The sequence below is a fragment of the Myroides sp. genome (assembly GCF_032073645.1).
GTDB classification, from domain to species: domain Bacteria; phylum Bacteroidota; class Bacteroidia; order Flavobacteriales; family Flavobacteriaceae; genus Flavobacterium; species Flavobacterium odoratimimum.
Window position 1 is genome coordinate 57672 of record NZ_DAMANB010000006.1, and the last position, 57671, is coordinate 115342.

Genomic DNA, 57671 nt, shown 5'->3' on the forward strand with positions numbered 1-57671 from the left:
AGAGTGAGTTAATTTGCCTTTTCTAACTTCTTCTTCGAAGAATTTAAGTAAGTGACCAGAGATAGCAGAAGTTTTAACGTCTGGTTCTGGTAATTGAGCAGGAGTGTCTTCTATACTAGAGTAAACAACTGCAATCACGTCATCTGGATTTAGACGAATAAAGTTTTCTCCTATTCTATCTTTTACTGTATGAATAGGGATGATTTCTCTACGTGGTTGTTTGATAGGTACACTATTATCGTGTACTCCTTCTATTTCTAAAGGAATAGCTGTATTTACTTCAATGATTATTTTTCTAGCTACACTAGCGAAGTAAGCAGAGTTACCAATAGATGTGGTAGGAATGATAAATCCTTCTTCGTTAATATAAGTAGCCTCAATGATAGCGATATCTACTTGAGGAATATGTTTCTCTTGAAGTTGTTCGATTGTTTCACTTAAGTGTTGATCGATATATTTTACTTGCCCACTGTTTATAGACTTTCTTAATACTGAATCTGCTTGGAAAGGCATTCTTCGGATTAAGGCATTGTTAGTTGCTAAGTCAGCGTCAGTAGTTTGTCCTAATGAGGCACCAGTTATTAAGGTAATTGCAACATTTTCTTGTGCTGCACGTAGTGCAAATGCAGGTAATACAGATTTACTATCTCCAGCTTTAGTGAAGCCACTAGCTCCTACTACTGCCTGGTCATGTATTAAGAGAGCAGCATCTTCTGCTGATACAATACGCTCTCTATACGGTGCGTATTTTATCCTCTCTAGTTTCGAGTCTTCTTTCGTCATTTCAAATAAAAATTTTAAGCACCTTAAATTAAGTGCATTTATTTGAAAGAGTCAAATAAAATAAACGTATATATTAATTATATTGATTAATATAATTTATTTATTAAAAAAATACGATAATGTTTAAAAATTTAAGATATAAAAATGATACTGTTATGTGAGGGCTTTTTTGTTAATTTTTTGCTATTATTTTATAAGTACTAAACTTGGTAATAAGGCTTTTTGTAACTTAGTTTATTGAATTAATCTTGAGAAAGACAATGAAAGAGGGTTTTTTAGTAGTAATACTTCTTTAGTTTTTGTGATTTATTGATCTTGTATTTTGAATTAGGAGAAGTTCTTTAGAAGAGTTTTTTTTGAACTATCGAGATTTGTTTTTCTAGAGGAAGGGATAGGACAATAAATATTCAATATAACGAAGAGAGGAATAGTTGTACAGCGATTGCAGGTCGAGATGTATTTTGTTTTGAATGAGTCCGTAGTGAGTCCGATATGAGTCCGTAGTGAGTCCGTTATTTTGGGTAAAATAACGGTGTCATAACACTGGTGTATTGTACTTAAAGTTAAATCAACTGTAATATAATCACTTTTAGTGTGCTTCTTTAGTAATATAAGAGGTAGTGAGCAGTGAGGAGTAGATATAAAAAAAGCTACCTCTATAAGGTAGCTTTTTAGAAAAAGTAATCTTATTATATTGCGCTAAGTTTGTCTAATGTATATACAATTAGTTTGTCAACAGCTGCATAAGGATCTTCTGAGAATGTTCCGTTAGCTCTATTTGCAATAATTGTATTAAGAGATACTGCATGGTGACCTAATAAGCTACATAAACCATAGATTGCAGACGTTTCCATTTCGAAGTTTGTAATACGGTATTCACCGAATTTAAAGTTGTCGATTTTATGGTTTAGTTCTGGATCTTGGATTTGTAGACGAAGTACACGTCCTTGTGGACCGTAGAATCCACCTGCTGTACCTGTAATTCCTTTGAATGTTAAGTCGCTTTCTAATTTAGCTTCTAACTCTGCACTGTTTTTAATGAAGTATGGGCGTCCTTTTTTAAGATCCCAATTTGTATGTTCAATAAAAGCGTCTTCTAAAGCAACATCTGTAACTCCGTCAATAAGGTAAGAACGCATTAAATTATCAAGTCCTAATCCATACTGAGATAGTACAAAGCTATTCACAGGGATATCTGCTTGTAAAGAACCTGATGTCCCTATTCTTACAATATTTACAGAAGTAAGATCTTTTTTAATTTCTCTAGTTTCTAAATCAATATTAAATAGAGCATCGATTTCATTAACAGCGATATCGATATTATCAGGTCCGATACCTGTAGAGATTACAGTTAGACGTTTTCCTTTATACGTACCTGTAGTTGTTTTAAACTCTCTTTTTTGTGTTGAAAATTCAATAGCATCGAAGTGCTTAGTGATTCTGTCTACACGGTTTTGGTCACCTACGAATATGATGTCTTTAGCAACATGTTCAGGTCTTAAGTTTAGATGGTATACACTACCATCAGGGTTTAGAATTAATTCAGATGATTTAATCTTCATAATATTAAATTTTTAATTAGCCGCCTACACGTTTTACTTTGTAGCCCTCTTTTATTAAATAATCCATTATTTTATCGCGAAAATTACCTTGTATAATTATTTCGCCATCTTTTGTACTTCCGCCAACACCACATAGTGTTTTTAGTTTTTTAGCTAAATCTTTAAGGTCGTCTTCATTTCCTTCAAAACCTTTAATAAGGGTAGCTACTTTACCACCTCTATTCTTTTTGTCTATATGTGCTTCTAATCTTTGAAGATTAGGGGCAAGAGTTTCTGTGGATTCTTCTTGTTCGAATTCAAAATCTTTATTAGTAGAAAAAACAAAGCCTCCTAAGGCATCTAAGCTATTTAACTTTTTACTCATTTAGTTATGTAATATGGTGCTTATAAAAATGATTAATCTAAAAGCGTATTCTAGTCTTTCTACAAGAGAATGATTAGAATGCTATGTATATAAGTAAAGATACGAAATATGTTAAAATCAATCAATATAAATAGGGTAAAAAAAATGACCTTTTACGAAGTATATCGCATGAAATAAAAAAGAGGGAGTAATGGGCTCCCTCTTTTAAGAATATGTTTTTATTAGGATAGATTATTTAATCAAGCCTAATTCAACTAGTCTTTGGTGTAAGAACTCTCCTGAAGTAATATCTTCATATAATTTAGGATTATTCTCATCGATACAATTCTCTAAACAGTTTAGTGGCATTGTGCTCACTGGGTGCATGAAGAATGGAATAGAGTATCTAGAAGTTCCCCATAGTTCACGAGGAGGGTTAACTACTTGGTGGATAGTTGATTTTAATCTATTGTTAGAGTGACGAGATAACATGTCACCAACATTGATTACTAATTCATCATCAGCTGCGATAGCATCGATCCACTGTCCGTCGTGGTTTTGTACTTGTAGTCCTTTACCTTGAGCTCCCATTAACAGAGTGATTAAGTTAATGTCACCATGTGCAGCTGCTCTCACAGCATTTTTAGGTTCGTTCTGGATAGGAGGGTAGTGGATAGGACGTAAGATACTGTTTCCGTTTTTAACGAATTTGTCAAAGTAGAACTCGTCTAAACCTAAGAATAAAGCAAGCGCACGCAATACGTATACACCTGTTTTTTCTAACATTTGGTAAGTTTCTTTTCCAACAGCGTTAAATTGAGGTAATTCTTTTACTTCTACGTTAGCAGGATAAGATGCTTCTAAAGCAGGATCATTTTCAACGTACTGTCCAAAATGCCAGAACTCTTTTAGATCACCTTCTGTTCTTCCTTTAGCATGCTCTTTACCAAAAGAAACATATCCTCTCTGACCACCAATACCTGGTACTTCATAAGAATTTTTAGTCTCTAATGGAAGATTAAAGAAATTACGAACTTCTTTATATAGATTATCAACTAATTGATCATCTAAAAAGTGTCCTTTTAATGCTACGAATCCAATTTCTTCGTAGGCTTGGCCGATTTCATTTACAAACTTTTGTTTACGTACCGGGTCATCCGATAGGAAATCACGTAAGTCAACACTAGGAATGTTTTGCATTTTCTAAGTTGTTATATATGCTTACTTGAGTTATTTGACACAAATGTATATTATTTTTCCACAAAATAGTGTTGATAACTACAATTTATATTTTTTTTAGGTCTGAATTATTCAAGATATGTGATTGTGTGTGTTGAGAATTTCGAAAGAATAGTATGTTTATAGGATTGTGATTTTTTTAATGAATGTAAAAAATTAATGAATTTTTTTATAAATTGCCGTAATAACCATTAAAATAAAAAAACTATGAAATTACCTATTGAATTAAAATCGAATGAATTTGTTGTATTAGTAGCGGTGGACATTGATCCTAAATACAAGGTGTCTAACGCTGATGAGTTTTATAATACATTACCAAAGAGCTTTAAGCCAATTTTTAAGAAAGTAGTAGGGTCGAATATGAATATATATTGCGTATGTAATAATCAAGACGATTTTATGTTTTGTCTAAGACAAACAGGGTATAAGACGACTTTATTGTAAAAAATAGTAATTTTGCTCCTGATAAAATTAAGATAGTAGAATGAGTAAAAAGGTAGCAAAGACTAATGCTTTACGTATATTAGATAGTAAGAAGACAAGTTATGAGATGTATGAGTATGATATTTCTGACGAACTAATAGATGGTAAATCTGTCTGTGAAAAGTTAGGAATATCTGAACTAGAGTCGTTAAAGACTTTGGTGGCTCATGGTAAGGGGAATGCGATATATGTTTTTGTGGTTTCTATTAATAGTGAGTTAGATTTAAAAAAGGCAGCTAATATCTGTGGAGAAAAAAAGATAGAAATGTTAGCTGTAAAGGATTTGTTAGGAATAACAGGATATATTAGAGGAGGATGTTCTCCTATAGGGATGAAGAAGTTATATCCTACATTTATAGATATAGAAGTAAAAGATTTAGAGACTATCTATGTAAGTGGTGGACGTAAAGGACTGAGCATTGGTATTAGTCCTGGGGATTTAGCGAATATTGTGAATGGTAAGTTCGGTGATATTGTTAAAAAAGAGTAATCCTAAAATGAAATGTGTGTATAAATTGCGTGATTAGTACAAAACAAATGATTTAATATGCATGTATTTATTAATGTTTTGTTATAATTATGACAATAGGTGTCAAAAGGAAATGCAGTTTAATTATTGTTGTTGTATCTTTGCAAGGACAAATAAGATGAAAGTTTAAAGAATGTAGTCATTCAGAGTTAAATTAATACTAAAAGAGAGTGAATAATTCTTTTTAGAAGATAGTAGGATTTATCTTTGCATACTGTAAAATTGAAAATATGATATTGGCGTTAACTGTTTCGTTGTTTCCTTCTTGTGGGGTAGATCAATCTAAAGAAAAAAGCTTTAAAGAAGCTAGTAATAAACAAATTGACCTATTGAGCAAGAATGATTTAGATGGTACTTTTTTTAAAGCAGTAGCTCAAGATTTACCACAGGTTGTATCAATTGGGAAAAAAGGAATTGTTTATTCAAGTACAAAACCTAATCAGAAGATAATTTTTCCATTTGTAGAACCATTAGTGGATGGAGAATCTAGAATATATAAGTCTTATACGAAGCATGAGGAGATAGAGATCGTGATTTATGAAGATGAGACTGCGAAGGACTTTGCAGATGGTAGATTTGATCACTCTGTTGCAGTGCGTTTAATTAAGAAACACGATGGTGTGGAAGATGATGTAATTGATTTTGCTTGTTTTGGACACTATTTATATACAGATAAATTATCTGGTAACTGGATTTTTCAGTCTTATGAAGATAAGAGAGTAGAAGAATTAGGTATTAATCAGATTCCTATGATTTGTATTGATATTAATACACGTAGTTTCTCTGGAAGTGGAGGGAATCACATGATTTATGGAGATGTTAGATGTGAAGGGGATTCCATCTTCTTTAAAGTAGTACTTTCTCCAGAATATGTGACTGAGATGTATCAGAAAGAGAAGGAGCTACTAGCAGTATTAGATAGTTGTGATCGCTTTGAGCTTAAAGATGATTACTTGTATCTGTATGAAGAAGGAAAGCAAAAGCTTATGTTCTTAAGAGATACATACAATATGTAGAATAATTGTATTGAAATAAATAATAAAAAATGGAAGGTTAACTAGTTAACCTTCCATTTTTTTTAGTTCTTCTATAGACATCTTATCAGGTCTTTCTTCAATAGTCTTATAAGCATCTACGATTTTCTTTACTAATCTGTGTCGTACGATATCTTTATCATCTAAATATAGCATTCCTATTCCATCTACGTCTCTTAGGATATAAAGAGCTTCTTTTAATCCAGAAGATACTTTACGAGGTAAGTCTATCTGACCAGGGTCTCCTGTGATGATGAATTTAGCATTTTTACCCATACGTGTCAGAAACATCTTCATTTGAGAATGGGTCGTATTCTGAGCTTCATCTAGGATAACAAAGGCATTATCTAATGTACGTCCACGCATAAAAGCTAATGGCGCTATCTGTATAACCCCTTTAAGGATATAGTCATCTAATGTCTGTGGAGGGAGCATATCTCTAAGTGCATCATATAATGGTTGCATATAAGGATCTAGCTTCTCCTTCATATCTCCAGGAAGGAAGCCAAGGTTCTCTCCAGCTTCAACAGCAGGTCTAGTAAGTATGATTCTCTTTACCTCCTTGTTCTTTAAAGCTCTTACAGCTAGTGCTACCCCTGTATAAGTTTTACCAGTACCAGCAGGTCCTATTGCAAAAACCATATCGTTCTTTTCAACGAACTTGACTAGTTTTTGTTGATTAGGGGTGATTGCTTTGATAAGTTTTCCAGATACTCCATGTACGAGAATGTCGTCTGTAGGAAGAGAAGGAGGTGCACTATCAAGGACTAATCTTTCGATAATGTTTTCATCGATGCGATTATATCTGATAAAATATTTGACTAGTCGGTCAAAACTCTTCTCAAATTCATCTAAAATTTCTGGATCTCCATAAATCTTTAGGACTGATCCTCTTGTCACAATTTTAACTTTTGGATATAATTTTTTAAGTATATCTAAATGAGTGTCTTGTGGGCCCCAAAAATCTTTAGGGCTAAAATCTGTTAATTCTATTATCCTTTCGTTCAATACCTGTAGAGTTAATTAAAAAAAATAATCTAATTTTGTATATTCAAATCTACTATAAAAAAATCATTTTTCTTAAAAATATATTGAAAAATAATAATGCAGAGAATAATTACACTAACAACAGATTTTGGATATCGGGACCACTATGTAGGAGCTTTGAAAGGGAAGATCTATTCGAATATCATTGGCTGTAATTTAGTTGATATCTCACACGAAATAAGTAAATATAATACCGAAGACGCTGGATTCGTTATCGGGGCAGCATATAGCCAATTTCCGAAAGGTACTATTCACATTATAGCAGTTGATGCTTCTGTGACCGACTATACAAAGGCAATTTGTGTAGAATTTGATGGGCATTATTTTATTACAGCAGATAATGGAATAGTTAGTATTATTTTAGGAGATGAGGATTTCGATAAAGCAATAGAGATTAATCATGATGGTATGATGAAATCAAATGATATATTTGTCTATTGTGCATATCAACTAAATGAAGGTCGTCAATTAGAAGAAATAGGAGTGATGTTAGAATCTATCTATAGTCCTAGTAGACTGGCTACAAATGTCGTTTTAAATAGAAATAAAATAACAGGTAAGGTGATCTATGAGGATTCTTATGGTAACCTTGTGACTAATATCCATAGAAGTGACTACGAAGTAGTCTCAGAGGGGAGAGAATTCGCTATCAGAGTTAAGAATTATAGAATCAATCGAATAAATGACTATTTTGCAGACTTCAAGCTTAATGATAGAGCTACCTTAAAAGAAAGGGCAGGCGAACTAGTTGCTATATTTAATGATATAGATTTGTTGACTATTGCATTGTTCTATTCTAAACCTGACACACCAGGAGGAACTCCGCGAAAATTAATGAATCTTCAGTTAAATGATACTATTGTCATTGAATTTGATTCTGAAACACAATATTAAAATAAAAAGTATGTTTATAAGAATTGTAAAGCTAACCTTGCTTGAAAATAAGGTACATGATTTTTTAGAGCATTTTGATACGATTAAGGATAAGGTAAGACATTATCCTGGTTGTCAATTCTTAGAAGTATATCGTGATAAGGATCAATCTAATATTTTCTTTACTTATAGTTATTGGGAAGATGAAAGTAATCTAGAAGCATATAAAAAATCAGAACTTTTCGGGGAGATATGGCCTTACACAAAGACTTTATTCAAAGAGAAAGCAGAGGCGTGGAGTGTGGATAAAGTCGTTACTCTTAAATAGATGTTTTTATGAAGGCAATTAGTCTTAGAGAAATTAGAGCTTTCTTTAGCTCATTGACAGGTTATCTTGTTATCGTCCTATTTTTAGTGATAAATGGAGCTCTGCTATGGTTTATAGATGGAGAATATAATGTGTTGCAAAGTGGTTTTGCTGATTTATCTCCATTCTTTTATTTAGCGCCTTGGGTGTTGATATTTTTGATTCCCGCTGTTAGTATGAAGAGCTTTTCAGAAGAGATTAAAAATGGAACGATAGAGTTGCTGTTGACTAAGCCTTTATCTGTTTGGCAGATTGTACTAGGAAAATATCTAGGAGTATTCACATTGATATTTATGGCTATTGTGCCTACTGTAGTTTACGTTTTTGTGCTGAATAATATTGTATTAGAAGGACAGGTAATTGATTATAGCAGTATAATAGGTTCATTTATAGGATTGTTATTTTTAGTGAGCTGTTATGTTTCGATGGGGGTATTAGCTTCTTCATTGACAGAGAGCCAGATCGTAGCCTTTATAGTAGGTGTTGTTTTGTGCCTGTTTTTTTCATTGGGAATCGATATGTTAGCAGGGCTATTTGGAGAGTGGTTTGAAAAAATAGGGATTCTATATCACTTTAGAAGTATTTCGAAAGGAGTGTTAGACACTAGAGATTTGATTTATTTCGGATCTATGACTGTTTTATGTCTAGGGGTAACTGTCTTTAAAATTAAAACACTGCGCAAATAATGAAAAAGTTTCAAAAAAGAGATGTAAAACTACTGGTTCGATTATTAGTTGTTTTGGTTATTATTAACGTTATCAGTGCTCTAACTTATACACGTATTGACTTTACGCAAGATCAGAGATATACTTTGTCTAAAAGCACAGTTGGGATAGTAGATAATGTTCAGGATCTGTTAATCGTAGATGTGTTTTTAAAAGGGAGCTTCCCATTAGAGTTTAGAAGGTTACAGAACGAGACAAAGCAATTACTAGAGGAAATACAATCTAGAAATGAAAATATTAAGTTTAGATTTATAGACCCAAATGAAGAAGGAGCTAATAAGGCAGAAACTTTAGAACAATTATACGAGTATGGATTAAAACCTGTAACCATTACAGTAACGGATAAAGGGGCTCAAAGTCAACAGCTAGTTTTTCCTTGGGCATTAGTAAGTCAAGGAGAGAAGGTTGCTAGAGTACAATTACTGAAGAATATGATGGGGGCGAATACAGAAGAAAAAGTGATTTCGTCTGTACAGCATTTAGAATATGCATTAGCTGAGGCTATCAGTAAAGTAACAATAGAGAAAAGTAAAAAAATAGCTATTCTTAAAGGAAATGGAGAGTTAGATGATGCTTATATAGCAGATTTTCTGATGACTTTACGTGAGACTTATCACTTAGCACCATTTACATTAGAAAGTGTGTCTAATGAGCCTCAAAAAACCTTAGATCAGTTAAAAGAATTTGACTTAGCGATTATTGCAAAACCAACAAAAGCTTTTTCTGAAGAGCAGGTAGGAGTGTTGGATCAGTTTGTAATGAATGGAGGTAAAACGATGTGGTTGTTAGATCAAGTTCAAGCAGATTTTGATAGCTTGCGCTCGAATGGGACTATGTTAGCGTATAATAAAGACCAAAGCTTAGGAGAATTGCTTTTTAGATATGGTATACGCATCAATCCTGTGCTTGTAAAGGATGAAATCAGTACAAAAATAAAATTAGCATCAGGTAGACAAGGGAGTGAAACTGTGTATACAGACTTCTTGTGGAAGTTTGCACCATTTGTTTATCCAGATATAGACCATCCTATTGTAAAGAATATAGAAGGAGTGAAGTATGATTTTGCTTCTCCTATCGACACTCTAAAAAATGGAGTTAAAAAGACTATTTTAGCTAAATCCTCAAAGTACTCTAGTTTAGTAGGAGTTCCAGGTGAAATTAGTTTTAATGTTTTAAAGGAAGAAGTTACTCCTGAGTTTTATGAAGGTAAAGGAAGTTATATTTTAGGCGTTCTATTAGAGGGGGAATTTCCTTCTGTTTTTAAGAATAGAGTATTGCCTTTTACAATAGATAAACCACTTTCAGAAAGTAAACAAACACAAATGATTGTAATTTCTGATGGAGATATTATTAGAAATCAGCTAGACGATAAAGGAATGCCTTTAGAGTTAGGTTATGATAAATGGACTAATATGCTTTATGGAAATAAGGAGTTATTAGTAAATTCTGTAAATTATCTTTTAGACGATACGGGACTTATTAATTTGAGAACCAAAGAGGTTAAGATTCCGATGCTAGATAAAGTTAGTGTAGAACGTGAATATACTTCTATCCAAATGAAAGTATTAGTGATACCTATAGCGCTAGTTGTAGTTTTCGGAACTATATTTATTCTTATAAGAAAACGCAAATTCAATAAAAAGTAACGCAATAATCCTTTTATTATTGGTAATAATCGGATATATTTGTAACTGTAAAAGTATTTTTACATATAAAACAATTATAGTATGAAGTTTATAGTATCGAGTTCCTACTTGTTAAAGCAATTACAAGTTCTAGGTAGTGTAATAAACAGTAGTAATACCTTACATATCTTAGATAACTTCTTATTTGAGTTAGATAATAATGTATTAAAGGTATCTGCTTCAGATTTAGAAACTACAATGTCTGCTACTTTAGAAATTGAATCTACAAGTCAAGGAAGTATAGCTGTTCCTGCAAAGTTATTGTTGGAGACATTAAAGACATTTCCTGAGCAGCCATTGACTTTTTCAGTTAAGGAAAACAATACAATTGAAATTAGTTCAGACGTAGGTAAATACGTTTTAGCATATGCGCAAGGAGATGAGTTTCCTAAAGCAGAATCATTAGAGGATCCTTCTAGAACAGAAGTTCCTGCAGGAGTTCTAGCAACAGCTATTAGCAAAACTATATTTGCTGCTGGAAATGATGACTTACGTCCTGTGATGTCAGGAGTATTCTTCCAATTCTCTCCTTCAGGATTAATCTTTGTGGCAACAGACGCACATAAGTTAGTAAAGTATTCTCGTACAGATATCGTTTCTTCGAACGAGGCTAGTTTTATTATGCCTAAAAAACCACTTAATATTCTTAAGAGTATTTTAATGGCTTTAGGAGCAGATGTTGTTATTGAGTTTAATGAATCTAATGCACAATTCTCTTTTGAGAACTATACTTTGACTTGTCGTTTGATTGATGGAAAATATCCAAATTATGAGGCAGTTATTCCTAAAGAGAATCCTAATAAGCTTTTAATCAATAGAACACAGTTTTTGAGTTCTGTAAGACGTGTTTCTATTTATGCTAATAAAACAACACATCAGATAAGATTAAAAGTTGCTGGTACAGAATTAAATATATCTGCTGAAGATATTGATTATTCTAATAAAGCAGATGAGCGTCTTACTTGTGATTATCAAGGAGATGATATGCAAATCGGATTTAACTCTAGATTCTTATTAGAGATGTTAAATAACTTACAGTCTGATGATATTTTATTAGAGATGTCATTACCTAATAGAGCTGGAATCTTAACACCTGTAGATGGGTTAGAAGATGGTGAAACAGTTACGATGTTAGTAATGCCTGTAATGCTTAATAGTTAAGAAATAAACTATATAATATATAAGCCTCTTTTCAATTAGAAGGGAGGTTTTTTTGTTTCTATTAGTCAAAGATATCTGATAAGTGTATTTGAATAAATATCAATACGATAAGTTTAAAATTGCTTGAAAATGCACTAGGTAATTCGTTTAGTGATATGCTGTACTATACCCCAAATAAAGTAAGTGAATGTCAGTAATGTAATAATAGAAGAAATTACAGTGATACCAAGTGCTATACCAAAGATGTGATCTAGATCTGTATGTATATATTGAATCAAGTAATCTATTGCTAGACTATTAAAGTAGATGGAGACAGATAGAGTGATTATCTGAATGATAAAAATTGACGGTTTCATAATAATAGATGTTTATCTAGAAGACCGCTAAGACTATACCAAGATCAAGTAAATGTTTCAATAGAAACATTATAATGTTGTATACTTTGAATAGTATATTAAATAATCTGAATATAGTAAAAAGTATTTGTTGTTTTTGTTGTTGTTTGTGAGTTTGGCTATTACTGCTAGATTACTACTTCCGTCATTGAGTTAGTATATAGATTAGTATCTAAAGTCATATTTAGCTCTGGAGTAGGTATTCCTAATAATCTCTTTAGGCTATTTAGGTTCTTCATGATATCTAATCCGTTGTTTTTACATTTGTTTTCTAGAGTAGAAATCTGTTGTGTTATAATGTCTTGAATTTCATACGTTTTATAGCTTAGAAGCTCTTGTTCGTTGATTTGGAATAGGATTTTTAGTTTGTTTAGATCCTGTAAATGGTCTTCTGTTAGGTATCCTATAGCATCTAGTATTTCTAGTTTAATATCTATGAATAAATTGATTAAAGCCTTTTTAATGCTTAAGATATTTTCTATTTGGTTATTCTCCAGCATGCCATAAAAACCAATTGGCGTAATGGTGTTTTGTGTCAAATAAGAAAGTATGTAATTGGTGGTGTTTTTACTTTCCTTTTTAGCATTTAGATTTGACAAGTGATTTTGTAAATCAGATTTGAATACTATCATATTTATGGTGTTTTTATTTGATTTATTATATATGCTAAGATAATTATTATTGTTAAAATAATGGTTTATTTTTATATATTTCGTTTGTTTTTAGAATTCAATAGTATAATGCGTTTAAATTGATTAATAATAGTTTGATATGCGTGTTTTTTGTGTTTTTTAAATAAAAGTTTAGTTTTATGTAATAATTATATATTGCAACTTTTAGTCAGTACGCTGTTTTAGTGTTTCTTAAGTATTAAAAAAATGTTTATTTATCTGTATTAGTATTGAAATAGCTAAATTGTATCTATAAATTATGATATTATGAAATCGATTTATTTCTTTAGTTTTGTTTTAAAATAAAGGTAGATGAAAGCTTTTTTAGTCATAGTAATTTTTTTATTGATAGTAGCTATTGTATGTTTAGTGTACTTAATTGTACAGAATAATAAAAAGCGTTTAGAATTAGAAAAGGAAAAATATCTCTTTGATTCTAAGATGCGTTATTTACAATTAGAAAACCTTGAGTCAAGATTAGATCCTCACTTGTTTAAGAATATTCTAAATTCTATTCAGTCTCATGCTTATCAGACCTACTATGCATTAGATAAGATGGCAGGTGTGTTAGATTATATTTTATATGATAGCCAGAGAAAAATGGTCTCTCTAAAAGAAGAACACGAATTTGCTTTGCGACTTATCGATATCAATAAGATTAAGCTTAATCCTCTTTTTAGGCTTGATATACGATCTAATATAGGTGAAGGGGAGGTGTTTTATACAGAAGAGTTAATCGCTCCTCTTATATGCGTAGAATTGATTGAAAATGCTTTTAAGCATGCAGACCTGGCAAGTACAGATGCTTTTATCTCTATTTTGTTTAAACTGAAAAATGGGCATTTCGATTTGTTAGTTTCTAATAAAAAATCCCGTATGAAGACCCTACATAAAGAAAAAGGAGGTTATGGCCTTACAGCTTTGAATAAGCGACTCGAACTGATATATGGGAATGCTTATAAATTAGAAAAGAACGAGGATGATCATATTTACTCTACGCACTTAAAAATTAATTTACATGATTTCAAAACTAAAATGCATACTACTAGATGATGAACTTTTAGGGTTAAAGTATTTAAAGATGCTATGTGAGCAAATAGAGGAAATAGAAATCGTAAAAGCATATAACGATCCAGCAGTCTTTTTAGAAGAAGCACCACATCAAGACTTTGATGTGGTCATATTAGATATCAATATGCCTGGATTAGATGGTCTAAGTGTAGCGCAACTGCTCCCTAATAAAGGCGTTATCTTTGTGACAGCTTATAAAGAATATGCTTTAGAGGCTTTTGAAATAGAAGCGATAGACTATATTGCCAAACCAATTAAAAAAGAAAGACTTCACAAAGCAGTACTAAAAGCAATGCGACAGTATAAACCAGTCGATGAAGCTACTTTTATTACTATTAATTCTAACAAAGGAAAAGCACTGCTATACTTCTCTGATATTCTTTATATCACAACTAATGAAATGGACAGTAGAGATAAAGATGTATATTTAGAAAACAACCAAGTAGTGATAGCTAAGAATATGTCTTTAGATAAGTTCGTTTCAGCTTTGCCTAGTTCTAAGTTTTGTCGTATCAATAAAGGGGAATTAATTGCTCTGAGAATAGTTCGTTTTTTTAGTCATGATGAGATAACGACTACACTTAAAGGAGTAGACGGGAAACCCCTAGAATTAACACTTGGGATGACTTATAAAACTGACTTCTTAGAAAAGATATAAAATTCATTACAGAAAAACATACTTTCATTACAACTTGGTGGTCTTTGGATTCATTCTTGCTATTTACAAATATTATTATAGAGATGTTTGTATCGTTAAAAAGTAAGTAGTATGTCAAAGTTTAAAAATTCTCTTTTATATTTCTTTATTATAGGAGGGTGTTCCGCCTTAATGTATTGGGTAGTTTCTAAAGGAGTTAAATTAGAATCGAATGTCGTTAAAGTAGTGTCTGATAAAAGTATTTTTGAAAACTTCTTAGATACTATACAAGATAACCTAAATTTCCCATTGGCTTTATTATTAGCTCAGATTGTTACTATTGTTTTAGTGGCTAGAGTATTCGGATGGATTTGTAAGAAGATAGGACAGCCTTCTGTAATTGGAGAAATCATTGCAGGTATTGCCTTAGGTCCTTCTTTTGTAGGAGCTTATTTTCCAGAATTCTCAGAAGCGTTATTTCCTGTACATTCATTAGGAAACTTAAGCTTCTTAAGTCAGATAGGATTAATCCTATTCATGTTTGTCATCGGAATGGAACTAGATTTAAAAGTGTTGAAGAATAAAGCACATGATGCTGTTCTGATTAGCCACGCTAGTATTATCATTCCCTTTGCTTTAGGGATGACACTTGCTTATTATATATTTACATCTTTTGCACCTGAGGGAGTCGAGTTCTTATCTTTTGGGCTATTCTTAGGGATTTCCATGAGTATTACAGCCTTTCCTGTATTGGCACGTATTGTTCAGGAGAGAGGTTTACAAAAGACACGTTTAGGAACCATTGTGATTACCTGTGCAGCGGCAGATGATATCACGGCTTGGTGTCTATTAGCAGCTGTAATTGCGATTGTACAAGCAGGAAGTTTTGCTAGTTCACTTTACATCATGGCTCTAGCTATTATTTATGTAATCGTGATGCTAAAATTAGTCAAGCCATTCTTGGCGCGTATTGCTAAGTATCAGCCAACGAGTAATATGTTCTCTAAAGGAACAGTAGCTATATTTTTATTGACATTAATTATTTCTTCTTATTGTACAGAGGTAATTGGTATCCATGCTTTATTTGGAGCTTTTATGACAGGAGCTGTAATGCCTGATAATATGAAGATCAGAAATATCTTTATTGAGAAGGTGGAAGATGTAGCAGTAGTTTTATTCTTACCTCTATTCTTTGTTTATACAGGGTTACGTACAGAAATAGGTCTTTTAAATGAACCTTATCTATGGAAGGTGACAGGAGTAATTATCTTAGTAGCAACGATAGGAAAGTTTGTCGGTAGTGCTTTAACGGCCAAGATAGTTGGTATATCTTGGAAAGATAGCTTAACGATAGGAGCACTGATGAACACTAGAGGGCTAATGGAACTGATTGTATTGAATATTGGTTTTGATCTAGGTGTATTGACAGGAGAAGTGTTTGCTATGATGGTGATTATGGCCTTAGCAACGACCTTTATGACAGGCCCAGTATTAGATTTAATTGCAAAAATATTCGGCCCATTAGGAGATGATGAAGTAAAAACAGTAACTCCGAATTTAGGAAAATATCAAGTATCTCTTTTCTTTGAAGACAAAACAAGCTTGGCTCCTCTGATGAGACTGGCTAGTAGCTTTGTAGGTAAAAATAATGCAGATACAGGGATTACAGCGATGCACTTAGTAGATAGTATTGAAGTAAATGCTTTTACCTCTACAGAGTATGAGAATGAAATATTTGAAGCAGTACAAGAAGAGGCAACAGCCTTAGATCAAGAGGTACAGACCTATTATAAGGTATCCAATGATATCGAAAGTGATGTGGTCAATGTAGTTAATGAGCAAATCAGTGATTTATTGTTAATTGAGGTAGGATATTCTATCTATAGAGGGTCTTTATTAGGGAATATTTTAGGCTTTACCACTCGTATTATCAATCCAGATGTGCTATTAAACAAGGTAACAGGAAAAGAAAAATTCTTTGAAAACTCGTGGTTTAATGCTAGAACTCAACAAATACTTAATAGATCTAAAGTACCTGTGGGAATTTTTATCAATAAAGACTTCGATAAGGTAGAACAAATCTTTTTACCTGTGTTCTCTAAACAAGATTTGAAGTTGTTAAGTTATGCACAGAAGTGGATTCGCAATAGTGAAGCACAGATTACGGTGTTAGACGCAACAGGGCAATTAGAAAGTTATCCCGAGTTTAAAGAACAGATTAGATTGATTGAACAATTTAAACCTAACCATATCCGCATTGTAAACGCAAAAGAAGTTAATAATGAGTTTGTCAAAGATTTTAATCTAATGTTGATTAGTTTAGAAAGCTGGAAAACATTAGTGGAAGAACGAAAAACATGGCTAAACAGTGCACCATCTATGTTGTTAATTCAACTGTAGTAATTGTTGTGTGTTTTATATTAATTTGTGGTACTGCTCTCTGTCCAGGGAGCAGTTTTTTGTTTAGAATATAGAGATTATCGGATAGCATTGTATTGTTGTTTGCTTTGAAATATGTGATTAACCTCAGAATTATTTAATATCTTCACATAGATATTCCAGGTTTAAGGTATGATAGACATAGAAACAAGTATTCATGATGCTTACTCGATAGAGGTAAAGGTTGGTTTTAAAACAAAAAAGATAGGTCAGACAGCTGAGTTTGATATTAATACCTGGTTTTTTATTCCTAATAGCCTAGACATTAATGCATCTACATATACTAAAGATCAGTTTTATTCAGATGTTAAGTCTAAAGTTAGATTTATTACCCCTATTTACCTTCTAAAAGAGATTGTTGATAACGGAGCAGTTCCATTGAATAATTTGCGTTCAGCCTTAAATGATGTGTTGCAATCAGAAGAAGATTCATCTGAGTTATTAATGGAGTATGAGTTTCAGTTGAAGATGTTTATGGCTATCTTTAGAAGTGCCATCCGAAATCATTTGACAGAGATTAAAAAATGCTATCAAACTGATGATTTAGAAGTAAGATGCCTTGAGTTTGCTTCTGCAGTAGAGAATATCTCTATTCAATTTAGAGGTTTGAGAGAATTGTTGGTAGGAGTAGAAGAAGGAAGTGAGACAAGAAACTATTATGATTTTGCAGATGAATATTTATCTTATGCTATAGTACATCAAGTTTTCGGTTTTTTAGAGCTATTAGAGGGAGAACAGTACAATTTGTCAGAGAAAGTGCGTCAACATCTAATCGGATTGATAACACGAGAAAAAGAGTATATGAAAATACACAACTATCTAGATATTAAGAAAGGGGATAGAGAGAATAACCAGAAGGTGGTGTATAGACATACGATGTTAGATAAGTATATAGAATCTGATTTAGCTCTAATTTCGAATAAACGAAAAGACGAAGATGGCGTGATTGCACAACAGATTTATTATAGTTTAGCAGCAGGTTTATCTATGATTTTTGCTACTATTATTGCTTTCTCTTTTCAACAGAAATATGGCAACTTTACGATGCCTTTATTTGTAGCATTAGTTATTAGTTATATGTTGAAAGATAGAATTAAGGAGCTAATGCGTTATTACTTTATTGGAAAGTTAGGAGGGAAGTATTTTGATAATAAAACGAATATTAGTGTAAAGGATCAGAAGATAGGATGGATAAAGGAATCTGTAGACTTTATAGCAGAAGAAAAAGTGCCTGAAGAAGTGCTTAATTTGCGTGATCGTTCAGCCTTATTAGAAATAGAGAATAAGATTCACAACGAGAAGATTATGTTGTACAGAAAGAAAGTACACTTAGATAATAAAAAAGTGATTAAAGAAAGTACATATGCTTTTGACGGAATTAACGACATCATTCATTTTAATCTAACTCGACTTACCCAAAGAATGAATAACCCTTATGTGACAGTGTATACTTTAGATCAAAATGATTTAATAGGGGAGCCAGAAAGAATATTAGCAGATAAGATCTATTATCTTAACTTCATAGCACAAATAAAGTATGAAAATATAGTAGATTATAAGCGATTTAGAATTGTGTGTAAACGAACAGGTATTGAAGCTATAGAAGAACTTTCTTTGAGTTAATTTTAGAACCCAAAGAAAGTCTTTATAAGATTAAGACTAGTGTACCTCCTACAATAAGACATCCACCAATAATAGTTTTTAGATCCATAGGCTCTTTTAAGAAGATAAAAGAGATAATCATCACAAATACAATACTCAGCTTATCTATCGGAGCTACTTTAGATACAGGACCCGACTCTAGAGCTTTGAAATAAAATATCCATGATAGTCCAGTTGCAATTCCTGAAGCGATTAAGAAGATAAGATTAGATTTGCTCAATTCTTTCATTCCTTTAAAATCGCTATTTGCAATCACTATTCCCCAAGCTAATACTAAGACTACACTGGTGCGTATAGCTGTCGCTAGATTGCCATTAATTCCTTTTACCCCTACTTTAGACAATATTGCAGTTAAAGCTGCAAATACAGCAGATAGTAAAGCATAGTATTTCCACATAATTCTTTATTATAAATAATCATCTAGAGGACACTGTATAGGTACAGGGATATCTCTTTTTATTTGTTCTTTAAATTTGCTCAAATCTACACTTTTAGAAGTAAAGATGTTTATAATTTCCATATTACTTCCATTAGGGCGAATACTAAGTTTAGAATCTATAGAACCATCACTATGCTCTATGGTTTCTATACACATATATTTGACCTCTGCTAGAGGTATTATATGAGCATAGCGATCATCAGAGAAGCCTATTTCATCATTATTATCATCTATCCAAATAAAGGGTTTATTTTGAGAGATTTCTTGTATAAAAGTTGGTACTCTATAGATGTGTGCTGTTTCTTTATAGGTTTGTATATCCAGTGTTATATCGCCTGATAGTGTTGTACAATTGACTATAGATAGTTTAAGGATATACTCTGGATAAATTACAGTATTTAAGTATTCTTTTAAATTAGTAATTAAGAAAAACACTTTGTTATTAGCGGCATCTAGCTCCACAGGATAAGCATTAGAGAAATAAAACTCTAGTTGCTCTGTTTTTACTTTTGTGCTAAATATTACAGTTTTATCTTCTTCTGTATCAATAGAAGCATTAGTTAGACTCTTGTTTTCTAATAAAGCATTTTTTAAGAAAGCATAAGGCTTATTAATAGCCTGTTTGTATTCACAGTAAGAAAAGTAGTTACTTACTGGAATATTTTTTCGATGACAATCATAGAAGCTAAAATCATTTAAAACAAGATTACCTATTCTTACAGGAACCTTGAATATATATTTAATTAAATCATCTTCATTAGAAGGTTGCGTGACTAAAACTTCGTCTAAAGCAATTACATCTTCATAAGGAGTTTCCCATGACACAAAGGTTTTTGCTTGATTCTGTAATTCATATCCTTGTAGTATTGTATCAGCATATTTACCTTGTTCTAGTACTTTACAGTTACTAGGGTTCTTTCTTGCCCATACAAACATATTTCTGTCACAGCTAAAAGTTTCCTCAAATATTGTTAGTAGAACAGGGTTAAAACCTAGTTTTTCTGCAAGATGTAGAAAAGTAGGAAGAAAGTTTACTGATGATGTAGGGATATGACTATTGTGCTTTCCTGCTATAAACAGCAAAGGTTTATTGTTGATGCAAGTAAAATATAATACCTGTATGTCATCGATATTCTGGTTACAATTGTAATAAGATATTTTGTTTTTGCTTATTAAGTGATTATCAAGTATAAAAACAGCGTTATCACAATTTTGTAAAGTCAAAAAATCTAATGACGTATTGTCTATTTCTTTGTTGTTTTTTCTTTTTAGAAAAAGTTTTAAATAGTTAATCATAGATTTGGAGAGAGAGTTTGACGTTATTTTACAAAGACGAGTTGCTTAGAGTCCAACTTGTCTTCCCCACTATATCTGTAGCATACAAGTATTCCATCCCCCTTAGCAACGCTAAAATCAACACAACATACATTGTCTTTTATGATACTAGGTCTAGTGCCTACTTTGTGCTTCATCCAGTAATGACCAAAGAACACTGGTTTCTCTATAATTTGATAAAAGTTTTCACTTTCAAATTCGAATGGAGTATTAGGAAGCTCTTGTATAGGATGTACACTGATAGAGTTATAAGTCATTTCTTTAGGGTCTTCCCACCATTTAGTTCTAAACTCAGTGCGCAGTATACGATCTTTATCAATGAAAGTTATGCCTGAAGGCATCTTAGCTTCTTTTCCTTTTAATGTAGTTTCTACAGCATTATATAATTCTGTTCCTTCTGTATTCGCTTCTTCTAACAGATCATTCGTAATACAGTCGTTGACTAATCTGTTTCTTAAATAATTGATATGTTGATCATCCCAACATGCGTGAACAGCTCTAAACGAATCATTCTCATAAAATAAAGGCAGAGATTTAAACCACTCTATATACATTTTGTACATATTAGGCACTTGCATAAACGCAGCCATGGTCACAGCATGTTGATTAAAGTTTTTAGGTGTATGCTCTCTAAGGTATTCTCCGTTAGTAGAAAGTGTGTTATAGCAGATTGCGTTATACTCATGATTTCCCATCAACGCAATAGCTTCTCCATTGTCCACCATCTTTTTTACGATATCTAATACTTCTATAATATTAATTCCTCTGTCTATATAATCTCCTACGAATAGTACTTTTCGTTCAGGATGTTGGTAATAACCTTTCTTGTTAGAATAACCTAAAGCAGATAATAAATGCTTTAAATCATTACTATGTCCATGAATATCTCCTATTATATCAAAGTCTACAAAATTTTTGTCAATTGCTTTCATTATACAAGTTGTTGGTGTTATTAAATGTACGATAATTTGCGAATAAATTATCAAAAAAATAAAATTAAAATGAGAATATAGGATATATACAATAAAATTAGTTTATGATAAAAGTATTATATGAAATAAAAATGAAAAGAGCATGATGATGAGAATAGAGTAATGTTTTAGGAGTTAGTTTTGATATTTAGCAAAATACTGAATGAATGAATTGTAGCAGTTTACTGGAGTTTTTTTGGGAAATATTAACTGTTATTAGGATATAGCGATACCTTGTTGATTAAAAACATAGTATTGTTCATTTGTAGGTAATAGGAGTCTATTAAAAAAGTCTATGTTTTCTAAAAAAATAAGAGTCAAATTGCCAATATAATAATTTTTAAAGAAGTCCTATTTTGCTGTTTATAAGTTGGATATGTTATAATGTTAGCGGATTTTTAATAAATTTTTAATAGCTAATCTAGTTTGTTTTCAGTAACTTAACCTTTATAAACTAACAATTATGACAAAGTATAGAATTGCATCATTAAAAGAGTTACAAGACAAGGGTAACAATATCGAAAGATTGCCGTTTTCGATACGAATTTTATTGGAGAATGTTTTGCGTAACCACGATGGTTATGTAGTGACTGACGAACATTTAGACACTCTAGTTAACTGGGATCCAAAGGGTACCGATAAAGATATCCCCTTTAAACCAGCACGTGTTTTAATGCAAGATTTCACAGGAGTGCCAGCTGTTGTAGATATTGCGTCTTTGAGGGATGAGTTCATCAGACAGGGAAAGGACGGAAATAAGATTAACCCAGCAATTCCTGTAGATTTGGTTATTGACCACTCTGTTCAGGTAGATTATTACGGAACAGACTACTCTTATAAGGGAAATGTAGAAAAAGAGTATGAGCGTAATTCTGAACGCTATGAGTTGTTAAAATGGGCTCAGCAGGAGCTAAATAACTTCACAGTAGTTCCTCCAGGAATGGGTATTTGTCACCAGGTAAATTTAGAGTACTTAGCTAAAGGTGTTATCGAAAGAGATGGTTGGGCTTTCCCAGATACTCTAGTAGGTACAGATTCACATACACCGATGGTAAACGGGATTGGAGTTATTGCTTGGGGAGTAGGAGGTATTGAAGCTGAAGCAGCTATGCTTGGACAACCAATTTACTTTACCTGTCCAGAGGTCATCGGATTAAAATTAACGGGTAAAATACCACAAGGTGCTACCGCTACTGATATGGTATTATCTATTACGAAGATATTGCGTCAAGTAGGAGTAGTAGGTAAATTCGTAGAAGTATTTGGCGATGGCTTAGATAATCTATCTGTGACTGATAGAGCGACTATATCTAATATGTCACCAGAGTTTGGATGTACAGTTACTTATTTCCCTATTGATAACCGTACTTTAGATTATATGCGTGCTACGAATAGAAGCGAAGAGCAGATCAAGCTGGTAGAAGACTATTGTAAAAACAATATGCTATGGAGAACAGGGAAAGAGAGCATTGAGTATACTACTGTGATTGAGTTAGATCTAAATACATTAGAACCTACAGTATCTGGACCTAAACGTCCACAAGACAAAATATTAGTAAAAGATTTAGCGACATCATTCTCTACTTTATTAGAGCAAGAGTATAATCGTACTTATACAGAGACTAAAGAGCGTAGAGAGCACGCTTGGCTATCAGAAGGTGGTTCTGGTACTGAGTTTGCTTACGAAGAGAATAAAGTCACTAATCCTACTACAGAAGTTGTTAAAGATAGTCTGCGTACAGTTCGTATTAAACAGAAGAACAAAGAGTATGTAATAGGAGACGGAAGTATCGTTATCGCTGCTATTACGAGTTGTACGAATACGTCTAATCCAGAAGTGATGATTGGAGCAGGACTAGTAGCTCGTAAAGCTATCGAGAAAGGTCTGAGAACGAAGTCATGGGTTAAAACAAGTTTAGCACCAGGGTCTAAGGTTGTGACTCAGTATTTACAGCGTTCAGGTTTATTAGAAGACCTAGAGGCACTTCGCTTCCATACAGTAGGATACGGATGTACTTCATGTATTGGTAACAGTGGACCTCTTCCATTACCTGTAGCAGAGGCAGTGACTAAAGGCGATTTAGTTGTAGCATCTGTATTATCAGGGAATAGAAACTTCGAGGCTAGGGTACACCCACAAGTAAAAATGAACTTCCTAATGTCTCCGATGTTAGTTGTTGCTTATGCACTTGTAGGTAGAGTAGATATTGATTTAATTAATGATCCTTTAGACTATGATCCTAATGGACAGCCAGTGTATCTAAAAGATATATGGCCTACGCATGAAGAGATTAGAGCAGTAATTAATGAATCATTGAAACAAGAAGATTTTGAACAAGTATACAGTGTGATTTTTGAAGGTGAGCAAGATTGGAAGAACTTACAAGCGCCAACAGGTCAGAAGTTTGAGTGGGATCAACCCTCTACTTATATCAGACAAGCGCCATTCTTCGAGAACTTACCAGCTCAACCTAAGCCAATTGTAGATGTACACAATGCTAGGGTATTGTTGTATTTAGGAGATTCAGTGACTACAGACCATATTTCGCCTGCAGGAGCTTTTAATGAGAGTTCTGCAGCAGGTAAATATTTACTGTCACAAGGAGTAGAGCCAAAAGATTTTAACTCATATGGATCTAGACGTGGTAACCATGAAGTGATGATGAGAGGTACCTTTGCCAATGTGCGTATTAAGAATAAAGTAGCACAACGCGAAGGAGGATATAGTACTTATTTACCTACGAATGAATCTCTTTCTGTATTTGATACAGCGATGAAGTATCAAGAAGACAAGACTCCTTTAATAATCTTAGCTGGTAAAGAATACGGAAGTGGATCTTCTCGTGACTGGGCAGCAAAAGGAACTTATCTATTAGGAGTAAAAGCTGTTATTGCAGAAAGCTTTGAGCGTATTCATAGAAGTAACTTAATTGGTATGGGAATAGCTCCATTACAATTCTTAGAAGGCCAAACAGCTGAATCTTTAGGTTTAACTGGAAAAGAGACATTCACTATCACAGGAATCGAACAAGATTTAGTACCACACAAAATACTAGAGGTAAAGGCTGTAAAAGAGAATGGAGAAACTCTTTCTTTCCAGGCCAAAGCTCGTTTTGATTCTTTAATTGAAATAGAGTATTATAAAAATGATGGTATTCTACAATATGTATTGAGAGACTATCTTAAATAGGTTTTTTGTTTTTTGTGAAAGTGTGAAATCGTTTTAGATGATTATATCAATACATAGTGTATCATATCATCTAAGTACATTATGCCCGCAGGGCAATGTCGTAAACTGATTACTGTAAACCGAAAACCAATTTAAATTCGTAATTAAAAAAGGGCTGTCTTATTTAAAAGACAGCCCTTTTTCTTTATTTTAATAGCTAAAATTATTTAGTCATATTTTTCATTTCTTTCTCGATCATATCGTAGAATTGATCAATCTTAGGAAGTAAAACGATTCTAGTTCTTCTGTTTCTAGCTTTGTTCTCAGGAGTATCGTTTTCTACTAATGGCACATACTCTCCACGTCCTGAAGCAACTAATTGAGAAGGGTTTAATTGGAAGTCATTTTGTAAAACTTGAACGATAGATACCGCACGTTTAACACTTAGATCCCAGTTGTCTCTCATCATTGCGTTTTTGATAGATACGTTATCTGTATGTCCTTCTACCATTACTTCAAAGTCTGGTTTGCTCTTAGCGATAGCAGCTACTTTAGCTAATACACGTTTAGCCTCAGAACTTACTTCATAACCAGCTGTTTTGAATAATAATTTGTCAGCGATAGAGATGTATACTACACCTTTTTCTACGTTAACTTGGATATCTGGATCATCGAAACCAACTTCTTTCTTCACACTTCTTACTAAAGCTAAAGTAACAGAGTCTTTCTTCGTGATTGCATCTTGAAGACGAGTGATCTTAAGATCTTTCTCTTTCATGCTCTCCAAAGTTTTCTCTAAGTTTTCAGCACCTTTAGAAGTTAACATAGTCATGTTACCCATATTGCTTAATAAGTCAGAGTTGTTCTTTTTCAAATGCTCGATCTCGTTAGAGAAAGCATTTCTCTCAGCTAAAGCAGAGTTTAGTTTTATAGTACATGTATTTAATAAATCTTGTACTTCTTTGTTTTTAGCTTCTAAGTCTGCAATTTTCTGTTTTGTACCACAAGAACCTAATGTCAAGGCTAAAACAGATAATCCTAAAACTACTTTTTTCATAATTAAAAAATGATTGAATTGTTTTGTCAAATATAGCAAATAGATGGCAATATAGAAAGAAAAGCCTAAACTATTTTAATTAGAATATTCTAATATAAGTCTTACGTTTTTGAATATAATATAATTTAACAATTGATTTAGTTCGATAATACTCTTTTACAGGAGATTTTGATACCTTTTTTTTGAAGATAGGAATACGTTTGTAAAATGCAAAGTGAGAACGAACAATTGCAAAACAATGTTTAGGTTGTAACATAAGCATATACCTTACCCCTGCGATGCCATCTAAGCACAATCTCAAAAAGATAGTAGAAAACTTGCCTTTAGAAGGTAGATTTTTATACAAAGTAAGTAGAGAGTTCCTAAAGTTAAGATAAGTCTTCTTTGGACTCTGATACTTTAAAGTTGCTCCACCAACGTGATACACAGTAGAATACCCCGTGTATTTAATCTTATGTCCTAGATGATGTGCTCGCCAGCATAAGTCTATTTCTTCTTGATGAGCAAAGTAGTCTTCATCGAGCCCACCTAGTTTTTGGTAAACTTCATTACGAATAAAAAAGCAAGCACCTGATGCCCAGAATATATCTATAATATCGTTGTATTGTCCTTTATCTTCTTCTATGGTATCGAAGATGCGCCCTCTACAGAATGGGAATCCGTACGAATCTATAAAGCCACCTGCAGCACCTGCATACTCAAAGTGCGTTTTTCGTTTATAGTCAAGAATTTTAGGCTGTACAATAGCCACTCGAGGTTGTTTATCAAATATTTCTTCTACCGAGTCTAACCAATTTTCGGTTACTTCGATATCTGAATTCAACAGTACTAAGTAAGGCTCTTTTATATCTTTTAACCCTTCATTATATCCTTGAGCAAAACCATAGTTTTGCTTATTCTGTATAATATGAACAGAAGGGAACTCTTGTTCTAGAACAGTTATAGACTGATCAGTAGAAGCATTATCGATAACGTATATATTAGCTTTGTCCGAATACTTCAGTACAGAAGGAAGAAACTGTCTTAACAGCTGTTCTCCATTCCAATTTAAAATAGCTACGGCAAACTTTTTATTCATTTTGTTTTGTTTTTCTTTTGTGTGAAATCGTTTTTTTGTGATGTCGTTTAGTATATGTTATCTGTTAGCGCGGATTTGATTAATCTGTGCCTCGCTGCGCAAAGTCTCCCGACTTTGAGCTATTATAGTTTTGTAAGACTGTAAACTGTCAACCGTTCACTGTTAACTAATTCTTCCTTCCTAATTCCTCTCGCTGCGCAAAGTCTCCCGACTTTGAGCCGTTATAGTTTTGCAACACTGTTCTATTAACTAATCCTTCATTCCTAATTCCTCATTATAATTCGGCAATTCTCTTAAGAACACATATTTACTATTCTCATAATCCATTTGACAGTAGTAATGATTTAGCCCATTGGTGACATACAGATAGGTTGATCTTAATTGAAAATTATAACGAGCAATCTGATCAAATGTTGTTTGAGTAATTTTTATCTCAGGCGCTTTACACTCTATGAGCATAAAGATTTCACCATTAGGTCTAAAAATTACCACATCATATCGTTTGGTCATTCCATTAATTCTCACTACTTTCTCTACACTGATGAGGGAAAGAGGATAACCTTTAGTATAGATCAAATCATGTACTACATGCTGTCTTACCCATTCCTCAGGAGTAAGCTGAATAAACTTTTTACGGATAACATCAAAAATAGATAGCTTATTTTCACTATTTTTGAAACGAAAATCAAACGGTGGGAAATTCAGTCTTTGCATAAAGCAAAGATATTTTTTTTCTACTGGTATTGAGCAATATTTAAAACTAATATTTTGGATCAAGTAAAGGACATAATAAAGAATATAAAGGCAGGGAATGCTGCTCCTATATATTTTTTGATGGGGGAAGAACCGTATTATATTGATAAAATCTCTGAGTATATTGAAGATAATCTATTGACAGAAGAAGAGAAGGGATTTAATCAAATGGTATTATATGGGCGAGATGTCACTGTTCAAGACATTGTTTCTAATGCAAAGCGATTCCCTTTAATGGCAGAAAAGCAAGTTGTCATAGTTAAAGAAGCTCAAGAGTTAGCACGTTCTATAGACCAATTAGAATCTTATGCTGCACAAGTACAACCTTCTACCGTATTAGTATTCTGCTATAAGTACAAAACATTAGACAAAAGAAAGAAGATTTACAAGGCGATAGAGAAGTCTGGTATCATATTTGAAAGTAAGAAGTTAAAAGAGTATCAGATAGAAGCTTGGCTTAAGAAATTACTTACTGCAAAAGGGTATAGTATAGATCCTAAAGCTTCTGCAATGTTAGTAGAGTTCTTAGGAACAGATTTGTCTAAAATAGCAAATGAGATAGATAAATTGGCTTTAATTGTACCAAAAGGAGTACAAATCACAGCAGAAGTAGTAGAAAAGAACATCGGAATAAGTAAAGATTTTAATAATTTTGAATTGATTAAAGCTATTGTAGACCGCAATCAGCTCAAAGCGTATAAAATTGCAAATTACTTTGCACAGAATCCAAAGAATAACCCAATCGTATTGACAATGGGGCTTGTTTATTCTTATTTTTCTAAACTTTTGTTATACCACGGGTTGAAAGATAAATCACCATCTAACGTGATGAAACAATTAAAAGTGAGTCAATACGCAATAAAAGACTACGAAACGGGTTTTAGAATTTATAAGATGAAGCAAGTTAGTAGTATCATTGCACATCTAAAGGATGTAGACCTTAAAAGTAAGGGAGTAGGAGCTCAGGCGATGCCACAAGGAGAACTGCTTAAGGAGATGTTAATCAAAATATTTAATTAAAATAAATAAATAATGCCGAACAATTTAAACAAGAATAAGATTCTAGGATATGCTACGTTGATTATGATTATGATGGGTATCTTATTAATCTGTCTAGGAGCATTTAAATATTCCGAAATCGCAGGGTGGGGATTCACAGCTGTAGGAATCGGTTTCTTTGCAATAGCATGGGTTTTTAACGCTTTAAAAGGAAGAGTATAAGTTTAAAAAAGAAGAGGAGAGCATTGCTCTCCTCTTCTTTTTTAAACAATTAAGAATTAGGAATTAAAAATTAAGAATGTTTGGCTTCGCCATGAGGTATGTATATACGTCCTATCGGTATACATATCATGCAATCGCTACGTTCGTGTTATCGCGGATTTAAAGTTTTAATCCGTGAGATATAACGATTTAATATGTCTTCTTGAGTGTAACGAAAGATCCCATCTCCCTTAGTGAATTACGAATTTCAAATTAATAATTACGAATTTTAGTCCTTCGGACTTTAGGTACGTATATCACGCAATCACTACGTTCGCGTTATCGTGGATTTTTAATTCGTGATATATATGTTCAGTATGTCTTCTTGAGTGCAACGAAAGATCCCATCCTCCTTAGGGAATTACGAATTTCAAATTAATAATTACGAATCTTAGCCTTTCAGGCTTTAGGTACGTATATCAGGCAATCACTACGTTCTCGTTCTCGCGGATTTTTAATCCGTGATATATCACCGTTCAGTATATCCATTTAACTCCAATTAAAAAATCTATCAACTCTTATCAAAAAAAACACTTTCTTTTTTTCAAAAAAGCATCTATTTATCATCAAAAAATCTTATTTATCCCCTAAAATCCCCTTCTTTTTACCGCATTTTCTTCCAATTTCAGTGAATTAAGGCTTGAAAAGCAAAAAAGTGTATACTTTTTTTTAAACCTGTTTTTACTTAACTAATTGATAATTAGATGCTTGTTTTGAAATGAGGTGTTGTTGTACTCAGTAGTATATAGCTCTTAACCCTAGTAAAATCGGGGCTTCTTCTGAGATCCTTGGACAGTTGTAGGACAATACTAGGACTTTAGTGGGCTAAATGAGGCTTTTGTCGAAGGATGCTCCTTTTGTACTCTGGGTATTCTTCTTGTATGTAGTGTGAAGGTGGGGTGGTGGTGAATATAGCTATCAAAATAAGGATATAGGGAGGGAGCTTCTGATGAATTGTTGTTCCCAAAAGAACATATCATAAGAGTTGTAAAAGATGCCTTTGTAATTAAGGATAAAGTGCTGATGCTACAACAGTTAATAAATAACCCAATTAAGACTAATAAATTAGAAATGAGTTTAGATATACACCCTTCAATATTATACAGAGTTCATTTATATTGTTATGTGAAGAGTCAATAGAGTTGATATTAGAATGTATAGATCAATGCGTCATGTATACCACGTTCGTCACATCAGTAGAGACGGAATACTTCCGTCTAACACACAGCTAGACCCCAATGGATAGAAAGTCCTTATTCAAGGAGTTAATGCTTAAACTTGCCATACAATGTATAATATGCTGTGTTCTGTGTTTAAAGCCGTCCACTGAATCCACAATACATATCATGCTGACGATAGGAGGGATTTCATTCCATTGGTGTGTAGATATTTATGAGATACTGTAGTTTACTCAATTAATTGGATTATTTACGGAATTCCATAAAGAGTATTGTGAGAGAATGATTAATTTAGAAAATTAAATTAGAAGAGAATGTCAAGAGATAAAGATGAATCAGTATTTAGTAAAGTCAGTGGTTTCTTTGGGAATAAAGAAAAAAAAGAAGAAGTATTTGAAGCAAAAGTAGATAAAGAAGGAATTTTCGAAGGTATTAAAAATATATTTTTTGGTGAGAAAAAAGAAGAGATAATAGACATTGAAGCTTTTGAGGTAGTAGCTTCTGATATGGAAATTATCATTACCGAAAGATCAATAAATACTGAGGGAAAACTGATCGAATTAAAAAGTACTGGTACAGTAGAGAATTTAGAAGAGAAAGGACTTTTAGACAAGCTCTCTGATACTGCAAGTGTAACTGTGGGCGCAGTGCGTGATACGGTAAGTATTGCAGTCTCTACGGTAGTTAATACAGCATCTGAATCGTGGGACTTTACTACAGAAAAGTTAGGTGTAGCTAAGCAAGCGACAATAGAGTTCTCTTCTTCTACAGCTGACTCATTAGTGCACTTCACAAAAGAGGTAGGGCGTAGATATGATGAGATAGAGATAAGCCCAAAGTTCTATTCGTTGATTAATACGATGGACTTAGTATTAGTTATAAGTAGCTTACAGTTACTAGTTGAAAAACAACGCAAAGGGAGTAAGGAATTTATAGCGTTATCTGCTGTAATTGGCTTGTTAATCTTGTTAGAGCGTTCTAAAGAAGGAATGAAAAAAGAGATGGGGTTCGTAGAAGTTAATGAAGAGTTAAGTCATGACTTATCCTCTCTACTAAAATCAGTTACGTTTAAAGATATGGTCGAGACCGCAGAACCTATTCTGTTGATTATCCCTAATGGGAATTATATATTGTTGATTTTAAAATTGTTTGTATAGTATGGGGATATTGTCAGTTTTATCCTTTTTGTTTAGTACAGATCCAAAGAAGGAAATAGAAGAGTGTAAAAAAAGAATAGAGAATTTTGAGTCTATTAAAAGGACAGTAAGAGCTAATGTGAAAAATAAGAAACAAAAGCATTATCACGATCATGCGAGAGAAAGAATTAAGACATTAGATTATCAGATCTCGAAAGAAAGGGAGAAAATAGCAGCTTATAGAAAGAAGGTAAAGAAGTAAAAAGCAAAGAAAATGGCTATATTTAAAGGGAGTTTTATAGAGTTTGAAAAATATGTAGGTCCTACTACTAATAAGATTATCACAAGATTAGGAAAGGAACTTAAAAAGACACAAAAGAGTTGTCAAAATCATCAGTTAGGAGGAGAGTACTGTGGAGTATGGAAAAGGTTAGATGCGGCTCATTTCTCTAGTAAGGGAAGAGATCGAAAAAGTATTATTAAGGTTCTATTAGACTCTAATTTTAAGATAGATGATGATTTATATGAAATAGACTTAGATAAGTTTGTGTCTGTTTTTGAGGATGAACACAGAATGGGTGAGCTTGATAGTAATTTGATTATGCTGTGTCGTCAGCATCATGTTGCCTACGATTTACCTTATAAGGGAAAAAGCTTTGGTGGTGATTATGAGGTGGTGGAGATAGCTGAAAATGATAGTATAACACCTTTGTTATTGAATAAAGATATTAGTGAACATAAGACACAGTTGGTTAAGAATGCAATATTAGAGGCAGTGAGACATTTAGCTATTAATAGTAAAAACTGCTCCTATGCTAAGTTTACAAATATGAAGTGGCAGTTTGATATCAAAGAAGAGAAGTTAACTCAAGACTTGTATTTTATATTTTATACCCCAAGAGACTATTCCTTTGATATAGCTAAGTTAACTCAACAAGAAATAGAGAGAATAACAAGTGATCTAAAACAAAAAGAATATGATGATCGAAAAGTAGAAAAGTCTTTTGTTTTTCTCTTTGATGGAGAGTATTATATTGAAAAAAACACAAATTGTAAGATGGAAATAATATATAGTAATCACTTTGAAATATCTTAGCTATGAATACATATTTTAAACAACTAGAATCGATACTTACCTCTAATGAGTTTAGAGATAGATTAGAACAAGTAAATGATAACTTTCCTAATCTGAAGCAAGAACATTTGATAAGAGATGTGATCTTATCTATGTATAATCAACAGAATACTCCTAGTTATAGAGCTTTCTCAGAGCATCCCCGTAGGTGGGAGTTAAGCTATGAGACTAAAGCTAAAAAGAAGATAGGCCGAGTGGACTTGTCTTTTAATAAAGCTGGGGAATTAGATGGTGCATATAAGATAGAACTCAAGTTCTTCTTTACTAAAGATATTAAGAATGGTCGTGATAGTTCTGTAGAAAAAAACTTCATAAAAAAAGAATGTGATTTGTTGATGATTATTGTTCAGGAGTTCTTAGATGTAGAGGCAAAAGTGGCTTATGATCAAACATGGGGAATAGATACCAATCTGTTAAGGTATCAATTAGGAGCAAACGCACGTGAAAAGCAAATATTCTTAAAGAGTAAGGCAAAGTTTAAATCTTTAGAGGAACAGTTTGAGTGTGTTGAGAATGGGCAGATGCACGATATGATAGTAGTAGAGGTTCGTAAACCTTATAAAACGAGATATACATTCTGCTTTTTAGAGCGAGTTAAATAGAAAAAGATATGAAGGAAAGTAATCAGTTGACTGCTTTTTTGAGTAGGTCAAGATAAGAATGTTTGTATTAAATTATTCTGACTATAGGGGTTATCTTATGAAGATTGAACTTGAGAAAAAGAAGAGATCTGATTTGCTTATTCATTATTAGATTAAAAGACTATTGTTTAATCTATGCACCACTTCTTTTAATAATATTAGCCTATATACTATAGAATATGAATGATAATAACTTGAAAACGTATAAAACCGAAGAAATCTCTTTTGAAATAATTAAAGAAGCTGATAAAGCATATAATTATCAAGGTAAATTAACTCCTATTTTAGATCAGTTAGAAGGAGATTTTAATCAAAATACAATAGACCAAATTGTACTTTGGAAAGTAAATCGATATGCTGAGGTTGATGATTCTAGGATGAAGGTGCTTAATCAGATTGATAAAAATAGTTTGGAACTAGATGTGGATTTGACAAGAGAGGTTTTAGAATCTTTATTAGCTTGTACAGGTATTCAGTTAGCTATGGCATCCACTATTTTACGTTTTAAAAATCCACATGTATATCAGATTCTAGATCAGCGTGTATTTCGTTTTATTTATGGAATTAGCCTACAAGAAGAATTAAGAAGAGAGAAAGATCAAGTAAAGGTATATCTTGATTATTTAGTTAAATTAAAAGAGGTGTGTAATGAGTTGTCTATTGTTTTTGAAGATTCAGATCGAGTGCTTTATGAACTTGATAAAAAGTATAATAAACATATTAAATTGAAGTATTAGTTTGTCTTCTAAGATAATGAATTAATACACTTTTATAGGTGTGTATGTTTGAAATTCTTAATTAATAATAAAATAAGGCAAAGTCAGGAGACTAGTGCGTAGCTATTTATGATCACGGATTCGGAAATCCACGATAACAGAATTCTGTGATAACGAGCTTAAATAATTGTATAAAAAGTATCCGCATTATATTAAAAAAAATGTAACTTACGGTTGTTATATTGCAGATTAATAGATGATTAATTGAGAGTGATGCTCTTTATTTAAGGGCTGTCTAACTAGTGTGTTATAACAGAGAATTAAGGTTAATCCACTAAAAATAAAAATACAATTATGGGGAGTGATATGCAAAATATAAACGAGAGCTTGTTTGAGCAAATTAGGCAGATTGACGAAGCTGGCAATGAATATTGGAGTGCACGGCAGTTTGCTAAAGTTATTGAATATGTTGATTTCAGAAACTTTGAACGTGTATTAAATAAAGCAAAACAAGCTTGTGAGAATAGTGGATACGCTGTAGCAGACCATATCGTTGACTTCAACGAGATGGTTTCTATAGGATCAGGAGCAGTAAGAGAAATGCCAAGTTATAAGTTATCTCGTTACGCTTGTTATCTTGTGGTTCAAAATGCAGATCCTTCCAAAGAAATTGTTGCACAAGGACAGACGTATTTTGCAGTTCAGACGCGTATACAAGAAATACGCCAGATGGATGAATATGCTAATTTGTCCACTGAGGATGAACGACGTTTGTTCTTGAGAAATGAGTTAGCAAAACACAATACCCAACTTGCTGCTGCAGCAAAAGATGCAGGAGTGATTAAGCCAATAGATTATGCTATTTTTCAAAACCACGGATATAAAGGTTTATACGGAGGTTTAGATGCTAAAGCTATCCATAAAAAAAAAGGATTAAGTAAGAGTCAACAGATATTAGATCATATGGGCAGTACGGAGTTAGCGGCTAATTTGTTCCGTGCAACACAGACTGAGGATAAACTGCGCAGAGAGGATATTCAAGGTAAAGCAAAAGCGAATGAAACACATTATGAGGTAGGAGCCAAGGTGAGAAAGACAATTGAAGAATTAGGAGGTATGATGCCAGAAGATTTGCCTACTGTAGAGAGTGTGAAGAAAATAGAGAAACAACAAACTAAGATGTTAAATAAGAAGAAGGATAATGATGAATAAAGTAGGAAACTTATTATCATGCACTTTTAATTATCTATCTTCTTTAAGGTGTTAAATTCCGATTTACAATTACGGATTCGGAAACCCTCAACAACTATAAAACGCAAAGTCGGGAGACTATTGCGTAGCTGTTTGCAATCACAGATTCAGAAATCCGAGACAACTCAATAAATCCTCTTACCACACACCCATATATTTGTAATTCTCTTTAAATTTGTTATATTATAGTTTGAGGAGGAGTAATTTATAAGTTTATGTTATCACACAGAGGTAAGGAGAGAAGTTTTATGCAGAACCTGCGTTTAGCAGTGTTGTTATCATTTGTAGGAGGCGTGGTGAATGTAAGTGGTTTTTTGGCTTTAAAGCTGATGACAACCAATGTGACTGGGTATTTATCTAATTTTGCTCAGGAGGTACTTACCTTTAATAAACAAGCTATTTTGAAGTCAGTGTTGTTATTGGTTTCGTTCTTTTTAGGATCTTTTACTTCTCACGTGATCTTACAGTTGCAGAAGTTGATTTGGAATAAGGTGTATTTTACAGTGCCCTTGATACTAGAGGCTATCTTATTAGGAGGAGTGGCTTATCTCGAAGGAGATATATTGTTTCAATATCCGATGAAGATAGCCTACGTACTGTTATTTGCGATGGGATTACAGAATTCTCTTGTTACTTTTATTTCTAAGGCGGTAGTGAGAACTACGCATATTACGGGGATAGTTACCGATCTAGGGATAGAGACAGCGAGGTTATTGTTTAATCTAACAAGAGTCAACCTTCGCAATCTTTTGCTTTCTCATATAGGACTTAAACTTGCCATTGTCTTTTCGTTTGGGGTAGGAGGGATTACCGCAGCATTTTGCTTTGAGTACCTTCATTTGCGTACCTTATACATTGGTGTAGTAGTTATTCTATTTACTACCGTTTATGACTATTTAGTAGTTAAAATGATGAGGGTATTAGAGGAAGGAAAACAGATAGTGGACTGGAGTAAGAAAGTAGTGACTAAGGACTATAAAGTTTACCATATCTTAAGAAGGAAGAAGTAGGCTATGTGGTTTTAAATATAGCAATCACTTTAAAGTAGAGATAAAGCATCTCGTCCTTCGGACACCCCTCCAAAGTAAGGGAATAAAAAAATCTTGTAATTAAATCTCTCACATTAGAGTTAATTACAAGATTCTGTCGACCTTAGATTCCAATATGCAATTCGTATTCATCGTCTGCTTTCTCTTCGAAATCATAAATAGAATTTGCTGGTGAAATTGCGTTGCATGTTGAGCAAACGTAAGCATCTATTGATGGGTCGTAATAGTGATTTTCGTGATTGTTTTCACAAGTTTCACTTTTTGCAAAAAGTAAATTTTCTGTCATATATGTGAGTTTTTTAAAGTTGTCTCTAAGATAGTATTTAAAAGTATAGAAAACAAATAATTATAGGCTTAAATGTTTGTTTTTATTGTTAATATTTTCTAAACATTGTATTTTTGTGTGCAGTTTAGGTTTAATCGATGTGAAATGATGAATTTTTTAGAGATAAGAGGTTTTATAGAAATATTTTTCTATAAGATTCAGTAGTCTAAAAAGGTCTTATGAGGTAAATAGAAATTCAGGTAGAGACCATAATGATATAAGATCAAATAGCCTATCAAGACAAAATCAAAAAAATGTAGAACACATTTCCTAATCTCCTTAATTAATACTATTTTTGGCTAATATGCTATAGAACGCTTATAGCTTAGTAATCAATAAATTCAATATATTTTACTTTATGTCAGACGATAAAAAGGTAATTTTTTCGATGTCAAAAGTGAGTAAAACTTACTCATCGACAAATAAGACTGTATTAAAAGATATTTATTTAAGCTTTTTTTACGGGGCTAAAATTGGTATTTTAGGTCTAAATGGTTCTGGTAAATCTTCTTTATTAAAGATTATTGCTGGGGTTGATAAAAACTATCAAGGTGATGTGGTGTTTGCACCAGGATACACTGTAGGGTATTTAGAACAAGAACCTCAATTAGATGAAACAAAGACTGTTATCGAAATCGTTAAAGAAGGAGCTGCTGAAACGGTAGCAATCTTAGATGAATTCAATCAGATAAATGATATGTTTGGTTTGCCAGAAGTGTATGAAGATGCAGATAAAATGCAGAAACTGATGGATAGACAAGCTGAGCTACAAGATAAAATAGATGCTGTAGGAGGATGGGAGCTAGATACAAAACTAGCTATCGCTATGGATGCTTTGCGTACGCCAGAGCCTGATACTCCTATCAATATTCTTTCTGGAGGAGAGCGTCGTAGAGTTGCTTTATGTCGTCTATTATTACAAAATCCAGATGTATTATTATTAGATGAGCCTACTAACCACTTAGATGCAGAATCTGTACACTGGTTAGAGCAACACTTACAACAATATTCAGGAACAGTAATTGCTGTAACGCACGACCGTTATTTCTTAGATAACGTAGCAGGATGGATCTTAGAGCTAGACAGAGGAGAAGGTATTCCATGGAAAGGGAACTATTCTTCTTGGTTAGATCAAAAGTCTACAAGATTAGCTCAAGAGGAGAAGGTAGCTTCTAAACGTCGTAAGAACTTAGAGCGTGAGTTAGATTGGGTACGTCAAGGTGCTAAAGGTCGTCAAACAAAACAAAAAGCAAGGTTACAGAACTACGATAAATTATTAAACGAGGATCAAAAAGTTCTAGAAGAAAAATTAGAGATTTATATCCCTAATGGACCACGTCTTGGAACAAATGTGATTGAAGCAAAAGGTGTAGCGAAGGCTTTCGGAGATAAATTGTTATATGATGATTTAAACTTTACTTTGCCACAAGCTGGTATTGTAGGTATTATCGGGCCTAATGGTGCTGGTAAGTCTACTATCTTCCGCATGATCATGGGAGAACAACAGCCTGATGCGGGTACATTTGCTATCGGAGATACGGTTAAGATTGCTTATGTGGATCAAGCACACTCTAATATAGACCCAGAGAAATCAATTTGGGAAAACTTCTGTGATGGTCAAGAGTTGATCATGATGGGTGGTCGTCAAGTGAATTCTCGTGCTTATTTGAGTAGATTTAACTTCGGTGGTTCTGAACAAAATAAAAAGGTATCAACGCTTTCTGGAGGTGAGCGTAACCGTCTTCACCTAGCAATGACATTAAGAGAAGAAGGAAACGTATTGCTACTGGATGAGCCTACGAATGACTTGGATGTAAATACACTACGTGCATTAGAGGAAGGTCTTGAGAACTTTGCTGGATGTGCAGTGGTTATTTCCCATGACCGTTGGTTCCTAGACCGTATCTGTACGCATATCTTGGCTTTTGAAGGTGATTCTCAAGTTTATTTCTTTGAGGGTTCTTTCTCAGACTATGAAGAGAATCGTAAGAAACGTTTAGGGGATGTAGCTCCAACTCGTTTGAAATATAAAAAATTAGTTCGCTAATTAAAATAGTAAAGGCCTAATTAGTTTTCTAGTTAGGCTTTTTTTGTGATGTCGTGCGCTCCGTTTCACTTCGCTTACTACGGAGGCGCTGCGCTAGGGAGGCGTGCACTCCGCTTCACTTCGTTTACTAGGGAGGCGCTGCGCTAGGAAATAGGGAACAGGGTTACTCAAAGTCGGGAGACTTTGCGCAGCGAGGTTACATGTCACGGATTGCAAATCCGCGCCAACCGTAGGGTCGCTACGCTAGGGAGTCGTGCGCTCCGTTTCACTTCGCTTACTACGGAGGCGCTGCGCTAGGGAACAGGTGAGACATCATGTTTTCACGATTTTACAAAAAAAACAGTTTCACGGTTTCACAAAAGACGATTTCACAAAAAAACAAAAAATAAAAACAATGAATATAGAGATATTACATATAAATGCTCAATCTGCAGAGGGACAGCCAACTGTTTTTAATCCTGTAGTAGTTGGATTTGCAGACGGAACCTCTTATTTAATAGATTGTGGTTTTACTTATAATTTTCAAGAGTTTAAACAAGAGTTAATGCATCTAGGACTAATGGTAGCTGACTTGAAAGGAATTATTATTTCTCATGATGATATTGATCATTTAGAAGGATTGCATAAATTTAAAGAGGAATATGTTTCTTTAGAGGTTATCAGTAGTGCTATAGAGTCTGACTCTGTTTCTGGTCGAGTAGAGTCTGAACGTCTTATACAAGTTAAAGAGAGTCTTACTCATATCCCTGAGGAGATGAAAGGAGGGGTAAATGACTTCATTAAACAGCTTGAGGGTATCAAACGTTTTGAGGTTACTCAAACTTTAGAGGATGGACAGTTCTTTAAAGATACATTACAGGTTATAGCTACGCCAGGGCATACGAAAGGACATATTTCATTCTTTGATACAGAGAGTAAGACATTAATTGCGGCAGATGCGATAGTGGTAGAGGAGGGTGAGTTTAATATCGCTAATCCTCAGTTTACTCTGGATATGGAGGCTGCTTTAGCTTCTGTTGAGAAGATTAAGAACCTAAAACCTAATCGTGTAATTTGCTATCACGGTGGTGTGGTTGAAGAGGGGATAGAGGAAAAATTAGATCGATTAATCAAGAGGTATTGTTAGTTTACAGTTTATAAATCCGCGACAACTTTAGGGACGTATTACCATATGCCCACGATTACAAATTCGTGTGAAAGGTTTGATTACCAAATAATATCAACAGAAAAGGCTACTTAAATCTAGTTTAAGTAGCCTTTTTTTATATGTAATTTTGTGTCTCGTTTTCTATAAAAATGTAACAAATACATTTAAGATTAATGCATTCAGGATGTCTATGAAGAATGCTCCTACCATAGGAATAATAAGGAATGCTTTAGGTGATGGGCCAAAACGGCTTGTTACAGCTTGGATATTTGCTACAGCTGTTGCTGTTGCTCCTAATCCAAATCCACAGTGCCCTGCACTTAATACGATAGCATCGTACTCTTTGCCCATAGCTCTGTAGGTAATAAAGTAAGCAAAGAATAACATCATCGTAACTTGTATTAATAGAATTAGTAGGATAGGTAATGCTAAGTCTGTTACAGTCCATATTTTTAAAGACATTAAGGCACAAGCTAAGAAAATAGATAGTCCGGCATTTCCTAAAATTTCTATTGATTCGTCATGCATTTTTACTTTAAAAAGGTGAGGTAATACATTTCTAATTACGACTCCGATGAATAAACACCATACAAATGTAGGTAGTTTAAAAGCGTATTGGGTATTCCACTCAGCTAGATATTGTCCTACAACTAAACAGATTGAAAGAAAAGTAATTGTAAGCATAATGCTTTTATAGTTTACTTTCTTATCTGTTACTACAGAAGGAACAGAGATTTCATGAGTCTCATCGTTCTGTTGTATTTGTTCAGGAGATAGTTCTTTAAAGTTGTTTTTGCGCAATAATTTGTATGCTAATGGTCCACCGATTGTACCTCCTAAGATTAGTCCAAAAGTAGCACATGCCATACCGATATCTTTAGCTCCTATAAGTGGGGTTGCACTAGCCATAAAGGTATCTGCCCACCCACCTGCTGTTCCATGCCCACCCGTTAGTGAGATAGATCCTGCGATTAGTCCAAATCTAGGGTCTAGTTCTAATAAGTAAGCTAAAGTCACTCCTAAGAAGTTCTGACAGATAATAAATACTGTTGCTATAACTAGGAATATGATTAATCCTTTTCCTCCTTTAATAAGTGATCTAAAATCAGCATTAAGACCGATAGAGGAAAAGAAGATAAACATCATTCCTTGTTGGATATTTTCGTCAATAGTAAATTCTTTGCCAGTAACGGAATAGGCAATCCAAGAAAACATAGCAACAATAAAACCACCTACAACAGGTTCGGGGATATTAAATTTTTGAAAAAAGTTTACTTTTTGAACTACGAAGTGTCCTAATAATAACACAAAGCAGGCAAGCATTAACGTTTCATAAATTCCAAAATCCATATAAGTTTGTTCTATTAAAGGTGAAAAAATAATGGTCTAAAGGCAGACCTTCGTTCGCAAATATAAATAAACTAGGGTGGAGTAACCTAAAAAACTTCTTTTTATTCTTGTTTAAATGATGTTTTTAATTGTTAACTAGTTTGTTTTGTACTGGTTACTAGGCTTGGGTGTAGAGGTAAATAAGAAATAGAAAGAAATTCTAAAAACTTTTTTGAGATACGTAGAATATAACTATTTTTGCGCATGCAACACAATGTACTTATTTTAGATTTTGGATCGCAATACACACAGTTGATTGCGAGAAGGGTTCGCGAGTTAAATATATTCTGCGAAATCTTACCTTATAATGATATGCCTAAGGATTTGACAGAATATAAAGCTGTTATTTTATCAGGTAGTCCTTATTCAGTTCGCTCAGAAGAAGCGTTACACCCAGATTTGTCGAATATCAAAGGAAAAATGCCTCTATTAGCAGTATGCTACGGTGCTCAGTACTTAGCTCATTTCTTCGGAGGAGAAGTAGCACCATCTGATACACGTGAGTATGGTAGAGCGAATTTAGACTTTATAGCAGAGGATGCTTTCTTTAAAGATATTCCTCATAATAGTCAAGTATGGATGAGTCACAGTGATACTATTAAACAATTACCTACTAATGGGGTGTTGTTAGCTAGTACTAAAGATGTGAAAAACGCTGCTTATAAAGTAGAAGGAGAACAAACTTATGCTATCCAGTTTCACCCAGAGGTTTACCATTCTACAGATGGAGCACAGCTGTTGAAAAACTTCTTAGTAGATATCGCTGGTGTTAGTCAAGATTTTACTCCAAATGCTTTTGTTGAAGAGACAATAACAGATTTAAGAAATAAAATTGGATCAGAGAAAGTTGTTTTGGCTTTATCTGGAGGGGTAGATTCTACAGTAGCTGCTGTGTTATTACACAAAGCAATTGGAGAGAATTTACACTGTATCTTTGTAAATAATGGATTATTACGTAAAAACGAGTTCCAAAATGTATTAAATCAATACAATGGAATGGGGTTAAACGTAAAAGGAGTAGATGCTACTGATCGTTTTATGGAAGCTCTAGCAGGTCTAGAAGATCCAGAGCAAAAACGTAAAGCTATTGGTAAGTCTTTTATCGATGTATTTGATGATGAATCTAAATTAATCGAAGATGCTACTTTCTTAGGTCAAGGTACTATATATCCTGACGTAATCGAGTCTATCTCTGTAAAAGGGCCATCAGCTACTATTAAATCTCACCATAACGTAGGAGGTTTACCTGACTTTATGAAATTAAAAGTAGTAGAGCCTTTGCGTATGTTGTTTAAAGATGAGGTACGTAGAGTAGGAGCTTCTTTAGGTATAGACCCTGAGTTATTAGGAAGACATCCTTTCCCAGGACCAGGTCTTGCAATTAGAATCTTAGGAGATATCACTCAAGAGAAAGTAAGATTATTACAAGAAGTAGATGCTATCTTTATAGAAGGACTTAGAGAACATGGTCTTTATAACTCTGTATGGCAAGCAGGAGCAATCCTTCTACCTGTAAATAGTGTAGGTGTAATGGGGGATGAGCGTACTTACGAAAAAGTAGTAGCACTAAGAGCAGTTGCTTCTACAGATGGTATGACTGCAGACTGGGTACACTTACCTTATGAGTTCTTAATGGAGATTTCAAATAAAATAATTAACCGCGTAAAAGGTGTAAACAGAGTGGTTTACGATATTAGTTCTAAACCGCCTGCAACAATTGAGTGGGAATAATTTAAATAATTCAATAAGTCGCTGTAACTTTGTTATAGCGACTTATCGTTTTTTATAAATTGTATTGCTAATGAAAAAGAAGATATTTATAGCCTTAACGGCATTTGTTTTTACATCGTCTGTTCTAGCTCAGTCGGGTTCGTTTATTCAGTATAGAGTGAATAAAGGAGATACTGTAAGTAAGATCTCTAGAGATTATGATATACCTGTGAGTGAAATACTGAAGTATAATCCTGATGCAAAGAATGGAATCAATGAGAATAGTTTTTTATTAATTCCTACGAAGGACTTTGTAGAGAAAGAAAAGAATAAAGGGGCTAATCCTTTATTGAAAAATGATGAGAAGACAAAAAATACTTCTACTTCTAAAGGAACGCATACTGTGCAACCTAAGGAGACAATGTATAGTATTAGTAAAAAATACAATGTATCTATCAATGATCTACATACATGGAATCCTTCTTTAAAAGAAACGGGGTTATTAGCAGATAGTGAGATTATTGTTGCTCCTAATACTAAGAAATCATCTTCAATGGATGTGACTCAGTATGAACAGGATAAGCCAAAGAAGATACCAGCTACATTACCATCGTCTACAGCAGATACAATTAAGGATATTAATAATATCTATTACAGAAATATAGATGTAGAACCTAAGGCAACGCTTTATAGTCTAGCTGTAACGTACAATACTTCTGTACAGAGATTACTAGAGCTGAATCCAGAGCTAAAAGATGGTCTTAAAAGTGGGCAAACGATAAAAGTGCCTGCTTATGGTTTTCAGGCAAAGGCTAAGGTAGTGGAGGTAACTCCAGAGACTCCTAAAGAGAATAAGTTTATTCGCTTAATAGTAGAACCACAACAAACGCTATATAGTATAAGTCGTAAGTATGATGTGCCTATTAAGGAGATTATTAAGCTTAACCCAGATCTTCAACAAGGATTAAAGAGCGGTATGGAGTTAATATTGCCTTATAAAGAAGGTCTAGATATTGCTGTAGAAGAAAATATGCCTAAAGAGGAGAATGAAGGTTATTTGACAGTTGATACAACAGGAGGTTATGTTGATTTGAGTAATTCTATTAGTCGATTAGATCATAAGGAGTTAGCGTTATTGTTGCCTTTTAATATCGATAAGTTAGGAGATAATATAGATGCGAAATTGAGTTCTGATGGGTTCTTGAATATGACTTTAGACTTCTACTCAGGAGCTAAGATGGCTGTAGAGTATGCAGAGAGTCTTAATCTACCTTTAACCGTAAATGTCTATGATTCTAGTGAAAGCAAGAATAGTAGTGGTGTGAAGAGCTTATTTAACTCTAAAGACTTTAGTAATACAGATGTGATTATTGGGCCATTTTATCAGAGTAATGTAGATGCTGCTGTAAAGGCTTTGCCTAATGACAAAGTAATACTAGTGTCTCCATTGTCAAATGAGAAAGCTACTGCGTCTAATAGACTTGTACAGACTATGCCTTATAGTAATGTGCTTAAAAATCAGTTACTAGAGTACTTTAAGAAGACAGGCGCTAAGATTACCGTAATTGTTGATGATAAAAAACAATCGACAAAGCAGTTTATGAATCAGTACTTTCCTGAGATAAAAATGATTAGTACTAGTCAAATAGGAGAGATAGATAAAACGCTAGTAAAAGATAAGAAAAATGTCTTTGTACTAGATTCTAATAGTATAGCATCGGCATTATTATTCACAGATAAGTTAAAGAATAAAACAAAGGATTATGATATTCAGATTGCCTCTTTTGACAAGTCAGATGTCTTTGATTACAGTGAGATTAGAATAGAGACTTTAGTTGATTTAAAATATACTTTCCCTTCAGTAACGAGAGATTCAAGAGAGTCTAGATCTGAATCTTTATTTGGACAAGAGTATAAAAACAGATATAATGTGTATCCTAATCGTTTTGCTACAAGAGGATTTGATGTGACATTAGATGTGATTTTCAGAATGTTCCAGAAAGAAGGGTTTATACCAACTATTGGTAAAAAATCTCAAGAAATAGAGAATAGATTTAGTTATAGTAGAAATCCAGAAGGAACACTTAGAAATAGTGGAGTATACTTACTACAGTATGATACAGACTTAAATGTAAAGGTGCTTAACTAATGATAGATAATGAAAAGTACTTAGTAGAACTCGCTCATACTAAAATGCCTTATGGCAAATATGAAGGAAGGTATTTGATTGATTTACCAGAACATTATATCGTTTGGTATCATAATAAAGGCTTCCCAAAGGGTAAACTAGGAGAACAATTAGGTCTAATCTATGAGTTAAAATTAAATGGATTAGAACCCTTAATACGAAATATTAGAAATAATTTTAAATAATCATTGATTATTACATAGAGAAAAGGCAAGTTGTGAATAACAGCTTGCCTTTTTTCATAATCGTATACTAAGTAAAATTATAAAGTTCAGGTATTTGTCAAAAACGTATGAAAATTATTAAAATAATGTAATTGTTAGTTTTTTAGCATTAGAAGTAAAAGTTCTATAATTAGCGTAACTCAAATTATCAAATCAATAAAAATAGGGCTTTAAATCTTCTTTTGTCTTAAATTAGAACATAGATTAAGCGAAATTTAGAAAACTGAAATTTTTATCAATGCGAATTAATTATTGTAAATTTGCATTGTAAAAATCGAGTGATTATGATGAATATTCCTACTTCAAAGCGCCCACGTGTTGTTATTATTGGTGGAGGTTTTGGGGGTTTAGCACTTGCTAAAAAACTAAAGAACAAAAATTTTCAAGTTGTGCTTTTAGATAAGCATAATTATCATACGTTTCAACCACTGTTGTATCAAGTAGCAACAGGAGGATTGGAGTCAGGATCTATTGCATATCCTATTCGTAAAGTTGTACAAAATTATGAAGAGATTTACTTTAGATTAGCTAATGTTCAACGTATAGATACTGAAAATAAGAAGGTAGTTGCTGATATTGGTACGATTTTTTATGACTATGTTGTAATTGCTACAGGATCTAAGACAAATTTCTTTGGTAATGAAAACATTACTAAGAATAGTATGGCAATGAAGACTATCCCTGAATCATTAGATATCCGTAGTTTAGTATTAGAGAACTTTGAAGAGGCTTTACAGACTACAGATGATCAAGAGCAGAAAGCATTAATGAATTTTGTGATCGTTGGAGCAGGACCTACTGGGGTTGAACTTGCAGGTGCTTTAGCAGAAATGAAGAAGCATGTATTGCCTAAGGATTACCCGGACTTAGACTTTAATAAGATGGAAATCAACGTGATTCAAGGTGCTAATAAAGTACTTGATGCAATGAGTGAGAAATCATCTAGAAAAGCACAGGAATTCTTAGAGAACCTAGGTGTGAAAGTATACTTAGGTGAAATAGTAACAGATTATAAAGGTAAGAAAGTATATACAAAATCAGGTAAAGAGTTCACAGCAGAAACGGTGATTTGGACAGCAGGAGTAATGGGAGCTACTGTAGATGGTTTTGATGCCACTGTTATTCAAAGAGGAAATAGAATAAAAGTAAATGAATACAATCAAGTGGAAGGCTTTACAGATATCTTTGCTATCGGTGATGTCGCTACTATGATGACAGATAAGACTCCTATGGGACACCCTATGATGGCTCAGCCTGCTATACAGCAAGGAGAATTATTAGCGAATAACTTGATTAGATTAAGAGATGGTCAACCTTTAAAATCATTTGTATATAATGATAAAGGATCTATGGCAACCATTGGACGTAATAAAGCTGTGGTGGACTTACCTAAGTTCCAATTTAGCGGTTTCTTTGCTTGGTTTGTATGGATGTTTGTTCATTTGATGTCTTTAATTGGATTTAGAAACAAATTAGTTGTATTCTGGAACTGGATGTATAACTATATGATGTTTGACAGACAAGCTCGTTTAATCATTCGACCATTTAAAAACAAAGTGGATGAAAGAGAATAAAGTCTTATAGAATAGGATTTTTTAAATCATAATTTATCAGAAGGTCTACAAACTTATTATAAGATTGTAGGCCTTCTTTTTGATTATTAAGTTTTAAGAAGCCATTGTAAAATACCTTAAAGAAAGAATCCGTGATATTCTTATATTCACTCCAGAATATAATATTCTCGTTTAGGTTATCTTTCACTCCTTGGTGTATTGTTTCAAATAAAGCTTTAACTTCTACTGAATCTCTATCATTGATATTGGACACACAGTATCTAAGGGCATAGATAATAGCTGCATATTGATAAGCAGTATCTTTTTGATTATATGCCGCCATAAAGCCTATAAAGTTAGCGTCACTTTCTTTTGCAAACCCTAACTGATGAGACATCTCATGAGATGCTGTGACAATCATGGTAAGGGTAGGTATTTTATTGTTTACCTGCGCTTCTAATGTAAAAGGATTGATATATCCAGAGAACCCCATATAAGTTAAAGGAAGGCTAAATAAAGACTCTTTGATTGCTAATGAGTTGGTATTATCAATTTGATGCAAGAAGGTTATTTGTTCAATACCTTTTTTTGAATCAGCTAATATTGTATTGATATCTTGTTTTAGCTTTACAGCTATCGTACTGTCATTTGTAATAGCTAGTTGTAATAGATTAGCTCTTTGTATTAATTTGGTTGTTAGATTTAATAACTTCTCCTGATCATAGCCACGTTCTATTCCTAATTGGCTTTCTAGAGTTGGCCTAAAGTTGTTTAATCCCCAACCTATATTAAATAGAATATAGAATATAACAATACATTTAAAAGTTAATGCCGCACAAGCCATTGTGATTTTCTTCCATCCTTTGTATTTTTTAAAAACTTGATAAAACTTATGGATAAGAAATAACCCTATAATGGTATATAGTATATCTCCTACAGAAAAAGGGAATAGACTGGTAATCGTATTGAAAACATTACATAAATAGAAATAAAAACCATTTGTATAAAAGGCTTCAATAGCATCAGGAAAACGTGTAATAATATTAAAAGTAAGAATAGAACAAACAAATAATATCAACCAATATCTTAATTTCATAAAAGTGTGCTAAATTTTATTTAGTTAATTTAGAATAGATAAAAATAAATATATTTGTATCAAATTCTAAAACTATGAGTAAAGTTAAGAAAGGTGAGAGAACTATCTTCGTTTGTGATGGAAAAAAATGCTGTAGATATAATGAAGAGACTAAAAGTTGTTTTAAAGCTTTATTAGAAGAGAGTGGGCTTTCTAACGATTACTCTTTGTGTAAGATGAAATGTCAAGGAATGTGTAAGAGCGCTCCTGTAGTGTATATCTCCTCTCATGACAAGTACAAAAAAGAAGTAGGAGTAAAGAAAGCAAAGAAGATTTTTCAAGAATATATAATCGCTTAGATCTAGACACTATTGCTATTTATTTTATTACCGTAATATAAAGCGTGTCAGATCCAAACAAGAACAAGGCTATTTAGTATACTAAGTAGCCTTGTTTTTTTATATGCTTGATAGTTAATTGAATTTAAAATGTCTATGTTTGGAGCAAACTAATTAATTTATATTTATGAAGCGTGTTTTATTTACCCTTGTGATTTGCTTAATGACTATTACTTCTTTTGCACAGAAGACCATAGATAATCCTAAGAAATTCTTAGCGTCTCTCGCTGCTCACTGTGGAAAAGCATATGCAGGTCAAATCGTGTCTCCTAATGTACCTGCTGATTTTAAAGATAAAGAGTTATTGATGAAGGTAATCTCTTGTAAAGAGGAGGAGGTGAAGATCTCATTCTTTGTAGGTGAAGATTTATCTCGTACTTGGGTATTTACACTAGAGAATGGACTAGTAAAGCTAAAGCACGATCATAGACACCAGGACGGAACACCAGATGATATCACGATGTATGGAGGTACTGCTACCAATACAGGATTTGCTGATATGCAATTTTTCCCATCAGATCAAGAGACAGTAGATATGATGAGTACAATAGCAGGGAATGTATGGTGGGTGACGATTAAGGATAATACATATACTTATAATCTAAAGAGAGTAGATAGTACAGGCTATTTCAGTGCTTCTTTTGACCTGTCTAACGAGGTAAAAACAGATAAAATGCCTTGGTAATACCACTGTGAATATCTTCTGTACTAATTGCTGATTTTCTTACTCGATTTTCTATCTTGCAGGCTCAATAAGGCTTTGAGGGAATCAAAGTAACAAGATAAGCATAGATGAAAATAAATAGAATAGCAAAAAGAGGATTATTTGAATATCAAAAAGACCGCAACGAAGAAGGGTTAATGTTATATGACTTTCTAGAAGAGCGAGTTATTCGCTTTGCAGATTATAAAGAATGGCGTATTAATGCCATTTCTCCAGACGGAAAGTATATCGCTATAAATAAAATATCAGAGACGACTAGAGCGTTTAAAACAGATTTTGCTATCCTACGTGTAGATACACAAGAACAAGTGTTTTTTACGAATACTTATTTTATATATGATGCAGAGTTCAGTTTAGACTCTGATAAAGTACTAATCGTTGCTCATAATAAAAAACCTTTTTGTTTAGACTTAGCGACCAAAGAGATTATAGCAGAAATGCCTAAAAATATCCGTACTTATCAAGGAAGTTTTAATAAAGAGAAGAATCAATTCATTGCTCCTTCAGAGACTTTTAAGGATACACTTTATTTATTTGACTTTGTCTCAGGCGAAACAGAGAAGATAAAAACTAGCCTAAAAGAAAAGATAGGTAAGGTAGAGTATACTAATGATAGTCAACATTTAATTGCGTTGACAGAAAGTAGTATTGTTTATTGCCTTGATTTATCATATAAGGTGATTTGGTCTGTTGATTTTAATACGTTACTAGAATCACCTGTACGTATTAATTCGTCAAGTATGTTACTGTCAGAAGATAATCAATATCTAATGTTAGAAGCATCCTCTACTGAGACCAATAATTGGGGAGCAGAGTTTGTCTTGAATGTAAAAACAGGAGTACTGGTAAATACCATAGAAGGATATCAATATAGAGGTAGAATACAAGATGCGCTCTTTGGTAATGAAGTACTATTATATACTTATCATACCTTAGATATGTTGACAGGAGAGGTAAAGGAACTAGAATTAAAGAGATAAAATAAAAAAAAGCCTCATTAGACATTTGTCTTTTGAGGCTTTTTTCTCATAGCAATTTAATTTATTTTCAATTGTGGGGCAATATATATTCAATTTAGGATAGATCTTTATTACCAACTTGTGTTTCGAACAAAGAAAATAAAGCTTTTTTATCGTTAAAAGCAGTGCAAATGTATGTGTATCTCATAATATATGCAATCCAACAGGAGTGGTATTAACATAAAGTATACCTTTAGTATACTAGTGAAAGTCAGGATACTAACAATAATAAAGATGTAATATTGCATTTTAGAGGATATAAGTGTCTTGTATTTAATTAGATAGTTGTTTTAAAGAGATGATATAAGCTTATTGTTGTGTAAATCGTATATTGGATTGTGTTTTTTATAAATGTTAAAATTTATTATTATGTTAAGGGTTACTTGTGCCATCATTGAGTTTAATCAGAAGGTTTTGATAGCTCAGCGAAATCAGAATATGCTATTACCTTATAAATGGGAGTTCCCTGGGGGTAAGGTTGAAAGAGGGGAGAAAGATGAAGTATGTATTGTAAGGGAGGTAAAAGAAGAACTCAATCTAAATATTGTAGTACAATCAAGGCTAACACCTGTAAGTCATCACTATGATACATTTTCTCTAGAATTATTTCCTTTTATTTGTAGTACAACTTCACAAGAGTTTGAATTAAAAGAACACGCTCAAGTCTTATGGGTTGATTATCAGGATTTATTAAACTACGATTGGGCTGAAGCTGATATTCCTATCGTGAAAGAGTATTTGGCATTAAAGTTAGAATAATAGGAAGTGTATAAACGATAAGAGGCTGCCTAATAAGACAGCCTCTCCGAGGTCAACTACGATATGCATTATATAAGAATAGTGAAGAAGTTGAAAATAATACATACTTCATTGACCTATTGAAACATAATTATTTGATGGTCTATTTAATAATTTTGACAGGAGAATGTCCTTTGTTTATCGTTGTTTCCTCTTGTGGAACATCTCCTTTTTTGTTCTTTCCACCGAAATTATAAGTTATTCCTAGTTTGAATACTCTCATATCATTCTTTACAGTGAAGTTGGTCAGTTGATCAGGATGTTCTAAAATTGTTGTTCTAATACCTCCTGTTTTGAACAGATCACTTACTGCAAGTGTAGTTGTAAATTTCTCATTTAAGAATTTCTTACTGACTCCCAAGTTTACTTCTCCTAATGAACGATATCTAAAGTTAGACTCTATTCCTCCGTTTTGGTACCAAGCAGTAAGCTCGATATTCATATTATAAGGCAACTTAAAGTTGTTATAGGTAAATACCCCAACACTATTTTTATTCTCATTGATTAAGTTATTGTCAAATCGAGTATTAAAAAAGTAAACCCCATGGTAGTTTTCCCACCAGTTGATACCTGGTATAGGAGCAGATAACGAAGCATACCATTCACTTCTACTTTTGCCATTAATACTTGTGAAATATGACTTGTTTATTCCTTCGTTGAAATAGCTGTATAGCATAGGGTCTGTAATGCGACTATATCCGATAGATAAATCTATGAAACCTAAGAACTGCTGATCTAATTCTATATTATTAGAATATTCAGGCTGTAGATTAGGATTACCCATTGATGTTGTTGTACTATTTAGATAACGAATAGCAGGGTTTAATTTATCGAACTCAGGTCTTTCTATTCTTCTAGAGTAAGAAGCCATTACAGAATAGTAATCACTAGCTGTATACGTTAGTTGTACAGTAGGGAATAGCGAGAAGTAATCTTGTTTTATTAACTTTTTATGAGCTAAGGTATCTCCATTGATATGTGTGTATTCTCCTCTTAAACCTGCTGTTATAGCCCATTTATCGAATGTCATATCTACTGATCCATAGAAAGCATGTACACCTGTTTTATATTCAAATTGACTTTTGTGCAAAGCATTAATGTCGTTTCCATTGGAGATGAATGTATATAAACGTTCATCTGTTTTCAGAATAGAATAATTACTCTTTACGCCAAACTCTACTTTTGCAGTTGTATTTTCTTCATCCCACAGTTGTTTCTGATAATCAGATTTAAAATTGAACTCTTTTCTATCTGTAGGATATTTATTCTGCTGTTTGGTCAGTAAGGCGTGTGGTAGTAATAGTTGTCCATTATTACCATAGATTACATCATTGATATCTGATTTGACATACATGGTACCAATGGAAGTAGTCCAACTTTCCTTTTCTGCTATTTTCATTTTATAGATTACATCAGCTTTAAAACTAGTCAATTTACTCTTGCTTTCATTCTTCTGTACACTGTGATAGAGATCGTTATTGTTTCCTAACGCTGTGTTGGTATGTACTGTACTAGGAGTATCGTTATAATCCATAGACGTTTTTAAGCTTAGTACATGACCATTCTGGAATGTTCTATCTATATCTAGTTTGACTAAGTGAGATTTACTATTAAGAACCGAGAACTGATACTGATTTGACCATGTATGATCTAATGAAGCCAGATCTTTTTTATCATATCTCTCTCTTAATCTATCAGGAGAATAGCTAAATGAATACAAGAAGTTATAGTTCCAGTTGTCATTGCCATACCCTAAGTTTAAGGAGTGATCTGTGCTTACTTTATTACTAATACCGACTGTTGAATTAACTGTTCCATAAAAGCCCTGAACTAGCTTTTTCTTAGAGATAATATTAATTACTCCACCTGTACCAGAAGCATCTATATTAGCAGGTGGTATATTCATAATTTCTATAGACTCTAAAGTAGAGCCAGGAGTCCCTTTAAGTATGGTCTTTAATTGTTCTGCAGATAGCTGAGTAGGCTGCCCGTCCATTAATACCGTGACACCTGATTTGCCTTTTATTTTTAACTCTCCATTTTGACTAATAGTAACCCCAGGGAGTGTTTTTAGTACATCATAGGCAGACTGTGTTTGTGCTAAGTTACTCTGCTCTATATTTAATGTAGCTTTGCCAGGAGTTACTTTAAGAGCCTTTCTATGGCTGGTGATCATTACCTCATCTAAGATGTTTTCGTCACTTTGTATGATTAGATTGATCGGTGTTGTATGATCATTTATAGTGATAGTAGAGACTGTATCTTTATACCCTATAAAGCTAGCAGTTAGTTTAAAACTTCCTTTTGATTTTATATCTGTGAAAACAAAAGTTCCATCTTCCTCACTTGTGATAAAGTATTCCTCTTTAGGATTGTCCGTTGCTTGCAAGATTACAGTTGCCCATCCGATAGGATTGGCTTGTGTGTCTTTTATCACCCCTTGTAATTGAGATTGAGCCCAAGAAGGTAAAGTCATTACCCCTAATAGAATTAATAATAGTTGCTTCATAATTAAAATAGCATTAGCATTTATTTCTGAGGCAAATGTATTAGGATGTTTTATGGATTATTGGAACTTTTACATTAACTAACTCATTTCTATACTAAAGCCACCGAAACGATGATTATAGTGCAATTAAGCTTAAACCCACATTACGCATTAGCCAAATACTACAAAGCAATTCTACTTCATAGTTCTTTCATTAGCTCTAAAACCATACTATAGTATGCTTTAATCACTAATTCAGACCTATTTTGTATAATTACTTTTCGTTTATATGTCTATTGCATAATCTGGGTTAAATAGAAGTGAATAGGTTATTCAAGAGCAAAAAATGTCAATTGATGTATCTATACCCTATAAGAGCTGAATACTCCTGTATTTTTGTGTAAGAATAATAAGAGAAGATGAGAATAAATAGATATTTGGGCAGGGGATATCGCAGTACTGCGGCTCATGTTTTGCAACAGGCTTTTAATGAAAAACTAAAAGGAATACTAGGGACAGAGGAAGAAATACATCAAGTTATTTTAGCATCTCTAGATGCTAAGCATATTATCGTGGCACGTTCTAGTGAAGGAGAATTAATAGGTGTAGCAGCTTATCAACACAATGGTCAATGTACTTTGAATATTTCTCTGAGTATTATGATTAAGGTATATGGGCTGATAAGAGGACTTTATAAGATGATGCAGCTCATTATGTACTTTCCTTCTAAGAGAGATAAGGATGTGGTCTATGTAGATGCTATTGCGGTAGATGAGAATTTTAGAGGATTAGGAGTCGGAAAAATGCTATTAGAAGAAGTAGAAAAGTTAGCTTTAGAACATCATGCAAGATATGTAAGTTTAGATGTAATTAAAGAGAACCCTCGTGCAAAAAAACTATATGAGCAAATAGGTTTTGTAGAAGTGAAATACAACGAATTAGACGAACGAACAAGTGATAAACTTGGCTTTTCAGGGTATTATTATATGATGAAAGTAATAGGTTAAATGCTATTCTGGTATTGTAATTGAGAGCTATTTCTTAACTTAAGACTAAGGAAGACAAGTTCAGTTATAAAAAATGTAAAACGAGCTTTGTTTTTTGTTACTTTAGGTATATAATCGAAAAAATCAGGAAAGAATAGCATAATTTTAATCTGTAATGAAAACACAAAAGCAAAAGAGGAGTAAGAAAGAATGGAGGTATAGAGTAGCTTTAACGCTCTTAGTAGCGTTGTTTTTTATTTTTTCGTTGTACATTATTAGTACTGCAGATCAGTATCAGATAGTTTCTTTTGAGAGTGGATATACCTTTACGGCAGATGTGATTTGGTTTATAGCTATCAGTTGGATTGTGACTACCCTAGGTATTTATCTGTCAGACCGATTGCCGATAAAGACGTATTCTATAAAAGAAGTAATTCGGTTTGGAGTATTGCATGTGATTATTTGTGTTGTAGTCTTCTTATTTTTAGTTATTGTGACAGATTACTATTTAATAGATCAAGATCATACAGCACGAGAAGACTGGTTAGGCGCTAGACAGATGTTTTTTATAGGCTTATGCCTTACTGTCTTTGTTATTGTTGTACACAATGGAAGAAAGCTAGTAAAGATGTGGAAAGAGTCTGTTTATGAAAATGCACAGATGAAAGAAATAGTATTACAGAGCCAACTAGCATCTTTAAAAGCTCAATTAGACCCACACTTTATGTTTAATAATTACAGTGTACTAAGAAGCCTAATCCAAGAAGATAAAGAGAAAGCAAGTGAATTCTTAGAGCGATTGTCTGATGTGCAACGCTATCTATTGGTAAACCTAGAGCATGACTTAGTCAGTCTAGCCAAGGAGATACAGTTCTTGATTGATTATTTATACTTGATTAAGATTCGCTTTGGCGAAAGTATACAAGTAGAGATCAATGTCAGACCAGAGCTGTTAGGAATGAAGATTCCACCCATGACTTTACAATTGTTATTAGAAAACGCAATAAAACACAATAAAGCAACCAAAAAAAGTCCCCTCTTTGTGAATATTTATGGGGAAGAAGAATATTTAATTATTGAGAATAACCTCCAATTATTGAACACTCTTCCTCATTCTTCTAAGTTAGGACTGACGAATATAAAGAAGAGATACTTACTGATCGAAGACAGAGAGGTCGTGATAGAACAGACCGTATCCGTTTTTAGAGTTAAAATCCCATTGTTATAAGCTATGATAAAAGTATTGATAGTAGAAGACGAACAGTATAATGCACAGCATCTGACTACCTTACTTCAGGATATAAAAGAAGATATTCAGGTCGTACAGGTTATAGAAGGTGTAGAGGACTGTATAGAATGGCTAGAACAGCATGATGATATTGACCTAATCTTTATGGATATAAGATTAGGAGATGGAGTATGCTTCGAAATATTTGATGCTATAGAAGTAAATGTACCGATTGTTTTTACGACAGCTTATGATCAGTATGCCTTACAAGTATTTCAGGTTAACAGTATAGATTATTTATTAAAACCAATCAAAAAATCTGCCTTAGAACAAAGCATAGCGAAGTATAAAAAACTGCATCAATTACAGGTCTTAGATAAAGAAATCTTAAGTAATCTAACCGAAGTTATACACGGAAAGAAACAGAGTTATAGAACACGTTTTTTACTGAGTAATAACGATAGGTATAAAGTTGTACAGACAAGTGATATTGCCTATATCTATACGGAATTTCGTTTGTCTAAAGCAGTTATGTTTGATAAATCTGTTCACGTATTACCATTCACTATGGAAGAACTAGAATCAGAATTAGATCCTAATCGATTCTTTAGAATATCTAGACAATATCTAATAAGCTACGAGAGCATCACTGCTATTCAGAATAATCTAAACAGTAAGGTAAGTGTAGTATTACAGGGTGATGTAGAGGTAGATCTAAGTAGAGAAAGAACACGAGCGATAAAGCAATGGCTTGACACATAGTCCTTAGGAGGTTAACGGTTCACAGTAATTAGTTTACAGTCTTGCCCTACGGGCTTAATACAGTTTACTCTAATATTATAGACTAAATGATTTTACTAGTTGTTGATATAGTGTAAGTTAAAAAAAGGGAACCTTATATTGAGGTTCCCTTTTTTAACATATATGATTACTCTTTTAGCTGTATTGCTAATAAGGCTTTACTACTTGTGCTGTCGCAGATATTTAATTCGTGGTGTGTATGCACCTCTATAATGTACTTAGAGGGTGTGATATACTATACATGGACAGCATAGACCAATCGATTTCACACCATCGCGATTTTATAAAAAAACGACATCACAAAAATACAAACCCTTACTCTTTTAATTGGATAGCTAAGATTTCACCCGTAGCACAGATTATTCCATTAGCCTCTAGGGTTAGATCTACCCATACCTTTCTGCCCTCTATGCTTCTTAGTTTACCCTTTAGCACTAGTTCTTCTCCCATAGGAGTAGAGGCTTTAAAATCAACTTTAAGAGAAGCTGTTACACATCTCACAGGTATAGTGTCTTCTAGTGGGATATTATTGTGCTTACACAAAAATGCCGCTGCTGATCCTGTACCATGACAGTCTAGTAGAGAAGCGATTAAACCACCATATACGCTTCCTGGTATAGCAGTGTATTTAGTATCTGGAGTAAAACGAGCGATTGTTTCTTCTCCGTCAAGATATGTTTTTAGTTGATGTCCATTAGGATTGTTTTTTCCACAGCCATAGCAGTGCGCTAAGCTCTCAGGATATAGATCTTGGATTGCTTGTGTCATAATATTTGTTTTGGTTGTTATTCGATAGAGGAATCCCTCTATTACAAATAAAGTTATTTTTATTGAAGTACAAAAATTTAACCTGATTAGAGTATGGATTATAACTGCTAAAAATGTAAAAAATTTTTTATCATTTGATAAAAAAAACCTTTTTCTATATCCTAATCTTTGTATCCCAAAAATAGCGTGATAAGGCTATATCATTATTAAATAATAATTTAATCAATACAAGTAAAATGGAAAATAGAGGACCTATTTCTCAATTTATGGCGCATAATTATCGCCACTTTAACTCAGCAACTGTAGTAGATGCTGCTCAAGGGTATGAAAAGTTTTTAGATGAAGGAGGGAAGATGCTTATTTCTCTTGCAGGTGCGATGAGTACTGCTGAGCTAGGAATCTCATTAGCAGAGATGATTAGACAGGACAAAGTAGCTATTATTTCATGTACAGGGGCTAACTTAGAGGAGGATATTATGAACTTAGTAGCGCATTCTCATTATAAAAGAATTCCTAACTATAGAGACTTAACTCCTGAGGATGAGTTAGCGCTGTTAGAGAATAAATATAACCGTGTTACGGATACGTGTATCCCTGAAGAAGAAGCATTTAGAAGAATACAAGGGCATATCGAGAAAATATGGAAAGATAGCGAAGCAGCAGGTGAGAGTTATTTTCCACATGAGTATATGTATAAGTTACTATTAAGCGGTGTGTTAGAAGAGCATTATGAGATAGATCCTAAAAACTCATGGATGCTAGCTGCTGCAGAAAAAAACTTACCAATCGTAGTACCAGGATGGGAAGACTCTACGATGGGGAATATCTTCGCTTCTTATGTAATCAAGGGGGAATTGAAGTCTAGAACAGTGAACAGTGGAATAGACTATATGGTGTGGTTAGCAGATTGGTATAAAAAGAATGCTGTA

Annotated in this window: 54 protein-coding genes (2 of these 54 cut by a window edge); 36 read left to right on the forward strand and 18 right to left on the reverse strand. The window is 33.2% G+C overall.

Translation table 11 applies throughout. The features are described from left to right. From RT228_RS06310 to RT228_RS06325, 4 genes are all read right to left on the reverse strand, one after another. Window positions 1-783, reverse strand: partial view of a succinate CoA transferase gene (locus RT228_RS06310; protein WP_006263460.1) — the 5' portion only. Its footprint begins 723 nt before the window's first position; only the first 783 of its 1506 coding nucleotides appear in the window; it begins with the start codon at window positions 781-783; the stop codon falls past the left edge of the window. Between the two features lie 689 nt (window positions 784-1472). Continuing rightward, window positions 1473-2345, reverse strand: a complete 873-nt coding sequence (locus tag RT228_RS06315) for a nucleoside phosphorylase (protein ID WP_006261067.1) — start codon at window positions 2343-2345, stop codon at window positions 1473-1475. A gap of 16 nt (window positions 2346-2361) precedes the next feature. After that, window positions 2362-2709 carry a translation initiation factor gene (locus RT228_RS06320; protein WP_006259036.1) on the reverse strand — a complete coding sequence of 116 codons (348 nt, stop codon included), beginning with the start codon at window positions 2707-2709 and terminating at the stop codon, window positions 2362-2364. 231 nt (window positions 2710-2940) lie between these two features. Then, window positions 2941-3888, reverse strand: a complete 948-nt coding sequence (locus RT228_RS06325) for an isopenicillin N synthase family dioxygenase (protein ID WP_006261068.1) — start codon at window positions 3886-3888, stop codon at window positions 2941-2943. 246 nt (window positions 3889-4134) lie between these two features. On the opposite strand from RT228_RS06325, the gene RT228_RS06330 reads away from it, so the two are divergent. The 3 genes from RT228_RS06330 (at window position 4135) to RT228_RS06340 (ending at window position 5955) form a co-directional block, all read left to right on the forward strand. Then, window positions 4135-4371, forward strand: coding sequence for a hypothetical protein (locus tag RT228_RS06330; RefSeq protein ID WP_006259033.1), 237 nt, complete (start codon window positions 4135-4137; stop codon window positions 4369-4371). A gap of 40 nt (window positions 4372-4411) precedes the next feature. Beyond that, window positions 4412-4900, forward strand: a complete 489-nt coding sequence (gene ybaK, locus RT228_RS06335) for a Cys-tRNA(Pro) deacylase (RefSeq protein ID WP_006261069.1) — start codon at window positions 4412-4414, stop codon at window positions 4898-4900. 269 nt (window positions 4901-5169) lie between these two features. Then, window positions 5170-5955: a hypothetical protein gene (locus RT228_RS06340; RefSeq protein WP_006259031.1), complete on the forward strand. Its 786-nt coding sequence runs from the start codon at window positions 5170-5172 to the stop codon at window positions 5953-5955. A 45-nt stretch (window positions 5956-6000) separates the two neighbouring features. Here the strand turns inward: RT228_RS06340 and RT228_RS06345 are convergent, their stop codons facing one another. Then, entirely contained in the window at window positions 6001-6981 is a 981-nt protein-coding gene (locus tag RT228_RS06345) for a PhoH family protein (protein ID WP_006259030.1), read from the reverse strand. A gap of 96 nt (window positions 6982-7077) precedes the next feature. Here RT228_RS06345 and RT228_RS06350 point away from each other — a divergent pair, with 96 nt between their 5' ends. The 5 genes from RT228_RS06350 (at window position 7078) to dnaN (ending at window position 11831) form a co-directional block, all read left to right on the forward strand. Beyond that, on the forward strand, window positions 7078-7914 hold the full coding sequence (locus RT228_RS06350; protein ID WP_006259029.1) for an S-adenosyl-l-methionine hydroxide adenosyltransferase family protein: 837 nt from the start codon (window positions 7078-7080) through the stop codon (window positions 7912-7914). Between the two features lie 10 nt (window positions 7915-7924). Continuing rightward, window positions 7925-8221 carry a putative quinol monooxygenase gene (locus RT228_RS06355; RefSeq protein ID WP_006259028.1) on the forward strand — a complete coding sequence of 99 codons (297 nt, stop codon included), beginning with the start codon at window positions 7925-7927 and terminating at the stop codon, window positions 8219-8221. A gap of 8 nt (window positions 8222-8229) precedes the next feature. Next, window positions 8230-8946, forward strand: a complete 717-nt coding sequence (locus RT228_RS06360) for an ABC transporter permease subunit (RefSeq protein ID WP_006261071.1) — start codon at window positions 8230-8232, stop codon at window positions 8944-8946. Next, window positions 8946-10631, forward strand: coding sequence for a gliding motility-associated ABC transporter substrate-binding protein GldG (gldG, locus tag RT228_RS06365; protein WP_006265186.1), 1686 nt, complete (start codon window positions 8946-8948; stop codon window positions 10629-10631). The genes RT228_RS06360 and gldG overlap by 1 nt, the downstream gene beginning before the upstream one ends. Before the next feature lie 81 nt (window positions 10632-10712). Continuing rightward, a complete protein-coding gene (gene dnaN, locus RT228_RS06370; RefSeq protein ID WP_006259025.1) occupies window positions 10713-11831 on the forward strand; it encodes a DNA polymerase III subunit beta in 1119 nt (372 codons plus the stop codon). 134 nt (window positions 11832-11965) lie between these two features. Here dnaN and RT228_RS06375 read toward each other — a convergent pair whose 3' ends face one another. Next, entirely contained in the window at window positions 11966-12187 is a 222-nt protein-coding gene (locus tag RT228_RS06375) for a hypothetical protein (protein WP_006259024.1), read from the reverse strand. Between the two features lie 167 nt (window positions 12188-12354). Beyond that, entirely contained in the window at window positions 12355-12858 is a 504-nt protein-coding gene (locus tag RT228_RS06380; RefSeq protein ID WP_006261073.1) for a hypothetical protein, read from the reverse strand. Window positions 12859-13209: 351 nt separating this feature from the next. On the opposite strand from RT228_RS06380, the gene RT228_RS06385 reads away from it, so the two are divergent. The 4 genes from RT228_RS06385 (at window position 13210) to RT228_RS06400 (ending at window position 18667) form a co-directional block, all read left to right on the forward strand. After that, window positions 13210-13950 (forward strand): sensor histidine kinase, encoded by a 741-nt coding sequence (locus RT228_RS06385; protein ID WP_006261074.1) that lies wholly within the window; start codon window positions 13210-13212, stop codon window positions 13948-13950. Then, a complete protein-coding gene (locus RT228_RS06390; protein ID WP_006259020.1) occupies window positions 13916-14626 on the forward strand; it encodes a LytR/AlgR family response regulator transcription factor in 711 nt (236 codons plus the stop codon). The genes RT228_RS06385 and RT228_RS06390 overlap by 35 nt, the downstream gene beginning before the upstream one ends. Before the next feature lie 111 nt (window positions 14627-14737). Next, on the forward strand, window positions 14738-17005 hold the full coding sequence (locus RT228_RS06395) for a cation:proton antiporter (protein ID WP_006265187.1): 2268 nt from the start codon (window positions 14738-14740) through the stop codon (window positions 17003-17005). Window positions 17006-17176: 171 nt separating this feature from the next. Further along, window positions 17177-18667, forward strand: a complete 1491-nt coding sequence (locus RT228_RS06400; RefSeq protein WP_058699565.1) for a hypothetical protein — start codon at window positions 17177-17179, stop codon at window positions 18665-18667. A 22-nt stretch (window positions 18668-18689) separates the two neighbouring features. Here RT228_RS06400 and RT228_RS06405 read toward each other — a convergent pair whose 3' ends face one another. Genes RT228_RS06405 through RT228_RS06415 form a run of 3 tightly spaced genes read right to left on the reverse strand, consistent with a single transcriptional unit; the run spans window position 18690 to window position 21412 of the window. Then, complete coding sequence (locus RT228_RS06405; RefSeq protein WP_006259017.1) at window positions 18690-19103, reverse strand: EamA family transporter; 414 nt, start codon at window positions 19101-19103, stop codon at window positions 18690-18692. 9 nt (window positions 19104-19112) lie between these two features. After that, a complete protein-coding gene (locus tag RT228_RS06410; RefSeq protein WP_058699566.1) occupies window positions 19113-20441 on the reverse strand; it encodes a hypothetical protein in 1329 nt (442 codons plus the stop codon). Window positions 20442-20464: 23 nt separating this feature from the next. Continuing rightward, window positions 20465-21412, reverse strand: coding sequence for a metallophosphoesterase (locus RT228_RS06415; RefSeq protein WP_058699567.1), 948 nt, complete (start codon window positions 21410-21412; stop codon window positions 20465-20467). Window positions 21413-21914: 502 nt separating this feature from the next. On the opposite strand from RT228_RS06415, the gene acnA reads away from it, so the two are divergent. Continuing rightward, the gene (gene acnA, locus RT228_RS06420; RefSeq protein ID WP_006265191.1) at window positions 21915-24641 is read left to right on the forward strand and encodes an aconitate hydratase AcnA; all 2727 of its coding nucleotides are present in this window, start codon (window positions 21915-21917) and stop codon (window positions 24639-24641) included. Window positions 24642-24843: 202 nt separating this feature from the next. Here the strand turns inward: acnA and RT228_RS06425 are convergent, their stop codons facing one another. The 3 genes from RT228_RS06425 to RT228_RS06435 all read right to left on the reverse strand — a co-directional run bounded on the left by RT228_RS06425 (window position 24844) and on the right by RT228_RS06435 (window position 27469). Further along, complete coding sequence (locus tag RT228_RS06425) at window positions 24844-25677, reverse strand: flagellar motor protein MotB (RefSeq protein WP_006259013.1); 834 nt, start codon at window positions 25675-25677, stop codon at window positions 24844-24846. Between the two features lie 79 nt (window positions 25678-25756). After that, window positions 25757-26755: a glycosyltransferase family 2 protein gene (locus RT228_RS06430; protein ID WP_006261081.1), complete on the reverse strand. Its 999-nt coding sequence runs from the start codon at window positions 26753-26755 to the stop codon at window positions 25757-25759. A 249-nt stretch (window positions 26756-27004) separates the two neighbouring features. Next, complete coding sequence (locus RT228_RS06435) at window positions 27005-27469, reverse strand: type I restriction enzyme HsdR N-terminal domain-containing protein (protein ID WP_006263474.1); 465 nt, start codon at window positions 27467-27469, stop codon at window positions 27005-27007. Window positions 27470-27523: 54 nt separating this feature from the next. Between RT228_RS06435 and holA the strand changes: the two genes are divergently transcribed. The 9 genes from holA to RT228_RS06480 all read left to right on the forward strand — a co-directional run bounded on the left by holA (window position 27524) and on the right by RT228_RS06480 (window position 35835). Then, on the forward strand, window positions 27524-28528 hold the full coding sequence (gene holA, locus RT228_RS06440; protein ID WP_006261083.1) for a DNA polymerase III subunit delta: 1005 nt from the start codon (window positions 27524-27526) through the stop codon (window positions 28526-28528). Window positions 28529-28540: 12 nt separating this feature from the next. Further along, a complete protein-coding gene (locus RT228_RS06445; RefSeq protein ID WP_006259008.1) occupies window positions 28541-28729 on the forward strand; it encodes a CAL67264 family membrane protein in 189 nt (62 codons plus the stop codon). A 1531-nt stretch (window positions 28730-30260) separates the two neighbouring features. Then, entirely contained in the window at window positions 30261-31103 is an 843-nt protein-coding gene (locus RT228_RS06450) for a hypothetical protein (RefSeq protein ID WP_006265192.1), read from the forward strand. 1 nt (window position 31104) lies between these two features. Continuing rightward, window positions 31105-31344, forward strand: coding sequence for a hypothetical protein (locus RT228_RS06455; RefSeq protein ID WP_006265193.1), 240 nt, complete (start codon window positions 31105-31107; stop codon window positions 31342-31344). A 12-nt stretch (window positions 31345-31356) separates the two neighbouring features. Beyond that, entirely contained in the window at window positions 31357-32178 is an 822-nt protein-coding gene (locus tag RT228_RS06460) for a hypothetical protein (protein WP_006265194.1), read from the forward strand. Window positions 32179-32180: 2 nt separating this feature from the next. Next, window positions 32181-32819: a hypothetical protein gene (locus RT228_RS06465; RefSeq protein WP_006265195.1), complete on the forward strand. Its 639-nt coding sequence runs from the start codon at window positions 32181-32183 to the stop codon at window positions 32817-32819. Window positions 32820-33037: 218 nt separating this feature from the next. Then, window positions 33038-33595, forward strand: coding sequence for a hypothetical protein (locus RT228_RS06470; RefSeq protein WP_006265196.1), 558 nt, complete (start codon window positions 33038-33040; stop codon window positions 33593-33595). A gap of 333 nt (window positions 33596-33928) precedes the next feature. After that, a complete protein-coding gene (gene dinD, locus RT228_RS06475) occupies window positions 33929-34786 on the forward strand; it encodes a DNA damage-inducible protein D (protein ID WP_006265197.1) in 858 nt (285 codons plus the stop codon). 254 nt (window positions 34787-35040) lie between these two features. Continuing rightward, window positions 35041-35835: a YoaK family protein gene (locus tag RT228_RS06480; protein ID WP_006259007.1), complete on the forward strand. Its 795-nt coding sequence runs from the start codon at window positions 35041-35043 to the stop codon at window positions 35833-35835. 142 nt (window positions 35836-35977) lie between these two features. Here RT228_RS06480 and RT228_RS06485 read toward each other — a convergent pair whose 3' ends face one another. Then, window positions 35978-36160 carry a hypothetical protein gene (locus RT228_RS06485; RefSeq protein ID WP_006261104.1) on the reverse strand — a complete coding sequence of 61 codons (183 nt, stop codon included), beginning with the start codon at window positions 36158-36160 and terminating at the stop codon, window positions 35978-35980. Window positions 36161-36557: 397 nt separating this feature from the next. On the opposite strand from RT228_RS06485, the gene ettA reads away from it, so the two are divergent. After that, complete coding sequence (gene ettA, locus RT228_RS06490; RefSeq protein WP_006261105.1) at window positions 36558-38246, forward strand: energy-dependent translational throttle protein EttA; 1689 nt, start codon at window positions 36558-36560, stop codon at window positions 38244-38246. A gap of 394 nt (window positions 38247-38640) precedes the next feature. Further along, a complete protein-coding gene (locus RT228_RS06495) occupies window positions 38641-39372 on the forward strand; it encodes an MBL fold metallo-hydrolase (protein WP_006265198.1) in 732 nt (243 codons plus the stop codon). Window positions 39373-39534: 162 nt separating this feature from the next. On the opposite strand, the gene gltS is transcribed toward RT228_RS06495, so the two are convergent. Next, window positions 39535-40743 (reverse strand): sodium/glutamate symporter, encoded by a 1209-nt coding sequence (gene gltS, locus RT228_RS06500; protein ID WP_058699569.1) that lies wholly within the window; start codon window positions 40741-40743, stop codon window positions 39535-39537. Between the two features lie 243 nt (window positions 40744-40986). On the opposite strand from gltS, the gene guaA reads away from it, so the two are divergent. From guaA to RT228_RS06520, 4 genes are all read left to right on the forward strand, one after another. Continuing rightward, entirely contained in the window at window positions 40987-42513 is a 1527-nt protein-coding gene (gene guaA, locus RT228_RS06505) for a glutamine-hydrolyzing GMP synthase (protein WP_006261108.1), read from the forward strand. 70 nt (window positions 42514-42583) lie between these two features. Then, window positions 42584-44641: a LysM peptidoglycan-binding domain-containing protein gene (locus RT228_RS06510; RefSeq protein ID WP_006265200.1), complete on the forward strand. Its 2058-nt coding sequence runs from the start codon at window positions 42584-42586 to the stop codon at window positions 44639-44641. Beyond that, window positions 44641-44865 (forward strand): DUF3820 family protein, encoded by a 225-nt coding sequence (locus tag RT228_RS06515; protein WP_006259000.1) that lies wholly within the window; start codon window positions 44641-44643, stop codon window positions 44863-44865. Before RT228_RS06510 ends, RT228_RS06515 begins: the two co-directional genes overlap by 1 nt. A gap of 323 nt (window positions 44866-45188) precedes the next feature. Beyond that, window positions 45189-46478, forward strand: a complete 1290-nt coding sequence (locus RT228_RS06520; protein ID WP_006258999.1) for an NAD(P)/FAD-dependent oxidoreductase — start codon at window positions 45189-45191, stop codon at window positions 46476-46478. A gap of 4 nt (window positions 46479-46482) precedes the next feature. Here the strand turns inward: RT228_RS06520 and RT228_RS06525 are convergent, their stop codons facing one another. After that, window positions 46483-47553, reverse strand: a complete 1071-nt coding sequence (locus RT228_RS06525; protein ID WP_006265201.1) for a DUF3810 domain-containing protein — start codon at window positions 47551-47553, stop codon at window positions 46483-46485. Between the two features lie 74 nt (window positions 47554-47627). Between RT228_RS06525 and RT228_RS06530 the strand changes: the two genes are divergently transcribed. The 4 genes from RT228_RS06530 to RT228_RS06545 all read left to right on the forward strand — a co-directional run bounded on the left by RT228_RS06530 (window position 47628) and on the right by RT228_RS06545 (window position 50432). Continuing rightward, complete coding sequence (locus RT228_RS06530; RefSeq protein WP_006258997.1) at window positions 47628-47891, forward strand: (2Fe-2S) ferredoxin domain-containing protein; 264 nt, start codon at window positions 47628-47630, stop codon at window positions 47889-47891. A 166-nt stretch (window positions 47892-48057) separates the two neighbouring features. Then, a complete protein-coding gene (locus RT228_RS06535; RefSeq protein WP_006258996.1) occupies window positions 48058-48615 on the forward strand; it encodes a hypothetical protein in 558 nt (185 codons plus the stop codon). 107 nt (window positions 48616-48722) lie between these two features. Then, entirely contained in the window at window positions 48723-49634 is a 912-nt protein-coding gene (locus RT228_RS06540; RefSeq protein ID WP_006265202.1) for a hypothetical protein, read from the forward strand. A 408-nt stretch (window positions 49635-50042) separates the two neighbouring features. Then, the gene (locus RT228_RS06545) at window positions 50043-50432 is read left to right on the forward strand and encodes a (deoxy)nucleoside triphosphate pyrophosphohydrolase (protein WP_006265203.1); all 390 of its coding nucleotides are present in this window, start codon (window positions 50043-50045) and stop codon (window positions 50430-50432) included. Window positions 50433-50574: 142 nt separating this feature from the next. Here the strand turns inward: RT228_RS06545 and RT228_RS06550 are convergent, their stop codons facing one another. Continuing rightward, entirely contained in the window at window positions 50575-52980 is a 2406-nt protein-coding gene (locus RT228_RS06550) for a TonB-dependent receptor domain-containing protein (protein ID WP_006265204.1), read from the reverse strand. A 398-nt stretch (window positions 52981-53378) separates the two neighbouring features. Here RT228_RS06550 and RT228_RS06555 point away from each other — a divergent pair, with 398 nt between their 5' ends. From RT228_RS06555 to RT228_RS06565, 3 genes are all read left to right on the forward strand, one after another. Further along, window positions 53379-53966, forward strand: coding sequence for a GNAT family N-acetyltransferase (locus RT228_RS06555; protein WP_225581542.1), 588 nt, complete (start codon window positions 53379-53381; stop codon window positions 53964-53966). A gap of 154 nt (window positions 53967-54120) precedes the next feature. Further along, complete coding sequence (locus tag RT228_RS06560; RefSeq protein ID WP_006258989.1) at window positions 54121-55173, forward strand: sensor histidine kinase; 1053 nt, start codon at window positions 54121-54123, stop codon at window positions 55171-55173. Between the two features lie 3 nt (window positions 55174-55176). After that, window positions 55177-55935: a LytR/AlgR family response regulator transcription factor gene (locus RT228_RS06565; protein ID WP_006258988.1), complete on the forward strand. Its 759-nt coding sequence runs from the start codon at window positions 55177-55179 to the stop codon at window positions 55933-55935. Between the two features lie 354 nt (window positions 55936-56289). Here RT228_RS06565 and RT228_RS06570 read toward each other — a convergent pair whose 3' ends face one another. Next, window positions 56290-56742, reverse strand: coding sequence for a PaaI family thioesterase (locus RT228_RS06570; protein WP_006258987.1), 453 nt, complete (start codon window positions 56740-56742; stop codon window positions 56290-56292). A gap of 236 nt (window positions 56743-56978) precedes the next feature. Between RT228_RS06570 and RT228_RS06575 the strand changes: the two genes are divergently transcribed. Beyond that, on the forward strand, window positions 56979-57671 hold the 5' portion of the coding sequence (locus RT228_RS06575; RefSeq protein WP_006258986.1) for a deoxyhypusine synthase family protein. Its footprint extends 285 nt past the window's final position; only the first 693 of its 978 coding nucleotides appear in the window; the start codon lies at window positions 56979-56981; its stop codon lies beyond the right edge, outside the window.

Excerpts from the sequence above, each read along its gene's own strand:
- RT228_RS06315 (WP_006261067.1), bottom strand. The coding sequence starts at position 2,345 with ATGAAGATTAAATCATCTGAATTAATTCTAAACCCTGATGGTAGTGTA.
- RT228_RS06320 (WP_006259036.1), bottom strand. The coding sequence starts at position 2,709 with ATGAGTAAAAAGTTAAATAGCTTAGATGCCTTAGGAGGCTTTGTTTTT.
- RT228_RS06325 (WP_006261068.1), bottom strand. The coding sequence starts at position 3,888 with ATGCAAAACATTCCTAGTGTTGACTTACGTGATTTCCTATCGGATGAC.
- RT228_RS06330 (WP_006259033.1), top strand. The coding sequence starts at position 4,135 with ATGAAATTACCTATTGAATTAAAATCGAATGAATTTGTTGTATTAGTA.
- ybaK (WP_006261069.1), top strand. The coding sequence starts at position 4,412 with ATGAGTAAAAAGGTAGCAAAGACTAATGCTTTACGTATATTAGATAGT.
- RT228_RS06340 (WP_006259031.1), top strand. The coding sequence starts at position 5,170 with ATGATATTGGCGTTAACTGTTTCGTTGTTTCCTTCTTGTGGGGTAGAT.
- RT228_RS06350 (WP_006259029.1), top strand. The coding sequence starts at position 7,078 with ATGCAGAGAATAATTACACTAACAACAGATTTTGGATATCGGGACCAC.
- RT228_RS06355 (WP_006259028.1), top strand. The coding sequence starts at position 7,925 with ATGTTTATAAGAATTGTAAAGCTAACCTTGCTTGAAAATAAGGTACAT.
- RT228_RS06360 (WP_006261071.1), top strand. The coding sequence starts at position 8,230 with ATGAAGGCAATTAGTCTTAGAGAAATTAGAGCTTTCTTTAGCTCATTG.
- gldG (WP_006265186.1), top strand. The coding sequence starts at position 8,946 with ATGAAAAAGTTTCAAAAAAGAGATGTAAAACTACTGGTTCGATTATTA.
- dnaN (WP_006259025.1), top strand. The coding sequence starts at position 10,713 with ATGAAGTTTATAGTATCGAGTTCCTACTTGTTAAAGCAATTACAAGTT.
- RT228_RS06375 (WP_006259024.1), bottom strand. The coding sequence starts at position 12,187 with ATGAAACCGTCAATTTTTATCATTCAGATAATCACTCTATCTGTCTCC.
- RT228_RS06380 (WP_006261073.1), bottom strand. The coding sequence starts at position 12,858 with ATGATAGTATTCAAATCTGATTTACAAAATCACTTGTCAAATCTAAAT.
- RT228_RS06385 (WP_006261074.1), top strand. The coding sequence starts at position 13,210 with ATGAAAGCTTTTTTAGTCATAGTAATTTTTTTATTGATAGTAGCTATT.
- RT228_RS06390 (WP_006259020.1), top strand. The coding sequence starts at position 13,916 with ATGATTTCAAAACTAAAATGCATACTACTAGATGATGAACTTTTAGGG.
- RT228_RS06395 (WP_006265187.1), top strand. The coding sequence starts at position 14,738 with ATGTCAAAGTTTAAAAATTCTCTTTTATATTTCTTTATTATAGGAGGG.
- RT228_RS06400 (WP_058699565.1), top strand. The coding sequence starts at position 17,177 with ATGATAGACATAGAAACAAGTATTCATGATGCTTACTCGATAGAGGTA.
- RT228_RS06405 (WP_006259017.1), bottom strand. The coding sequence starts at position 19,103 with ATGTGGAAATACTATGCTTTACTATCTGCTGTATTTGCAGCTTTAACT.
- RT228_RS06410 (WP_058699566.1), bottom strand. The coding sequence starts at position 20,441 with ATGATTAACTATTTAAAACTTTTTCTAAAAAGAAAAAACAACAAAGAA.
- RT228_RS06415 (WP_058699567.1), bottom strand. The coding sequence starts at position 21,412 with ATGAAAGCAATTGACAAAAATTTTGTAGACTTTGATATAATAGGAGAT.
- acnA (WP_006265191.1), top strand. The coding sequence starts at position 21,915 with ATGACAAAGTATAGAATTGCATCATTAAAAGAGTTACAAGACAAGGGT.
- RT228_RS06425 (WP_006259013.1), bottom strand. The coding sequence starts at position 25,677 with ATGAAAAAAGTAGTTTTAGGATTATCTGTTTTAGCCTTGACATTAGGT.
- RT228_RS06430 (WP_006261081.1), bottom strand. The coding sequence starts at position 26,755 with ATGAATAAAAAGTTTGCCGTAGCTATTTTAAATTGGAATGGAGAACAG.
- RT228_RS06435 (WP_006263474.1), bottom strand. The coding sequence starts at position 27,469 with ATGCAAAGACTGAATTTCCCACCGTTTGATTTTCGTTTCAAAAATAGT.
- RT228_RS06445 (WP_006259008.1), top strand. The coding sequence starts at position 28,541 with ATGCCGAACAATTTAAACAAGAATAAGATTCTAGGATATGCTACGTTG.
- RT228_RS06450 (WP_006265192.1), top strand. The coding sequence starts at position 30,261 with ATGTCAAGAGATAAAGATGAATCAGTATTTAGTAAAGTCAGTGGTTTC.
- RT228_RS06455 (WP_006265193.1), top strand. The coding sequence starts at position 31,105 with ATGGGGATATTGTCAGTTTTATCCTTTTTGTTTAGTACAGATCCAAAG.
- RT228_RS06460 (WP_006265194.1), top strand. The coding sequence starts at position 31,357 with ATGGCTATATTTAAAGGGAGTTTTATAGAGTTTGAAAAATATGTAGGT.
- RT228_RS06465 (WP_006265195.1), top strand. The coding sequence starts at position 32,181 with ATGAATACATATTTTAAACAACTAGAATCGATACTTACCTCTAATGAG.
- RT228_RS06470 (WP_006265196.1), top strand. The coding sequence starts at position 33,038 with ATGAATGATAATAACTTGAAAACGTATAAAACCGAAGAAATCTCTTTT.
- dinD (WP_006265197.1), top strand. The coding sequence starts at position 33,929 with ATGGGGAGTGATATGCAAAATATAAACGAGAGCTTGTTTGAGCAAATT.
- RT228_RS06480 (WP_006259007.1), top strand. The coding sequence starts at position 35,041 with ATGTTATCACACAGAGGTAAGGAGAGAAGTTTTATGCAGAACCTGCGT.
- RT228_RS06485 (WP_006261104.1), bottom strand. The coding sequence starts at position 36,160 with ATGACAGAAAATTTACTTTTTGCAAAAAGTGAAACTTGTGAAAACAAT.
- ettA (WP_006261105.1), top strand. The coding sequence starts at position 36,558 with ATGTCAGACGATAAAAAGGTAATTTTTTCGATGTCAAAAGTGAGTAAA.
- RT228_RS06495 (WP_006265198.1), top strand. The coding sequence starts at position 38,641 with ATGAATATAGAGATATTACATATAAATGCTCAATCTGCAGAGGGACAG.
- gltS (WP_058699569.1), bottom strand. The coding sequence starts at position 40,743 with ATGGATTTTGGAATTTATGAAACGTTAATGCTTGCCTGCTTTGTGTTA.
- guaA (WP_006261108.1), top strand. The coding sequence starts at position 40,987 with ATGCAACACAATGTACTTATTTTAGATTTTGGATCGCAATACACACAG.
- RT228_RS06510 (WP_006265200.1), top strand. The coding sequence starts at position 42,584 with ATGAAAAAGAAGATATTTATAGCCTTAACGGCATTTGTTTTTACATCG.
- RT228_RS06515 (WP_006259000.1), top strand. The coding sequence starts at position 44,641 with ATGATAGATAATGAAAAGTACTTAGTAGAACTCGCTCATACTAAAATG.
- RT228_RS06520 (WP_006258999.1), top strand. The coding sequence starts at position 45,189 with ATGATGAATATTCCTACTTCAAAGCGCCCACGTGTTGTTATTATTGGT.
- RT228_RS06525 (WP_006265201.1), bottom strand. The coding sequence starts at position 47,553 with ATGAAATTAAGATATTGGTTGATATTATTTGTTTGTTCTATTCTTACT.
- RT228_RS06530 (WP_006258997.1), top strand. The coding sequence starts at position 47,628 with ATGAGTAAAGTTAAGAAAGGTGAGAGAACTATCTTCGTTTGTGATGGA.
- RT228_RS06535 (WP_006258996.1), top strand. The coding sequence starts at position 48,058 with ATGAAGCGTGTTTTATTTACCCTTGTGATTTGCTTAATGACTATTACT.
- RT228_RS06540 (WP_006265202.1), top strand. The coding sequence starts at position 48,723 with ATGAAAATAAATAGAATAGCAAAAAGAGGATTATTTGAATATCAAAAA.
- RT228_RS06545 (WP_006265203.1), top strand. The coding sequence starts at position 50,043 with ATGTTAAGGGTTACTTGTGCCATCATTGAGTTTAATCAGAAGGTTTTG.
- RT228_RS06550 (WP_006265204.1), bottom strand. The coding sequence starts at position 52,980 with ATGAAGCAACTATTATTAATTCTATTAGGGGTAATGACTTTACCTTCT.
- RT228_RS06555 (WP_225581542.1), top strand. The coding sequence starts at position 53,379 with ATGAGAATAAATAGATATTTGGGCAGGGGATATCGCAGTACTGCGGCT.
- RT228_RS06560 (WP_006258989.1), top strand. The coding sequence starts at position 54,121 with ATGAAAACACAAAAGCAAAAGAGGAGTAAGAAAGAATGGAGGTATAGA.
- RT228_RS06565 (WP_006258988.1), top strand. The coding sequence starts at position 55,177 with ATGATAAAAGTATTGATAGTAGAAGACGAACAGTATAATGCACAGCAT.
- RT228_RS06570 (WP_006258987.1), bottom strand. The coding sequence starts at position 56,742 with ATGACACAAGCAATCCAAGATCTATATCCTGAGAGCTTAGCGCACTGC.